The organism is Streptomyces sp. NPDC059852, assembly GCF_042731455.1.
In the GTDB taxonomy this organism is placed as follows: Bacteria; Actinomycetota; Actinomycetes; order Streptomycetales; family Streptomycetaceae; genus Streptomyces.
The window spans coordinates 54,422-107,514 of record NZ_JBHWJK010000024.1 but is presented as its reverse complement, the minus strand read 5'-3'; the positions used below and the strand labels follow the sequence as shown (position 1 = coordinate 107,514).

Below are 53,093 nucleotides of genomic sequence, written 5' to 3'. Positions count from 1 at the left end.
GCGCTGGGATTTGAGGCTTACACGCCCGCGGAGAGGTCGGGGCGGACCCCGCCGCCCCGCGGACGTCTCGTATGTGCCCGCGCGTGTGGGGGAGCCCACGCGGTGAACGTGGCGGCGGCCACGTCCCCGGGCGGGGGAGCGGGGCTACGGTGTCGGCGACCCCCGTACCCCGGCAGCCCCGGACGGCCCGCAGTGCTCGCAGATCTCTCCCCGCTCATAGCGGCGACCACCCAGTGGCTGATCCGCTCCTATCCCGCGTGCGGCGGCGCCCTCGCCGACGCCCTCGGCGAGGCGCAGGCCCGGCAGGCCGTGACCGTCGCCGCCTGGCTGCGCTATCCCACCCCGACCGACGTCGCCCTCGTGTCGATGGCCGGTCCGGGCGGCTCGGCGGGCCTCGACTGGATCACCGGCGCCGACGCGGCCGTCCCCGACGACCCGGACAGCGCCTGGCGCACCTGGGTCGACGAGGTCGTGGCCAGCTGGGCGGCCTGCCTGCTCACCGACCCCGACCTGGCCCGGCGGGCCGTGGCCGCGACGGCCGAGGTCGCCCACGCCACCGCCGTGCCCGCCGAGTTCCGCCGCCTGGTCTCACCCGACCCGTACGACCGCGAGGCGGCGACGCTCCTGCGCCACCCCGACCTCGTGGCCCCGGTGGCCGCCCTGCACGGGCCCGCCCTGCGCGACCGCCTGGACCCGGGCCGCGCCCTGGCCGCCTGAGCGGACGCCCCGCTCACGCCTTCTTGCCGCGCCCCGTCAGCGCGTCGCGCATCCGGTCGACCAGACCCGCGCCCGGCGCCAGCAGCTTGTTGGCCGGCGGCTTGTCCGGGGCCGCCGGGTGCGGCCGGGTCGGCGCCGTCTTCTTCGCCATCCGCACCTTGTCGCCCAGCTCGTCCAGGGCCTCCGGAGGGCAGGCCGCGCGCAGCTTCGGGAAGAGGTTCCGCTCCTCGTCCGCGATGTGCGCCCGCACCTCCGTCGTCAACCGGTTGACCAGCCGGTTGAACTCGGTGTCCTCGACGTCGCAGCCCTCGAGGTCCTTCATGATCTGCTCGGCCTCGGCGTGGTCCTCGATCTCCCGGTCGGCGATCGCGTCGCCGCCCTCCACATGCCGGCGGACCGCCGGGTAGAGGTACTGCTCCTCGGCCACCGAGTGCCGGATCAGCTCGATGGTGACCTGGTCGGCGTACAGCTTGCGGTTCTTGTCACCGGGCGGAAGAGCCTCGATCTTCCCGAAGAGCTCCTCGACCTCGCGGTGATCGGTCATCAGCTCGTCGATGACGTTTCCGCCGTGCCCCATGGTGTCCACCTCCGGTCCACACGGGCGGCCCCGGCCGGGCCGCCGCGGACCTCGAGTGCCCGCCCCGGCGGGGCTCACACGGCCCACCCGTAGGGTGCGGTCATGACCTCGCAGACCTACCTCTCCGAACTGTTCTCCCTGGACGACCGGGTCGCCGTCGTGACCGGGGGCAGCTCCGGCATCGGCCGCGCCATCACCGAGGCGCTGGCCCGCGCCGGCGCCCGGGTCGTGGTCGTCGCCCGCCGGGAGGCGGAGCTCGCGGCCACGGTCGCCGCCCTGGAGGAGCACGGCTGCCGCGCGGCCTGGGTCAGCGCGGACCTGAGCACCCGGGACGGCGTGCGCACGGCGGCCGAGGAGGCCGCCGCGGTGTTCGGCGAGCCCGACATCCTGGTCAACTCGGCGGGCATCAACCTGCGGCCCCCGCTGGGCGAGCTCGGCGAGGACGTCTGGGACGCCACCCTGGCCGTGAACCTGGAGGCGCCGTTCCTGCTGGGGCAGCGGTTCGGGCCCGGCATGGCCGAGCGGGGCTTCGGACGGATCATCCACATCACCTCCCAGCAGGCCCACCGGGCCCTCGTCCAGAGCGGCGCCTACGGCGTCTCCAAGGGCGGCCTGGAATCGCTGGCCCGCTCCCAGGCGGAGGCGTGGTCGCCGTACGGCGTCACCTGCAACACGCTCGTGCCCGGGTTCGTCATGACGCCCCTGAACGCCCGGCTGTCCTCCGACCCGGAGAAGGTCGCCGCGCTCGCCGCCCGCACGCTCATCGGGCGCAACGGACTGGCGGAGGACTTCGCGGGCGCCGCCGTGTTCCTGGCGAGCCGGGCCTCCGCCTACGTCACCGGGCAGTCGGTCTTCGTGGACGGCGGCTTCTCCGTCCACTAGTCCCTCGTCGAAGCGTCTGTCAGCGCAGGTCGAGCCGCATCAGGACCCGGGGATGCCCGGCCAGGACGGACGTGGTGCCGGCGGCCTGGACGAACCCGGCCCGCTCGAAGTTCCGGCGCAGACCGGCGTACGCCATGGTCACGTCGACCCGGGCGTCCCCAGGGTCGAGGGGGTACGCCTCCAGCACCGGCGCGCCCCGGTCGCGGGCGAACGCGACGGCCCCGGCGATCAGGGAGTGGGTCACGCCCCGCCCGCGGTGGCCGGGCCGCACCCGCAGGCACCACAGTGACCACACCGGCAGATCGTCGACGTGCGGGATCGTGCGGCTGCGGGCGTACGACGTGGCCGCGCGCGGTGCCACCGCCGCCCAGCCGACCGGCTCGTCGCCGTCGTAGGCGATCACCCCGGGCGGCGGGTCGGCGCGGCACAGCTCTGCGACGTACGCGCCGCGGTCCGGGCCACGCAGCTGCTTCTCGATCTTCGAGGGAAGGCGGTGGCTCAGGCACCAGCAGACGCTCGCCGTGGGCGACCTGGGGCCGATCAGCGTACGGACGTCCTCGAAGACCTCGGCGGGGCGCACGGCGAACTCCATGGCGCGCACGATGCCACGGCCCACCGCCGGGGCGCAGGCCGTTCCCGTCAGACGGGGGTCCGGAACGCGTGCAGCGTCCCGGTGACCTCCTCGTCGGAGACCGCCCCGAAGTCCTCGTACCACTCGCCGACCGCGTGCAGCCCGGGCGGCTGGACGAGGCAGACGAGGTCGTCGCACTCGGCCCGCAGCGCGCGGACCGTGCGCGGGCTGCCGACCGGCACCGCCAGCACCAGGCGCGCGGGCACGTGACGGCGTACGAACCGCAGCGCCGCGGTGGCCGTCAGCCCGGTGGTCAGCCCTTCGTCGACGAGGACGACCGTGCGGCCCGCGACGGACGGCAGCGGGCGCCGGCCCCGATAGCGGTACTCGCGCCGGTGCAGCGCGTTGCGCTCGTTCACGACGATGTCGCCGAGCCGGTCCTCGGACAGATGCAGCATGGCCAGGCTGTTGCGGTCGTACAGCGGCGGGTCGTCGGCGACCAGCGCGCCGATCGTGGTCTCCGGCCGGACCGGGGTGCTGATCTCCCCGGAGACCAGGACGTCCAGGGGTGCCTGCAGCGCGCGGGCCACCTCGGCGGCCACGGGCACTCCGCCGGGCGGCAGGGCCAGTACGACCGGGTCGAACGGATCGCCGGTACCGGTCCCGCCCGCCAGGTGCAGAGCCAGTTCCCGTCCGGCGTGGGTGCGGTCGCGGAAGGACATGGCACTCCTCCTCGGCGTCGGCGCGGGCGCCGGGTGCCCGGCCCGTCCCCGGCGAAACTCCGGACGGGCCCGGCCGCCCGGCACCCGTCCACATACGGGGCCGGACCGGGGGTACCCGGTGCGTCCGGCCGCGTACCGGACGGGCCGCCCCCGGCCCGGTCCGCGGCGACTCCCAGGCCGAGGGGACGCACCATGACCGACCCCCACTTCGACAACACGGCAGCGGCCACGCAGGACGCCCTGCGCACGGTCGTGGAGAAGGGCGCCGACCAGACGGCGCTGAGCACGCTGGCGGACAGCGAGGTGCTGGTGCCGGCCGCGGCGGACGGCGAGGGCCCCGGACCGGCCGCCCTGACGCTCCCGGTGTTCGAACAGCAGGACGGCACCTCGCTGGTGCCGGTCTTCACGTCGTCGGCCCGGCTGGAGGAGGCCATGCCGCAGACGCGCCGGCACCACACGGTCCGGCTCGGCGCGCTGGCGCACGGCTGGCCCTCGGACGAGCTGTCCCTGGTGATCGACGCCGGGTCGCCCGAGCAGCTGGCGCTGACCGCGCAGGGCGTGCGGGCGCTGCTCGACCGCGACCAGGACGTCTGAGCACGGGGCGCGGGGGTGCGGTGCGCGCCGGCGTCCGGGGGATGTCGGGCTTGATCGCTTTTGGCTTCCGGCCGAGCGGGAACCCGGTCGCCGATCGTGCCCGTTCGACCGGTCCAGGAGGCCGTCGTGACCGACCCGCAGCACCGGCAGCAAGACCCGGCCACCCAGCACCCGCAGCCCGACTTCCCCGAGCAGGACCAGCCGCACCCGGGCTGGACCGGCCCGATGGACCCGCCGCCGGACCACGGCGAGGACAGCTACCGCGGCTCCGGCCGGCTGGAGGGCCGCGCGACCGTCGTGACCGGCGGCGACTCCGGCATCGGACGGGCCGTCGCGCTGGCCTTCGCCCGGGAGGGCGCCGACGTCCTGTTCACCCATCTGGACGAGGAGGCCGAGGAGGCCCGCGAGACGGCGCGGCTGGTGGAGGAGGCCGGCCGCAAGGCGGTCGCCGTGTCCTGCGACATCCGGGACGAGGACAACTGCCGGGCGTTGATCGAGCGGGCCGTCGAGGAGTTCGGTCGGATCGACGTGCTGGTGAACAACGCCGCCTATCAGATGTCCCAGCCGGACGGCATCGAGGCGATCAGCACCGAGCAGTTCGACCGCGTGATGCGCACCAACCTGTACGGGATGTTCTGGCTGACGAAGTTCGCCGTGCCGCACATCCCCGAGGGCGGCAGCGTCATCAACACGACGTCGGTGCAGGCGTACCAGCCGAGCCCGCATCTGCTCGACTACGCGATGACGAAGGGCGCGATCGTCACGTTCACCCAGGGGCTGGCCCAGATGCTGGTCGAGCGCGGCATCCGCGTGAACGCCGTCGCGCCGGGCCCGGTGTGGACGCCGCTGATCCCGGCGACGCTGCCCGAGACGGCCGAGTTCGGCAAGCAGAGCCCCATGGGCCGCCCGGCCCAGCCGGCCGAGCTCGCCCCCGCCTACGTCTACCTCGCCTCCCAGGAGGCCAGCTTCATCACGGCGGAGATCGTCAACGCGACGGGCGGCACCCCGCTGCCGTAGCCACCCGCCCCGCGCCGGTCGCGCACACGGGATTCTCACCCGTCGCCGGGTGTGGGTCCCGTGTGCGTGGGTAGGGCGGCGGCATGACTGGCAGCACACCCGCCACCGGACGCTGGGCCGTCCGACTGACCGTCCGGTACGCCGGGCTGCGCGGCGGCCGTCGAGAGCGCATGGTGGTGTCATGAGCACGCGTCCCCTAGTGGTGGTGCAGCCACCGGAGCCGGACGGCGGGCGTCCGGTGACGATCCGTGGCGAGGCCACGGGCACCGCGTACAGCCTGTTCGACGTGATGGACCTGGTCCACCGCGCGGGCCTGCCCGCCGAGGACCGGGCCGTCGACGACCCCGAGCTGATCGAGTGGCGCGGCGGCGGGCCCTACGACTGGACGGCGCGCGGCTCGGACAGCACGTCGGACGACACCGCGGACGCGTCGCCCGACTCGTGACGCCGCGGCCCGCGCCCCTGGCCGAAGGAGCCGTCATGCCGGACATGGAGCAGGACGAGGCGCGGGAGCGGTTCGCCGCGGCGCGGGTCGCGCGGCTGGCGACGATCGCGCCGTCGGGGCGCCCGCATCTGGTGCCGGTCGTCTTCGCGCTGCGCGGCGACGACGTGGTGACCGCCGTCGACCACAAGCCGAAGCGCGCCCCCCGCCCGGCGCGGCTGCACGACATCGCCGTCCACCCGGCCGTCTGCCTGCTCGCGGACCGGTACGACGACGACTGGGAGCACCTGTGGTGGGTGCGCGCCGACGGCGGCGCCCGCGTCCTCGAACCCGGCGCCCCCGACCAGGAGACCCGCGCGGAACGCGAGCAGGCGGTGGAGTTGCTGCGGGGCAAGTACCCGCAGTACGCGGACCGGCCGCCGGAGGGACCGGTCATCGTGGTGTCCGTTCTGCACTGGACGGGCTGGAGGTACGACTCGGGGAGCTGACGATCCGGGACGCCATTGACCCCGGGCTGTCCACGGACGTAACCTCCGTCTCCATATGTAGACAGCTCCCGCAGATCGGCGCCCGTCATGCCCCAGCCCGTCGTCACCCGCCTGTCCGTGTATCCGGTCGCCGGACGGGACGCGATGCTCCTCAACCTGTCCGGCGCCCACGCCCCGTACTTCACCCGCAACGTCGTCGTCCTGGAGGACTCCGAGGGCCGCACCGGACTGGGCGAGGTGCCCGGCGGCGAGGCGATCACCCGGACCCTGCGCGACGCCGGGCCGCTGGTCGTCGGCGCCCGCGTGGGCGACTACAAGAAGGTCCTGCGCGCGATCGGAGCGGCGTTCGCCGACCGTGACGCCGGCGGGCGCGGCGCGCAGACCTTCGACCTGCGCACCACCGTGCACGCGGTCACGGCCGTCGAGTCCGCCCTGCTCGACCTGCTCGGACAGCATCTGGAGGTGCCGGTCGCCGCGCTGCTCGGCGACGGCAAGCAGCGCGACACGGTCCGCGTGCTCGGCTACCTCTTCCACGTCGGGGACGCGGATCGCACCGGCCTGGACTATGTGCGCGACCCCGGCTCACCGGTGGACTGGTACCGCGTCCGCCACGAGGAGGCGCTCACCCCCGACGCGATCGTCCGGCAGGCCGAGGCCGCCCACGCCCTGTACGGCTTCCAGGACTTCAAGCTCAAGGGCGGCGTCCTGCCCGGCCCACGGGAGGTGGAGTCCGTCCGTGCGCTCAAGGACCGCTTCCCGGACGCGCGGATCACCCTGGACCCCAACGGCGCCTGGTCGCTGCGCGAGGCCGTCGAGCTGTGCCGTCCGCTGGTCGGCACCCTGGCCTACGCCGAGGACCCGTGCGGGGCGGAGGGCGGCTACTCGGGCCGGGAGGTGCTCGCCGAGTTCCGCCGGGCCACCGGGCTGCCCACGGCCACCAACATGGTCGCCACCGACTGGCGGCAGCTGACCCACGCGCTCGCCCTGCAGTCGGTGTCCATCCCGCTGGCCGACCCGCACTTCTGGACGATGCAGGGGTCGGTGCGCGTCGCCCAGCTGTGCCACGCGACGGGGCTGACCTGGGGGTGCCACTCCAACAACCACTTCGACATCTCGCTGGCGATGATGGCCCACTGCGGCGCCGCGGCGCCGGGGGAGTACAACGCCCTGGACACGCACTGGATCTGGCAGGAGGGCCGCGAGCGGCTCACCGTCGAACCGCCGAGGATCACCGGTGGCGAGGTCGCCGTGCCGGACACCCCCGGACTGGGTGTCCGGCTCGACCGCGACCGGCTTCTCGCCGCCCACGAACTCCACCGCGAGAAGGCGCTGTCGGGCCGGGACGACGCCGCCGGGATGCGGCACCTCATCGAGGGCTGGACCTTCGACCCCAAGCGGCCCTGTCTCGTGCGCTGACCGGCTGCGCGTCCCGTCAGCCCGCCTCGGCGCGCGGAAGGACCGTCACCCGGCGGAAGTTGCACGCCGCCCGGTGCGGCGGCCCGTCGGCCGGCGGGCCGCCCTGATGGGCCTTCAGGGCGACACTGACGAGGCTCATCAGCAGATCGACGTCCGCCTCGCAGCCCAGATGCAACGTCACCCAGCGCGACCCCGGCACCAGCCGCACCGCCGTGGACTCCCACAGGTTCCGCCCGAAACGCTGGATCGCGGGCAGGGTGAGATGCAGATCCACGTCCCGGTCGGAGTGGAAGTGCACGATCTCGCTGTGGGCCGAGCGCAGTGCCCGCCCCGCGCCACAGCCGGCCGGGCCCGCACTGAGGTCGGGCCAGACTTCCAGGCGTTCCATGGCGCGTTGGGCCAGTGTCATGGGCCCATAGTCGCGCGATCATGGCCCCGCAACCAGGGGTTGGGCGAACCGTAATCGGCGCGTGAGGTCGCACACACCGCCCGCGACCGGGCCGGCGGGCGGCGTGCGACACGAAAGGGGCTCCGGGAGGCGGAACGGCGCTACCGCGCGCCGGTCCAGTTGTGCGCGACGTCGACGACGATCCGGCCGTCCGCCACCCACACCCGGAACGGCAGCCGGGCCCGGACACCGAGCCCGATCTGCGTGTCTCCCTCGAAGCTGCCGACGAACCGGGCGTCCCGGAACGTCCGGTACCCCGTGAGGTTCACCCCCGGCAGCTGCTGACCGGCCCGGGCCGGATAGGTGGGCCTGCCGCTGTCGGCGTCGTAGGCGGGCGCGCCGACCCGCACCTCGAGCACGGCCCCGCCGCCGACGGTGACGGGACGCCCCGAGCCGTCCTGGTATACGCGGCCCACGTACTGCACGGTGTACCCGAGCCGCCCGGTGCCCGCACCGGGGACGTCGACGACCATGCGGTCGAAGCAGGCGTGCCGGCCGGTCCTGACGTTCGTCACCGACTTCATCGTGGCGGCCGAGCGGGTCTCTGCCTGACTGCCCCAACCGGTGGGGCAGGCCGTGGCCTTGGTGGTGGTCGTGGCGGCCGTGGCCGGGACGGCCGCCACGACCGACGTGGCGGCCACGAGCGCGGCGGCGGTCGCCGCCACCGCCATTCTTGTTCGTCCCATTGTGTCCCCAGAGAGGTGAAGTGCCTGATATCAGAGGAGACAGCCGACTTGACGGAAAGGTTGCACGCCGACGGAACTTCGTGGTCCGCACGAGGGACAAGCCCGACCCGCGCCCCGGCACGCGCCGTACGCTGGGCCCCGTGCACAGCAGCTTCGACGGCCCACGCGCGGCGGCCGCCCACTTCACGGGGCTTCCCGTGACCGGTGAACGGCCCCTGACCGCGACGCTGACCGAAGTGACCCTGGACGGCGGGCGCGTGGTCGTGGTCAAACGCGGCGACGACGAGCGGGCCGCCCGGGCCGAGGCCGCCGGACTGCACTGGCTCGCCGACGCCGGCACCGTCCGCGTCCCCCGGGTCCACGGCCACGACGCGCGCTGGCTCGTCACCGACCGGGTCGCCACCGGCCGGCCCGGCGCCGGGGCCGCCGAGCGGTTCGGCCGGGACCTGGCCGCCCTGCACGCCTCGGGCGCCCCCGCGTTCGGCGCGCCCCCACCCGGCGGACCCGAGGACGCGTACATCGGCCGCGCCGCCATGCGCAACGCCACCGGCCCGGACTGGCCCGCCTGGTACGCCGCGCACCGCGTCCTGCCGTACGTACGCCGGGCCGTCGACACGGGCACGCTGCGGCCCGGCGAGGCGGCCGTGTTCGAGCAGGTCTGCGAGCGGCTGCCCGAGCTGGCGGGTCCCGCCGAACCTCCCGCGCGACTGCACGGCGACCTGTGGAACGGCAACGTGCTGTGGGGCGCCGACGGGCACGTCCGGCTGATCGACCCGGCCGCGCACGGCGGGCACCGCGAGACCGACCTCGCGATGCTCCAGCTCTTCGGCTGCCCCCACCTGGACCGCGTTCTGGACGCCTACCGGCAGCGGGCTCCGCTCGCCGACGGCTGGACCGCACGCGTCGGCCTGCACCAGCTCTTCCCGCTCCTCGTCCACGCCGTCCTGTTCGGCCGCGGCTACGCCGAACAAGCGCTGACGGTCGCCCGGGCGGCCCTGCGCGTCTAGAGAACCGGCGTCAGACCCGCCGAGAGCCGTGCGAGGCGCTCGGCGTCCGGGGTGCCCGGCTCGGCCGTGTACACCATGAGGCGCAGATCGCTGCCGGACACGGCGAGGATGTCGCAGTCCAGGGTGAGCGGGCCCACCTCGGGATGGTCGACGACCTTGCGGCCGGTCTCGTGCCGGCCGACCGCGCCCGACTCCCACAGCGCGGTGAAGCGCGGACTGCGCTCGCGCAACCGCGCCACCAGCTCCCGCAGCCGGGGGTCCTCGGGATAGCGGCTCACGGTCGCCCGCAGGTCGGCGACGATCCCGGCCTGGAACTCCCGCCGTTCACGCTCCGTGTGCCGCACCCGGCCCCGCGGTCCGAGGAACGCCCGCCACACACCGTTGCGTTCGAACCCGCGCAGCTCGCGCGGGTCCCCCAGCAGGGCGGCGTACGGCGGATTCGCCTCCAGCAGCGTCCAGGAGGCGTCGTGGACACCGACGGGCGTGCCGCTCAGCCGGTCCAGCACCCGCCGCACGCTCGGCGTGAGCTGCCCGGGGACCGTCTCCGGGCCGGGCGGCACCAGCTCCGCCAGCCGGAACAGATGCGTGCGCTCGTCCGCCGACAGCCGCAGGGCCCGGGCCAGCGCCTCCACGATCTGCGCGGACGGATTGCTCGCCCGGCCCTGTTCGAGCCGGGTGACGTAGTCGGCCGAGATCCCGGCCAGCAGGGCCAGTTCCTCACGGCGCAGCCCGGCCGCCCTGCGATGCCCGCCCGTGGGCAGCCCCGCGGCCTGCGGAGGCACCCGGTCCCGCCAGCGGCGCAGGGCCCGCCCGAGTTCCGTCGCCGTCATGCCCCCAGTCAACACCGTCCGCCGGGCGGATGCCTGGTACCGGCGGTCCCAGGAAGACCGGACTGCTGGCAGCGGGACCCGTCGCGCAGGAGGCTGGACGCATGACGACGACACTCATCACCGGAGCGAACAAGGGACTCGGCCTCGAGACGGCCCGCCGGCTCGTCGAGGCCGGCCACACCGTGTACGTCGGCGCCCGGGACGCCGAGCGCGGCCGTACCGCCGCCGAGCGGATCGGCGCGCGGTTCGTGCTGCTCGACGTCACCGACGACGCCTCCGTCCAGGCCGCGGCGAAGACCGTCGAGGCCGACGGCGGGCTCGACGTCCTGGTCAACAACGCCGGCATCGAACTGCGCGGCCCGGACAACAGCATCCCCGCGGCCGGTGACACCACCGCCGACGAGATGCGCACCGTGTTCGAGACCAACGTCTTCGGCGTCGTACGGGTGACCCACGCCTTCCTGCCGCTGCTCCAGCGGTCCCCGGCACCCGTCGTGGTGAACGTCAGCAGCGGCCTCGCCTCGCTGGCCGGGCTGTCCGACCCCGCGTCACCGGCCCACTTCTACCAGGCCCTCGCCTACCCGTCCTCCAAGGCGGCGGTCAACATGATCACCTTGCAGTACGCCAAGGCGTTCCCGGCCATGCGGATCAACGCCGTGGAGCCCGGCTTCACCGCCACCGACCTCAACGGCCGCACCGGCACCCAGAGCGTCGAGGAGGGCGCCGAGATCATCGTGCGGATGGCGCGGCTCGGCCACGACGGGCCGACCGGCGGCTACTTCGACATCCACGGGCCGCTGCCCTGGTGAGACGCGAGGACGGCGCCTCAGACGACGCCGTCGGCGCGCAGGGCCGCGATCTCCTCGGGGGTGCGGCCGAGTTCGGCGAGGATCGCGTCGGTGTGCTCGCCGGCCGCGGGCACCGGGTCCATCCGCGCGGGCACGCCCGCGAGGTCGGCCGGCGGCAGCAGGGCGCGGACGCTCGCGCCGCCCGGCACGTCCACCGTCCCCCAGCGGCCGCGGGCGGCCAGCACCGGGTGGTCGAGGAAGGCGGCGACGTCGTTGACGCCCGCGCAGGCGATGCCGATGTCCTCCAGCTCCTTGAGGATCTCCTCGGCGCCGGAGACGGCGCAGCGCTCGGCGACGACGGCGTTGACCTCGGCGCGGTGCGCGACACGGGCCGAACTCGTCGCGAACCGCGGGTCGTCGGTCAGCTCGGGCCGCCCCAGGAACCGGGCGCAGAGCACCGCCCACTCGCGCTCGTTCTGGATGGAGAGCAGCACCTGCCGCCCGTCGGCCGCCGGGAACGCGCCGTACGGGGCGAGCGTGGGGTGCTGGGTGCCCAGCCGCTCCGGCTGGGCACCGCCGTACTCCGTGTAGTAGGCGGGCTGTCCCATCCACTCCGCCAGCGCCTCGAACAGGGACACCTCGACCGGGTGGACGGACCCCGTGGTGGCGCGGGTGAACAGCGCGGTGAGGACGCCGCTGTAGGCGTACATGCCGGCCGCGATGTCGGCCACGGAGATGCCGACGCGGGCACCGCTCCCGGCGTCCCCGGTCAGCGACACCAGCCCGGTCTGGCACTGCACCAGCAGGTCGTACGACTTGCGGTCGGCCCACGGCCCGGAGGTGCCGTAGCCGGAGATCGTGCAGGGGATCAGCCGGGGCCACCGCTCGGGGAGCGCCGCCGTCCCGAGGCCGAGCCGGCCGGCCGCGCCAGGTGCCAGGTTCTGCACGAAGACGTCGGCGCCGTCCAGGAGCCCGTGCAGGATCTCCCGCCCGCGCGGCGACTTCAGGTCCAGCGTGAGGGATTCCTTGGAACGGTTCAGCCACACGAAATAGCTGGACTGCCCGTGCACTGTGGTGTCGTACCGGCGCGCGAAGTCCCCCGCGCCGGGCCGCTCCACCTTGATCACCCGGGCGCCGAGGTCGGCGAGCTGCCGGGTGGCGTAGGGCGCGGCGACGGCCTGCTCGAGGCTGACGACGGTGATGCCGGCGAGGGGGAGGCGCGGGGTGCTCATGACGCCATGTGTACGGCCCCGCCGAAGATCACGTCAATGACGGGCCGGCCGCGGTCCAGGTCAGGCGGGCAGGTGAAGCGTCTCGACGGCCTGGACGAGGGGGGCGAGTTCGGGGTTGCGGGCGGCGTCGTCGAGGGCTTCGCGGAGGGCTTTGTCGTTGGTGGGGCGGGCCTGGTCGAGGAGGTGGAGTCCGGCGTCGGTGACGTCGGTGTAGATGCCGCGTCGGTCGGTGGGGCAGAGGTAGCGGGAGAGCAGGCCGCGGTCCTCGAGGCGGGTGACGAGGCGGGTGGTGGCGCTCTGGCTGAGGACGACGGCGTCGGCGACCTGTTTCATCTGCAGGTGTCCGCCTTCGCCGTTGTGCTGGCGGCTGAGGACGTCGAGCAGGGAGTACTCGCGGACGCTGAGGTCGTGCCCGCTCTGCAGAGCGCGTTCGATGTGGGCCTCGATCCTGCCGTGCAGCAGGGAGAGGGCGCACCAGCCCTGGGCGAGGGCGGTGAGTGCGGGATCGGTCGCTGTCATGGCCCCGAAGTCCTCCGTACACAGTGGGTCCTTCCAGGATAGGACATCGGTGCAATTTCCCGCTGATGCGGCTATAGCGCGCACGCAAGCACCGTGTCCTTCCCGGCGCCGGTCCTCCTTTCGGCGCACGTCCTTGACCTGGAGCGCACTCGAGCGCCTAGCGTCGCCGTGACGGACCGTCCTGGTCCGGTGGACGGAGGAGCGGCCATGCGGGTGGGTGTGCACATCAGCCGGTTCGACCACCCCGGAGGGGGGCCCGCGCTCGGCGCCGAACTCGCCGCCGTGGGTGCCGCCGCCGAGGCGGGCGGGGTGAGCTGGCTGTCGGTGATGGACCACTACTTCCAGATGGAGTTCAACGACCGCGCCGAGGACCCCATGCTGGAGGCGTACACGACCCTCGGCTACCTCGCGGCCCACACCTCCACGGTGCGGCTCGGGGCGCTGGTGACCGGGGTGACGTACCGGCATCCGGGACTGCTGGCGAAGATCGTGACCACGCTCGACGTGCTGTCCGGGGGCCGGGCCACGCTCGGCATCGGCGCGGCCTGGTACGAGCGGGAGCACCTGGGGCTCGGTGTGCCCTTCCCGCCGGTCGCCGAGCGGTTCGAACGGCTGGAGGAGACCCTGCGGATCTGCCTGCAGATGTGGGACCCGGAGGCCGACGGCCCGTTCGAGGGCCGGCACCACCGGCTCGCCGAGACCCTGAACGTCCCGGCGCCGCTCTCCTCGCCCCGCCCCGAAATCATGATCGGCGGGGGCGGCGAGAAGAAGACACTGCGGCTGGTGGCCCGGTACGCCGACGCGTGCAACCTCTTCGCCACCTCTCGGAAGGAGGTCGCGCACAAGCTCGACGTGCTGCGCCGCCACTGCGACACCGAGGGCCGCGACTACGACGCGATCCGCCGGACCGTCATCTACGGCGGAGAGGCCGCCGGCCGCGGGGACCTCGACGCCTTCATCCGGGACGCCGAGGAGTACACGGGGCTCGGGATCGACACGATGATCCTGTCGCCGGGCACGGGACGGCCGGCGGCGTTCGTCGAGGAGTTCGCGGCTCCCGCCGTGCCGCGGCTGGCCGCGCTGGGCTGATCCCCGGCGGCCGGACGCCACGAAGGGCCGGAGCGCTCGGCTCCGGCCCTCGGGTCTGTCGGGTCAGGCGGCGATCTTCTCGCCCGCGTGGCCGTGGATGTGCGCGATGACCTCGGCCAGCTGGGCGGCGACCTCGGCGTCGTCGGCCGGGTGCGTCTCGGCGAAGCGGGTCACGGAGCCCGGGATGGACAGCTTGACGTCCTCCAGCACCTTGCCGCCGGCGATGCCCACGGCCTTGCGGGCCTCGTCCTGCGCCCACACGCCGCCGTACTGGCCGAACGCGGTGCCGATCACGGCCACCGGCTTGCCGCCGAAGGCGCCGGCGCCGTACGGGCGGGACAGCCAGTCGATGGCGTTCTTCAGGACGGCCGGGATGGTGCCGTTGTACTCGGGGGAGAAGAGCAGGAAGCCGTCGGCGGCCTGGGCGGCCTCGCGCAGCGCGGCGGCCGGGGCGGGGACGCTGCCCTCGACGTCGATGTCCTCGTTGTAGAAGGGGATGTCGGCCAGGCCCTCGAACAGCACGACCTCGGCGCCCTCGGGAGCGAGCTTGACGGCCGCCTCCGCCAGCTGACGGTTGTGCGAACCGGCGCGAAGGCTGCCGACGAGCGCGAGGATGCGAACAGACATGCGAACTCCAAGGATGCTGAAACACTGCCGAAACGATCCGGACCGGGGTCCGTTTAACTTCTAGCATCCTAAGCGGACTGCGGTCCAGTTTCATTCCCGATGCTTTACGCTGGCTTCATGTCCGCCGCTCTGCCGCCCTTCCCGCAGCCGGAGGAGTCTCTCGGCACACCCCCGGTGCTCGACGTGGGCACCGCCCCCGACGAGCCCTGCCTGCGGGCCGACGCCGCCCGCAACCGCGCCCGGCTGCTCGAGGCGGCCTCCCGGCTGATCGCCGAGCACGGCGCGGCCGGCGTCACCATGGAGGCCGTCGCCGCGGCCGCCGGTGTGGGCAAAGGCACGGTCTTCCGCCGGTTCGGCGACCGCACCGGCCTGCTCCTGGCCCTGCTCGACCACTCCGCGCGCACGCTCCAGGCCGACTTCATGGGCGGCCCGCCGCCGCTGGGCCCCGGAGCGCCCCCGGTCGACCGGCTGCGCGCCTTCGGGCTCGCCGTGCTCTACCGGTACGCGGAGCAGCTCGACCTGCATCTGGCGGCCCAGCCCGAGCCCTCCCGGCGCTTCGCCCACCCGTTCCAGCAGGCCCTGCAGACCCACGTCACGATGTTGCTGCGGCAGATCCGGCCCGGAGCCGACTGCGACCTGCTCGCGCACACCCTCCTGGCGTCCCTCGACCCCGCCCTGATCAGCCACCTCACCCGGCAGCGCGGTATGCCCCTGGAGCGGCTGGAGAAGGGCTGGGTCGACCTCGTGGCCCGGGTGACCGGCACCGAGGCCTGACACACCCGCGCCGGACCGCCGAGATCGGTGCCGACGACCTGATGCCCTGACGGCTGCCGCCGCCTAGGCTGAGCACGGTCCACATCGAACCGCCGTCCGGCCGTCGAACGCGCGGAGCCGGCCGACCCCGCGGTGACCGTGGCGCACCGCGGCTTCGGCCCGACCCGCGCGAGGGGCACGCGGCGTCGACGCCAGGGAGGCGTGCATGCGCACCACGGTCGGCATCATCGGCGGCGGCCCCGCCGGGCTGCTCCTCGCCCGGCTGCTGCACCGGGCCGGGATCGACTGCGTGGTGCTGGAGAGCCGGTCGCGGGAGTACGTCGAGCAGCGACAGCGCGCCGGGATGCTGGAGCAGGGCACCGTCGACGCGCTGCGCGAGGCCGGCGCCGCCGCACGGCTGGACGCCGAGGGCCTGGTGCACCACGGCATCGAACTGCGCTTCGACGGCGAACGCCACCGCGTCGACTTCCCGTCCCTCACCGGCGGCCGCACGGTGACCATCTACGCGCAGACCGAGATCGTGAAGGACCTCGTCGCACTCCAACTCGCCGAAGGACCACCGCTGTTGTTCGGCGCGGAGGCGCTGGCCGTGGAGAAGCCGGAGAGCGCGGCACCGGTCGTACGGTTCCGGCACGAGGGCCGGGAGCGCACCCTGACCTGCGACTGGGTGGCCGGCTGCGACGGCTTCCACGGCATCGCCCGGGGCGTGCTCCCGGCCGGCCGGTCGTACACGCGCGCCTACCCGTACGCCTGGCTGGGCGTCCTGGCCGAAGTGGCCCCGTCCTGCGAGGAGTTGATCTACGCACGCAGTGAACGCGGCTTCGCCCTGCACAGCATGCGCTCTCCGTCGGTGTCGCGCCTCTACCTCCAGGTGCCCGAGGGCACCGACGCCCGCGACTGGCCCGACGGCCGCGTCTGGGACGAACTCGCCGCCCGCTTCGCCGTGGACGACGACTGGACGCTGTGCCGCGGCCCCATCACCGCCAAGTCGGTCACACCGATGCGCGCGTTCGTGCACGAGCCGATGCGGCACGGCCGGCTCCTGCTGGCCGGGGACGCCGCCCACATCGTCCCGCCCACCGGTGCCAAGGGGCTCAACCTCGCCGTGTCGGACGTCCGGATCCTGGCCCGCGGACTCACCGAGTGGCACCGCGCCGGCGACACCCATGTCCTCGACCACTACAGCGAGTCGTGCCTCCAGCGCGTCTGGCAGGCCACCCGTTTCTCGGACGACATGACGAGGATGCTGCACACACGACCCGACGGAGATGCCTTCGACCACCGGATGCAGCTCGCCCGGCTGCGCCGGATCACCGCATCCCGTGACGCGGCCGCCGAACTGGCCGCCAACTACTCGGGACTTCCGCTCCCCCTGTGAACCCCCGGTGACCGAACGGAGAGTCGTCATGGCGTTGCTCGACCCGCAGTCCTGGCAGCCCCGCCCCCTCTCGGGAGGCGAACACACGGTGACCGAACCGGCCACCGGCGAGGCGCTGGGCACCGTCACGCTGGCCGGCGCGGACGACGTCACCGCCGCCGCACGCGCCGCCGACGGCGCCCGTGCCGCATGGGCACGGCTGCCGCACTTCGCCCGCGCCGCGGTCCTGCGCAAGGCGGGCGACCTGTTCGCGGCCCACGCCGACGAACTGCGCACCTGGCTCGTCCGCGAGTCCGGTTCCATCCCGGGCAAGGCCGACTTCGAACTGCACGTCGCCGCCCAGGAGTGCTACGAGGCCGCCGCCCTCGCCTCCCGCCCGGCCGGACAGGTCCTGCCCACCGAGGCCCCCCGGCTGTCGTACACGCGCCGGGTGCCCGTGGGGGTCGTCGGGGTGATCGCGCCGTTCAACGCGCCGCTGATCCTGTCCATCCGCTCGGTCGCCCCCGCCCTCGCCCTCGGTAACGCCGTGGTCCTCAAGCCCGACCCGCGCACCGCCGTCTGCGGCGGTCTGGCCCTCGCCGCCGTCCTCGCCGAGGCCGGCCTGCCCGAGGACCTGCTGCACGTCCTGCCGGGCGGTGCCGAGGCCGGGCAGGCGCTGGTCGCGGACCCGCACGTCCCGGTCGTCTCCTTCACCGGGTCCACGGCCGCGGGCCGGGCCGTCGGCGAGGCCGCCGGACGGCACCTGAAGCGCGCGCACCTGGAACTCGGCGGCAACTCCGCCCTGATCGTCCTGGAGGACGCAGACCTCGACGCGGTCATCTCCACGGCCGCCTGGGGGTCGTTCTTCCACCAGGGCCAGATCTGCATGACGACGGGTCGGCACCTGGTGCACCGGTCCCTGTACGAGGAGTACGTGGAGCGGCTCGCCGCCAAGGCCGACTCACTGGCCGTCGGCGACCCGCACCGCGACCAGGTCCACCTCGGCCCGCTCATCGACGGCGGGCAGCTGGACAAGGTCCGCTCCCTGGTGGAGGCCAGCGCCTCGGGCGGCGCCAAGCTGGCCGCGGGCGGCACCCATGAGCGGCTGTTCTACCGCCCGACCGTCCTGGCGGGCGTCGACGACGACTCCCCGGCCTACGCCGAGGAGGTCTTCGGGCCGGTCGCGCCGGTGCGCCCCTTCGCCGACGCCGAGGAGGCCGCCGCGCTGGCCGCCGCGAGCCCGTACGGGCTGTCGCTGGGCATCGTCACCCGGGACGCGGCCCGGGGCCTGGACCTCGCCGAGCGGATCCCGACCGGGATCGTGCACATCAACGACCAGACCGTGAACGACGAGGCCGTTGCCCCGTTCGGCGGTGTCGCCGCGTCCGGGACCGGCGCCCGCTTCGGCGGCGACGCCAACCTGGAGGCGTTCACCGACGTGCGCTGGACGACGGTCCGCGGCGACGTGGCGGGCTACCCCTTCTGACCGCGGCCGGTCCGCCACAGGCCCACGGGTTCCCTCCCGGAACCCGTGCGGCGGCCGGAGCGGACCTCACTGCCCGTTCTGCTCGGCCTGCTCCTGCTGGGCGGCGACGGCCTTGCGGACCTCGTCCATGTCGAGCTTGCGGGCCTGCCCGATGACGTCGGCCAGCGCGGCCTCCGGCAGCGCACCCGGCTGGGCGAACACGGCGACCCGGTCCCGCACGATCATCAGCGTCGGGATCGACTGGATGCCGAACGCCTGAGCGAGCTCCGGCTGCGCCTCGGTGTCGACCTTGCCGAACACCAGGTCCGGGTTCTCCTCGGCCGCCTTCTCGTACACGGGCGCGAACTGACGGCACGGCCCGCACCAGGACGCCCAGAAGTCGATCAGGACGAAGTCGTTGTCCGTGACGGTCTGGTCGAAGTTCTCCTTGGTGAGCTCCATGGTGCTGCTCATGGCGTATCCCTCTTCCTGGGTGTCCGGGCGAAGCGTGGGCGACAACACGGCCGCGCGGCCGCGTATTCCGCGCACGTACCCGTGTGGCCAGCGGGCACACCACCCGTAAGACTGACCCCATGACGGAAACGGATTCCATCGCGTACGACGTCGTGGTGCTCGGAGGCGGACCGGTGGGGGAGGTCCTCGCCGAACGCACCCGTGCCGCCGGGCTGACCACCGCGGTCGTGGAGAGCGAACTGCTCGGAGGCGAATGCTCCTACTGGGCCTGTATGCCCAGCAAGGCGCTGCTGCGGCCGGTCATCGCCCAGTCCGACGCCCGGCACCTGCCCGGCCTCGCCGAGGCCGTCCAGGGCCCCCTCGACACCGCGCGGGTGCTCGCCCGGCGCAACGAGGTCACGAAGGACTGGCACGACGACGGGCAGGTCAGCTGGCTCGACGGCACCGGCGCCGACCTCTACCGCGGGCACGGCCGCCTCGCCGGTGACCGCACCGTGGAGGTGACCGGCCCCGACGGCACCCGGCAGGTGCTCACCGCACGGCACGCCGTGGCCGTGTGCACCGGCAGCCGGGCCGTCCTGCCCGACCTGCCGGGCCTCGACCAGGTCAAGCCGTGGACCAGCCGTGAGGCCACCAGCGCGCAGGCCGCGCCCGGCCGGCTCGTCGTGGTCGGTGGGGGAGTGGTCGCCGCCGAGATGGCGACCGCCTGGCAGGCCCTCGGCTCCCGGGTCACCCTGCTCGTCCGCGGCAAGGGCCTGCTGAACCGCATGGAGCCCTTCGTCGGCGAGATGGTCGCCCAGTCCCTCACCGAGGCCGGCGCCGACGTCCGCACCGGCACCTCCGTCACCTCGGTGACCCGGGAGGGCGGCACGGTCGTCGTCGTCACCGACCAGGGCGAGCGCATCGAGGCCGACGAGATCCTCTTCGCGACCGGGCGCGCCCCGCGCAGCGACGACATCGGCCTGGACACGATCGGGCTGGAGCCGGGCTCCTGGCTGGAGACCGACGACAGCCTGCGCGTCACCGGACACGACTGGCTGTACGCCGTCGGCGACATCAACCACCGCGTCCTGCTCACCCACCAGGGCAAGTACCAGGCCCGGATCGCCGGCGCGGCCATCGCCGCCCGCGCCTCCGGGTCGGGGGAGCCGGACACCTCCGCCTGGGGCGCGCACGCCGCCACCGCCGACCACGACTCCGTACCGCAGGTCGTCTTCACCGACCCGGAGGCCGCCGCGGTGGGCCTGTCCCTGGCCGAGGCCGAGCAGGCCGGGCACCGGGTCCGGGCCGTCGACTACGACATCTCCTGGGTCGCGGGCGCCTACCTGTACGGCGAGGACTACCGCGGACGGGCCCGCATGGTCGTCGACCTGGAACGCGAGATCCTGCTCGGCGTGACCTTCGTCGGACCCGGTGTCAGCGAACTGCTCCACTCGGCGACCGTCGCGGTCGTCGGCCAGGTGCCGATCAGCAGGCTGTGGCACGCCGTCCCGTCGTACCCGACGATCAGCGAGGTGTGGCTGCGGCTGCTGGAGACGTACCGCGACAGCTGACCCGTTCAGCCGGGCAGGTCGAACCCGAGGGCCCGCGCCGCCTCGACCGGCGCGGGCTCCGCCCAGAGTCCGGCCATCGCCTGGTTCGAGGCGAGTGAGCGCGGCTCGGCCCGGTCCAGGTAGAGCGTCCCGTCGAGGTGGTCCGTCTCGTGCTGCACGATCCGGGCGGGCCACCCCGTGAACACCTCGTCGACGGCGTGCCCGTGCTCGTCCTCGCCCCGCAGACGCACCTCGGCGTGCCGGGCCACGACCGCCTGGTACCCCGGCACGCTCAGACAGCCCTCGTAGAACGCGGCCCGCGCCGGCCCGGTCCCCTCGTACGCCGGGTTGACCAGCACCCGGAACGGCTGCGGCACCCGGCCGCGCACCCTGCGCACCTCTTCGGGCACCGGCGCCGGATCCTCGATCACCGCGATCCGCAGACCGACCCCCACCTGCGGCGCGGCGAGCCCGACGCCCGGAGCCGCGTGCATCGTGATCCGCAGGGCCTCGACGAAGCGGGCCAGCAGCGCCGCGTCCAGCTGTCCTTCGTACCGCGCGGCGGGACGCCGCAGCACCGGGTCGCCGGCCGCCACGATGGGCAGCGGGCCCTCGGTGGACACAAGCCGCTCGACCTGCTCGGCGAGGGGCGCGCGCTCGTTCGGGAGTGCCATCGCCCCAGCATGCCATGCGGCCCGACCGCCCCCTGAACTTCCCTGTGGCGCACGTCACTTGGGATGCCGGGAACTCCGGGGCAGGCCGGTCCGACTACCGGACCGCCCGAGCACAGCCCGTCCCCACTCCCCGGAGAACCGCCGATGTCCACCGCCCCCCCGACCGCCCCGGCCCCGGCGCCGGACGCCGTCCCGGCCCCGCCCCGCCCCGGCTGGGCGGCCCTGCGCCCGCTGGTCCTGCGCCTGCACTTCTACGCCGGGGTGCTCGTCGCCCCGTTCCTCCTCGTCGCCGCGGCCACCGGCTTCCTGTACGCGGGCGCGTTCCAGGCCGAGAAGCTGCTCTACGCCCACGAGATGTACGTCCCCGCCGGCGACAGCAAGCTCCCGGTGTCGCAGCAGGTCGCCGCCGCCCGCAAGGCCCACCCCGAGGGCACGGTCGCGGCCGTACGGCCCTCCCCGGCCGACGACGAGTCCACCCGCGTGATGCTCTCGGGCACCGACGGCGTCGACGCCGACCACACGCTGGCCGTGTTCGTCGACCCGTACACCGCCGAAGTGCGCGGCGCCCTGGAGCAGTACGGCTCCACCGGCGCCCTACCGGTGCGCACCTGGATCGACGAGTTCCACCGCGACCTCCACCTCGGTGAGCCCGGCCGGCTGTACAGCGAACTCGCCGCCAGCTGGCTGTGGGTGATCGCGGCCGGCGGACTGCTGCTGTGGTTCTCGCGGCGGCGCGCCCTGCGCCGGGTGCGCGGCACCACCGGGCGCCGGCGCACCCTCGGCCTGCACGGCACCGTCGGCGTCTGGGCGGCCCTCGGCTTCCTCTTCCTGTCGGCGACCGGCCTGACCTGGTCGACGTACGCCGGAGCGCACATCGACGACCTGCGCACCTCGCTGCGTCAGGCCACCCCGTCCCTCTCGTCGGCCGGCGGCGACCACGGCGGCCACGGCGGTGCGGCGGCGTCCGGCGGCACGGACGGGCAAGGCGTCGGCCTCGACCAGGTCCTCGCGGCCGCGCGCTCCGAGGGCCTGTCGGATCCGGTGGAGATCGTGCCGCCCGCCGACGCCTCGTCCGCCTACGTGGTCCGGCAGGTGCAGCGCGCGTGGCCGACGAAACAGGACGCCGTCGCCGTCGACCCGGCGTCCGGCGCGGTCACCGACGTCCTGCGGTTCGAGGACTTCCCGGTGCTCGCCAAGCTGACCCGCTGGGGCATCGACCTGCACACCGGGGTCCTGTTCGGGCTGGTCAACCAGATCGCCCTGATGGCGCTGACGCTCGCGCTGATCCTGCTGATCGTGTGGGGCTACCGCATGTGGTGGCAGCGCGGGCGGGGCAGGTCGTTCGGGCGGCCGGTCCCGCGCGGCGCCTGGCGCCAGGTGCCCCCGCGCGTCCTCGTCCCGCTGGCCGCGCTGGTCGCGGCGCTCGGCTACGTCGTCCCGCTGCTCGGCATCCCGTTGGTGGCGTTCATCGCGGTGGACGTCGTACGGGGCGAGATCGCGTACCGGCGGAAGAGCGTCCCGGAGGCGCCGTAAGCCGGTCAGGGGCCCGTTCTCCGTCGCCACGGAGAACGGGCCCCTGCCTTTCGTGTTGTCTCTCAGACCTGCTCGAAGTCACCGGCCAGCGCCGAGGCCAGGCGCATGTGCGGCTCGGCCTCCGCGCGCCGCCCCTGGCGCTGGAGCGTACGGCCCAGCATCAGCCGGGCGTACTGCTCGACCGGGTCGCGCTCCACGATGACGCGCAACTCGTCCTCTGCGCGGCGCAGTTGGGCCGAGTGGTAGTAGGCGCGGGCCAGCAGCAGCCGCGGCCCGGTCTGCTCCGGCACCTCCTCGACCAGGCTGCCGAGGACCCGCGCCGCGGCGGCGTAGTCCTTGGCGTCGAAGAACATCCGCGCCCGCTCCCAGCGCTCGGTCGGTGTCCCGTGGTCGTAGTACGTCGTCTCCACTCTGACCTCCTTCGCGCGGGTCAACCCAGGCGAGTGGTTGCATATTCCACTACCTGGGGGCGGTGCCCCGGGTCAGGGCCGCGAGCTCACGGTTCGCCCGCTCGGTGATGAGCGTCAGCACCCGTCCGGCGGCGGCCAGGTCCTCCTCCGGCAGGCCCGCGTAGACCCGGGCGGAGAGGGGGGCCGTCTCGGCGGACGTGGTGGTGAACAGGTCGCGTCCGGCGTCCGTGATCCGCACGGCGGACGGTCCTTCCGGGGCCAGCAGGCCGGCGCCCTCCAGCTCCTCGACCACCGAACGGGCTTCCTCCGGCGTGCACTTGAGCGAACCGGTCACCTGGCCGGCGAGCTCGTCGCGCCCGACCGGCCCGTCGGCGACCGCGGCGACGCGCAGGGTGACGGACTGCTGGAAGGTGGCGCCGTGGCGGGCCAGCACGCGCTCCAGGAGGGCGCGGCTCGCGTAGTGGGCCAGGGCTATGACACGGGGATCGAGACGGGGAGGGGTGGTGGTCATGGCTGCTCCTTGTCGTGCTCGTTGTGGCCCCGGCCGTCCGGGGTGGGCGGATCGAGGGGCGCGTCGAGCAGGGTCGCCAGATTCCGGGCGAACTCCCGCGCGGTGGCGCTGTCGAGTCCGCCGAGCGGGGCGAGCCACCGCTCGTGGAGACCGCGCACCACGTCGATGGCCTCCCGGGTCCGCGCCCGGCCCTGCTCGGTCAGCGCCAGCTGGACCGCGCGCGGGTCACGGGGGTCACGGGTGCGTTCGAGGAGACCGGCGCCCTCCAGGGAGCGCGCCAGCTTGGAGACGTACAGGGCCTCCAGCCCCGTGTGGTCGGCCAGCCGCCGCTGGCTGGGGCGCTCGCCCTCGCGCTGCATGCCGTACAGGGAGGCCACCACGGCGTACTGGGCGTGGGTGAGCCTCAGCGGGGCCACGGCCCGGTCGACCGCGACCCGCCACTTCGTCGACAGCCGCCACACCAGGTAGCCCGGGGTGGCGCTCATGGAACCCATGCTCATGCGAGATACAGTACATGGCTACTATATCCATGGCTACTATTTTCGGCACGGCTCTGAGCGCTCCCGAACCCACAGCCGGCCCGCCCACCCGCAAGACAGCCCGTACGACGGACTGACGGGGCGCCCCCGACGGGGTTAGTTTGGGCGCCATGAGCAATCTTGATCGCGAGGCGGTGCCCTCCGTCTGCGGCGGCCGCGGGTTCGTCGTCGCGGAGCCCGTCCGCGAACTCCTCAGCCCCCGGCGGGTACGGCTCGGCGAGTCCACCGAGGTCCGCCGTCTGCTCCCCAACCTGGGGCGGCGCATGGTCGGCGCCTGGTGCTTCGTCGACCACTACGGCCCGGACGACATCGCCGACGAGCCCGGCATGCAAGTGCCCCCGCATCCGCACATGGGCCTGCAGACGGTCAGCTGGCTGCACGAGGGCGAGGTGCTCCACCGGGACTCCACGGGCAGCCTCCAGACGATCCGTCCCCGCGAGCTGGGCCTGATGACCTCCGGCCGGGCGATCAGCCACTCGGAGGAGAGCCCGCGCTCCCACGCCCGCTTCCTGCACGGCGCCCAGCTCTGGGTCGCCCTGCCGGACGGCCACCGCCACACCGAGCCGCACTTCGAGCACCACGCCGACCTGCCGGTCGTCACGGCGCCGGGCCTGCGGGCCACGCTGATCCTCGGCGACCTCGACGGCGCGCGCTCGCCCGGCACGGCGTACACCCCGATCGTCGGCGCCGACCTGGCGCTGAGCCGGGGCGCCGACGTCCGCCTGCCGCTGGAACCGGACTTCGAGTACGCCGTGCTGTCCATGTCCGGCGAGACGCATGTGGACGGGGTGCCGGTCCTGCCGGGCTCGATGCTGTACCTCGGCTGCGGCCGCACCGAACTCCCGCTGCGCGCCGAGTCGGACGCGGCCGTGATGCTCCTCGGCGGCGAGCCGTTCGAGGAGGAGCTGATCATGTTCTGGAACTGGATCGGCCGCACCCAGGAGGAGATCGAACAGGCGCGGCGGGACTGGATGGAAGGCACCCGCTTCGGCGAGGTGAAGGGCTACGACGGCGCCCCACTCCCGGCCCCCCGACTGCCGGCGACCCCGCTGAAGCCCCGGGGGCGCGTGCGCTGACCCGTCCGGCTCACCGTGCCCGGCGGTCGCTCGGTTCTGGTTGTTCCAGGTGGGAGGCCAGGACCGCCGCCTGGACGCGGCGTTGGACGCCGAGCTTGGCCAGGAGGCGGGAGATGTGGTTCTTGACCGTCTTCTCCGAGAGGTAGAGCTTCCTTCCGATCTCGCGGTTGGTCAGGCCGTCGCCGATCAGGGCCAGGATGTCCCGCTCCCGGGGCGACAGGCCCGCGAGTTCCGGGGCGACGGACGGCGTCTCCACCGGGTCGGCGCGCAGCGAGCGCATCAGACGGGCCGTCGTGGCCGGGTCCAGCATGGACTGGCCCGAGGCGACCGTGCGCACGGCGGAGATCAGGTCGGAGCCCCTGATCTGCTTGAGGACATAGCCCGAGGCGCCGGCCATGATGGCGTCCAGCAGGGCCTCCTCGTCGTCGAACGACGTCAGCATCAGACAGGCCAGCTCCGGCATCTGGCTGCGCAGCTCCCGGCAGACCGTGATGCCGTCGCCGTCCGGGAGACGCACGTCCAGCACCGCGACGTGCGGGCGCAGCGCCGGGCCCCGGACGAGCGCGTGCTCGACGGTGTCCGCGTCGCCCACCACCGAGATGTCCGGCTCGGCGTCGAGCAGATCCGTCAGACCCCGGCGTACGACCTCGTGGTCGTCGAGGAGGAACACGCGGATCGGGTTCTGCTCCGTGAACGTTCCTGACTCGGTCATGACGCTTCCCTGTTCCGACGGCACACCGGAAGCGGCCGGCCGACCGCTCCTCCTTCCGATCATCGCGCGCCGGGGCCGGGCGCACCAGGGCCGACCGGCCCCATCGGCCGCCCCGCCGGTCAGACGGCGGTACCCGCCCCGTAGGGGGCGTACAGGTCCAGCAGCCGCGCACGCGCGCAGCGCAGACGGTGGGCGAGGACGTCACCGACCCACTGGGACACCGCGTGGCCGAGCGCCGGGTCCTCCCGGCACAGCGACCGCACGGTCTCGGCGTCGAACTCGTACGCCCGCACCGGCGTCGTCGCCTCGGCGCCCAGGTGCCACACGTGCGGGGAGAACAGCCAGGACCAGCCGAGGAGTTCGTTGTGCCGCAGGCTCTCGATGACGGCCGGGCGGCGGCCCGGTATCCGCATGTCCAGCTCGACCGTGCCGGTACGGATGATCCAGAACCGGTCGGCCCGTGCGCCCTCCACGAAGATCCGCGCCCCCTGCGGGAAGGAGACCTCGCGGGCGAGGACCATGAGCCGTTGCCGCTGCTCCGCGTCCAGGGCGCGCGGCATGCGGGGAGCAGGGGTGGTGATCATGGTGTGCCTCCCGACGACGACCAGGGACTTTCCCCACCGTCAGCGTCCGCCCGCCGCACCCGGGGGCACCAGGGCCGTTGGACCCCATCCCCGGGGGCCGTCCGGCTCCCGTCGCGCCCGCCGGCGCCCGTAGACCTCGATCGGGCGCTGTGGAAGGGCCGTTGGACCCCCGACGGCGGACCTTCGGCATCGGGCGCGGCGTCCCGGACACCGCCAGGGTGAGGCACAGCGGACGGCACCGCGGACCGTGCTCGCTCACCACAGGCCCCGCCCGCCCCCCCTGGCTGCGCCGACCGGGGGGAGGAGGTGCGGTGGGCCCGGCGCGGCCCACCGCACCGCTCGGCACGGACCGGTTCAGGAGGGGAGACCATGGCCCGCACCGTCACGCTCTGCGTCACCGCCGGTTCGACGGCTCACCCGGGAGCCGCGCGGCGGCAGCGTGGGCGGCCCGCGAGGCCCGGACGCTGCGGTCACCGCCGCGTCGTCGTCGGTGCCGGCGACGGGCCGGCCACGGAGGCCGCCCTACGGTTCGCCGCCGAGCAGACCCGCCCGCGCGGCGCGGTCCTGGACGCCGTACGGGCCCGGCGGCAGCCCGTGCGCGAGACCCGGACACGCTCCCGGCGGCGGCGCATGAGCCGCGGGCGGGCGAGGTACTGGACAAGGGGCCGAGCGAGGTCCCCGCGGACGTCGTCACGCACCGCAGCACGGCCGAGGGGCACGCCCGTACCGTCCTCGCGGACGCCTCGTACGCCGCCGACCTGCTGGTCGTCGGCGCCGAGCGGGGCCACAGGACCGCCGGGCACCTCGGCCGGCCGGCCCACGGCGAGCCGCACCGATCGGCCTGCCCGGTCGCCATCGTGCCCGGGCAGGAGTGAACTGCGAGGACGGGCGCACCCGCGTCACAGCACCCCGACCGCCGGACCACCGCACGCGAGCCGAACCGAAGACCACCGACCACGGAGACCTCTCATGTCCCAGGTGGACCCCCACCCCTCCACGGCACTCTCCGACGACGAACTGCGCACGCTGGACGCCCACTGGCGGGCCGCCAACTACCTGGCCGCCGGGCAGATCTACCTGATGGCGAACCCGCTGCTGACCGAGCCCCTGCGCCCCGAGCACATCAAGCCGCGCCTCCTCGGCCACTGGGGCACCTCGCCCGGTCTGAACCTCGTCTACACCCACCTCAACCGCGTGATCTCCGCCCGCGGGCTGGACACCCTGTGCGTGTGGGGCCCTGGACACGGGGGGCCGTCGGTCCTCGCCGGCTCCTGGCTGGACGGCAGCTACGGCGAGCACTACCCGGACGTCTCACGCGACGCGCCCGGCATGGAGCGCCTGTTCCGGCAGTTCTCGTTCCCCGGCGGTGTGCCGAGCCATGTGGCGCCGGAGGTCCCGGGGTCCATCCACGAGGGCGGTGAGCTCGGCTACTCGCTGGCCCACGCCTACGGCGCCGCCCTCGACAACCCGGACCTGCTGGTCGCCTGCGTCATCGGCGACGGCGAGGCGGAGACCGGGCCGCTCGCCACCTCCTGGCACTCCAACAAGTTCCTCGACCCCGTCCACGACGGCGCCGTCCTGCCGATCCTGCACCTCAACGGCTACAAGATCGCCAATCCGACCGTGCTGTCCCGGCTGCCCGAGGCCGAACTCGACGAGCTGCTGCGGGGATACGGCCACGAACCGATCCACGTCGCCGGCGACGACCCGGCCGCCGTCCACCGGGCCATGGCCCGGGCCCTCGACACGGCGCTCGACCGGATCGCGCTCATGCAGCGCTCCGCCCGCGAGGACGGCGTCACCGAACGGCTCCGCTGGCCGGTCGTCGTGCTGCGCACGCCGAAGGGCTGGACCGGCCCCGTCGAGGTCGACGGGCTCCCCGTCGAGGGCACCTGGCGCTCCCACCAGGTCCCGCTCGCCGGCGTCCGGGACAACCCCGAGCACCTGCGCCAGCTGGAGGCATGGCTGCGCTCCTACCGGCCCGAGGAGCTGTTCGACGCGGACGGGCGGCCCGTCGCCGACGTCCTCGCCTGTGTCCCCGAGGGCTCCCGGCGGCTGGGCGCCACCCCGTACGCCAACGGCGGCCTCCTCCTGCACGACCTGCCCGTGCCGCCCCTGGACCGCTTCGCCGTGCCCGTCGACAAACCCGGCGTGACCCTGCACGAGCCGACCCGCGTCCTCGGCGACCTGCTGGAACAGGTCATGACCGACACCCGGACGCGCCGCGACTTCCGGGTCGTCGGCCCGGACGAGACCGCCTCCAACCGCCTCCAGGCCGTCTTCGACGCCAGCGGCAAGGCGTGGCAGGCGGCCACCCTGCCCGTCGACGAGCACCTGGACCGGCACGGCCGGGTCATGGAGGTGCTGAGCGAACACCTCTGCCAGGGCTGGCTGGAGGGGTACCTGCTCACCGGCCGGCACGGGCTGTTCTCCTGCTACGAGGCGTTCGTCCACATCGTCGACTCGATGGTCAACCAGCACATCAAGTGGCTGCGGACGTCCCGCCGGCTGCCGTGGCGGGCCCCGGTGGCCTCCCTCAACTACCTGCTGACCTCGCACGTGTGGCGCCAGGACCACAACGGCTTCTCCCACCAGGACCCCGGCTTCGTCGACCACGTCCTCAACAAGAGCCCCGAGGTGGTGCGGGTCTATCTGCCGCCGGACGCCAACACCCTGCTGTCGGTCGCGGACCACGCCCTGCGCAGCCGCGACTACGTCAACGTGATCGTGGCCGGGAAACAGCCCTGCTTCGACTGGCTGTCCATGGACGCCGCCCGCGACCACTGCGCGCGCGGAGCGGGCATCTGGGAGTGGGCCGGCACCGAGAACGGCGGCGAACCGGACGTCGTGCTGGCCTGCGCGGGCGATGTGCCCACCCAGGAGGTGCTGGCCGCCGCGCAGCTGCTGCGCCGCCACCTGCCGCAGCTCGCGGTGCGCGTCGTCAACGTCGTCGACATGACCCGGCTGCTGCCGCGCGGGGAGCACCCGCACGGCATGCCCGACTTCGAGTACGACGGCCTGTTCACCCGCGACAAGCCGGTGATCTTCGCCTACCACGGTTATCCGTGGCTGATCCACCGCCTCGCCTACCGCCGCGCCGGGCACCCCCACATGCATGTGCGCGGCTACAAGGAGTCCGGCACCACGACCACGCCGTTCGACATGGTGGTCCGCAACGACCTGGACCGCTACCGGCTCGTCATGGACGTCATCGACCGGGTCCCCGGCCTCGCGGTGCGGGCCGCCGGCGTACGGCAGGCCATGGTGGACGCCCGCACCCGGCACCACGCCTGGATCCGCGAGCACGGCACCGACCTGCCCGAGGTGGCCGACTGGTCCTGGAACGCCTGACCGGGCGGGAGACGGGGGCGGGGCGCGGGGCTCAGCGCAGGGCGACCCGCGCTCCCGCCCCCGCTCCCGCCTCCGAGGCCGCGTCCACCGGCCGGGACAGCACGTCCGGCAGCCGGGACGCGACCTCGAAGACGCCGCCCAGATCGACCAGACGCAGCATCCGCCGGAACCGGGCGCTGTCGCTGACCAGCCGGAGCCGGCCCGCGCGGGCCCGGGCCCGGTTGCGGGCCCGGCACAGCACCCCGAGGCCGGCGCAGTCGATGAAGGTCACCTCACGCAGGTCGAGCACGAGATCCGGGGACGGGGCGGACGTCAGGGCGTCCAGGCGCGTCGTGAGCGAGGTCGCGGTGCCGAGGTCGATCTCGCCGCGCAGCACCACGACGGTCGGCCCGGCGACGGAACCGCGTGCCGCGGTGGCGGCGCGTTCCGTGTGGTTCTCGGTCATGACGCGATCGAACCTCCGCGGGGCGTGCGGGGGACAGGGCCGAAGGTCCCTGCCGGGTGGGCCCGCCGTCCCGACATGGGCGGCGTCGGGGCGGCCGCGGGAGGCCCGCCCGGCCCGTGCGCGCCTCGCCCATCCGGGTCAAGCTGGAGATGCGGGACGCACCGACGAGTGGGGTGAGGAGCGCCATGAAGGGTTACGTGTTCCACGGCACCGGCCAGGCCGCCTGGGAGGAGGTCCCGGACCCGGCCCTGAAGGAACCCACGGACGCGGTCGTCCGCGTCGGCGCCGTCACCATCTGCGGCACGGACCTGCACATCCTGAAGGGCGACGTGCCGGAGGTCCGCCCCGGCACCGTCCTCGGGCACGAGGCGGTCGGCGAGATCGTCGAGGTAGGCGGCGACGTACGCTCCGTACGCCCCGGGGACCGCGTGCTGGTGTCCTGCATCACGGCGTGCGGACGCTGCGCCTACTGCCGGCAGTCGGCGTACGGGCAGTGCCGAGGAGGCGGGGGCTGGATCCTCGGCCATCTGATCGACGGCACCCAGGCCGAGTACGTCCGCGTCCCGTACGCCGACCTGTCCGTGCACCCGCTGCCGGGCACCCTGTCCGACGAGGCGGCCGTGCTGCTGGCCGACATCTTCCCCACGTCGTACGAGGTCGGTGTGCTCAACGGGCGGGTGCGGCCCGGCGACACCGTCGTCGTGGTCGGCGCCGGGCCGGTCGGGCTGGCTGCCGTCGCCACGGCCCGGCTGTTCTCGCCGGAGCGGATCGTGGCCGTCGACCTGGCGCCCACCCGGCTGGAGGCCGCCCGGCGGCTCGGCGCGGACGCGGTCGCCGACGCCCGGGAGACGCCCGAGCAGCTGGTCGCCGACCTGACCGACGGACTCGGCGCGGACGTCGTCGTCGAGGCGGTCGGCATCCCCGAGACCTTCGAGCTGTGCACCCGCATGGTCCGCCCGGGCGGGCACGTCGCCAACGTCGGCGTGCACGGCGCCCCCGCGACCCTGCACCTGGAAGACCTCTGGATCAAGAACATCACCCTCACCACGGGCCTCGTCGACACCTACTCGACGCCGACCCTGCTGCGGATGACGGCCGCCGGCCGGCTCCCCACGGCGGAACTGGTCACCCACCGCTTCGTCCTCGACCAGATGCAGGAGGCGTACGACGTCTTCGCCGGCGCCGCCGACACCGGGGCCCTGAAGGTGGTCCTCGGCGGCGAGCACCACGACGAGATCCTGCCGGTGGACGCGGCCTGAGGGCGGCCCCGGAGCAGGAGGTCTCAGGCCCCGGCCGGGCAGTCGTCCGCGGCGGTCAGCAGGATGCCGGTGACCAGGTCGGGGCGGATCCGGACCGCCTGGTCCATCGCCTGGTCCACCCACGGCCGCACCAGCGCCCGGCAGCGCGCCAGATCCTCGGGATCGGTCACCAGACGGGCGTATCCCGTCACCACCACGCTCCAGCCGAGACGCGTGCGCGGGTCGATGGCGTCCGCCTCGTAGGCGACGACCACCCCCGGGTCCTCGGCCCGCTCCGTGCGGGACGTCAGGGCGGCGCCCTCATGGGTGCGGATGACGATGTCCCCGCCGTCCAGGACGTGGTTGACCGGCCGGACCGTGGGCAGGGCGTGCCGGGTGAAGACGATGCGGCCCAGGGACACGCTGCCCAGCAGCCGCAGCGCCTCGGCGCCGTCGAGCTCGATGCGCCGGCGCGGCCCCACGGGGGCCGGCCGGGTGTCGTCGTGAACCATCGCGGGCTTCCGTCGGGGGGTGGGTAGCGCGTCGTGCCGCGCCTGCACACACGGAGCGACACCGCGGGGGATCGGTGCCGCTCCTGCCTCAACCATCCCTCGTGTCGCCGCCCGGCGCCAGGGCCGAGCGGCCCTCCCGGGGGCCCGTACGGCCCAGGCGCGGCGCACAGGCGCACGAGGCGGCCGCGCACGGCCGATTCCCTGCAGGTGCCCGGCGGCGGCCGGTAGCGTGGTGCCTGTCCGGAGCGGCCGGGTCCGGCCGCCCACGGAACCGGAGGAGACGCAGGTGGGAAGCGCCGAGACGCCGCGGCAGGCGCGGATCAGGCTGCCGCAGCTGCGGCTGGACGAGTTGCTGGAGGAGCTGCAGGCGCGTCTCGACGCGGCCCGTGGCACCCGCGACCGGGTGCACAGCCTTCTGGAGGCGGTGCTCTCCGTCGGCCGGGACCTGAACCTCGAACAGGCCCTGTACAGCATCGTCGAGGCGGCGGCCGTCCTCGTCGACGCCGAGTACGCCGCCCTCGGGGTGATCGGCCCGGACGGCAAGCGGCTGTCCGCCTTCCACACCGTGGGCGTCAGCGAGGAGCAGATCGCGCGGATCGGGCACTACCCGGAGGGCCACGGCATCCTCGGCGAGCTGATCCGCCACCCCGAACCGCTGCGCCTGACCAAGATCTCCGAGCATCCGGCGTCGTACGGCTTCCCGCCCAACCACCCGCCGATGAACACCTTCCTCGGCGTCCCCATCCGCGTCCGCGACCAGGTGTTCGGCAATCTGTACCTCACCGAGAAGCGGGGCGGGGCGCAGTTCGACGGCGAGGACGAGTCGGTGCTGTCGACGCTGGCCGTGGCGGCCGGTGTCGCCATCGACAACGCCCGGCTGTACGAGGAGTCCCGGCAGCGGGAGCGCTGGCTGCGGGCCGGCGCCGAGATCACCCACACCCTCCTGTCCGGCGGCGGACGCGCCGAGGTGCTGCGGCTGATCGCCGAGCGGTCCGGCGAGATCACCGGCTCGTCCCTGGCCGCGGTCGGCATGCCCATGGAGGACACCGGCACGCTCTCCGTGGAGATCGCCGTGGGGCTGGACGCCGAGGCCCACCAGGGGCTCGTCCTGCCGGTCGAGGCGTCGCTGATGGGGCTGGCCTTCACCGGGGCCGTACCGGTGACCAGCGCGGCCGTCGGCGACGACCCGCGGGTCTCCCCGGAGCCGCCCCGCTTCGCCGGACTCGGCCCGGCCGTGGCGGTGCCGATCGGCACCGCCGAGGGCGAGGTGCGGGGCGTCCTGCTGCTCGCGCGGGAGGCCGGGCAGACCGTGTTCTCCCCGTCGGAGACGGAGACCCTGCAGGCGTTCGCCGCGCAGGCCGCCGTCGCGATGGAGCTGGCGCAGCGGCGGCAGGACGCCGAGGAGGTCGCCGTCCTCAAGGACCGTGACCGGATCGCTCGCGACCTGCACGACCTGGCGATCCAGCGGCTCTTCGCGACGGGGATGACCCTGCAGAGCGCGGGCCGCTTCATCGAGCACCCCGAGGCCGCCGAACGCGTGGTGCGGGCCGTGGACGACCTCGACGAGACCATCAAGATCATCCGGTCCACGATCTTCGGGCTGCGCTCGCGCGAGGGCGGCGCCGGATCGGGGCTGCGGGCGCGGGTCGTGCGGGTCGTGGGCGAGGCCGCGCCGGTGCTGGGCTTCGCGCCCAGCGTCCGGATGGAGGGCCTGGTGGACACCGACGTGCCCCGGGAGATCGCCGACCATGTGGTGGCCGTGCTCTCCGAGGCCCTGACCAACGTCGCCCGGCACGCGCGCGCCGACCGCGTCGACGTCGCCCTCGTCGCCGAGCCCGGCCGGGTCCGCCTCGGCGTCACGGACAACGGCGTCGGCATCCCGCCCGGCGGCCGTCGCAGCGGCCTGCGCAACATGGCGGAACGGGCCCGGCAGTCGGGCGGCGACCTGGAACTGGGCAGCCCGGCGGGCGGCGGCACGCGTCTGGTGTGGTGGGCGCCGCTCCCGGCCGAATAGCGGCAGCCGCCCTCCATACGCCCCGTAGGGGCCGCTCGGCCCACCCCATGGGGGCCGGTCGCCGGTGCCGACGGCCCGTCCGCCTCTCGTCCCCCGCCCCCCTCGGAGGGACGGTGGGATCGGAAAGCCGATGGCTGTCCGGCAGGGCAGCCGGACGGAAGGCGGTGAGGGTGATGACGCTCCCTCTGATCGTGGGCGTCGACGGATCGGATCCCAGCCTGGTCGCGGTCGACTGGGCCGTGGACGAGGCCGTCCGCCACGGACTGACCTTGCGGCTGGTGCACGCCTCCCTGTGGGAGCGCTACGCGGGCACCGTGCCGACGCTGGGCGGGGGACGCTTCTCCGAGCGCGTCCTCGCCGAACACCTCGTGTCCTCCGCGGCCGAGAGGGCCGCGCGGCGGGCTCCCGGACTGAGGATCACGACGGACATCCTGCCCGCCGACGCGGTCGACGGCCTGCTGCACGAGGGTGCCAACGCCCACGCCCTGGTCGTCGGCGACCGGGGCATGGGCGAACTGAAGGGCCTGCTGCTCGGCTCGGTGAGCCTGGGTGTCGCGGCCCGCGCCCGCTGCCCCGTGATCGTGGTCCGGGGCGACGACCCGGGCGTCGTCGGCCTGCACGAACGCGTCCTGCTCGGGGTGGGCGACACCGTGACCAGCGGCCGGGCGGTGGACTTCGCCGTCCGCGAGGCGGAGGTGCGCGACTGCGTCCTGGACGCCGTACGCGCCTGGCGGCACCCCGCGCCGATCGGCGCCGAGACCGCCGGGGACGGCGACCATGAACAGCGGGCGGCGACCCTGCTGGACGAGGCGCTGCGTGCCCCGCTGGCCGCACACCCGGACGTCCGGGTGCGCCGGGCCACCGTCGAGGGCGCGGCCCGCACGGTCCTCGTGGACCGCTCGGCCGCGGCCGACCTGGTGGTCCTGGGCGCCCGCCGCCGGCACGGCCACTTCGGCCTGCAACTGGGCCGGGCCGGCCACACGCTGCTGCATCACGCACAGTGCCCGGTGGCGATCGTGCCGCAGCTCACGTGACCCGATCCGGGGGTGACGAGTCCGCCGAGCCCGGCATACGCTGCTGCGTCACGCACAGCGCCCTGCGGCGCCTGGCGCAGCCGGCGGGCTTCTGCCCCTGCCGGTGCGGACGCGTCCGACGAGCCGCTAGGAATCCCCTTCGGCGGGGGGGGCGCCCCGGGGGGGGGCCCCCCCGCCGTTACGGCTGAGGAGTCCTCAAGGACGCGGGTTCACCCGCTGCCACCGGGGCCGGGCGTCCGGCCCCCGGCGGCCCGCCACGGAGGCGCAGCGCGGACACACCCGCTGGACGCGGTCCGCCGCGCCGCCCGACTCCGGGAAGATGTCCGGCCAGGGCACATGTGCGAAGCGGGAGAGACGGGAGCGGCTGAGCGACAGGCCGCACACGGTCTGGTTCAGGCCGGGTTCCCAGGCGTGGACCTCACCGGCCGGCAGGCGGCGCCGGCCCTCCTCCTCGTCGGTCCACTGCCCGGAGGCGACCACCGCGTATTTCCTGGTACGTCCCATGGTGAGCCCCGGGTTCCCCGCCGGGCGTGACGCACGCACGAGCCGGCCCGGCGCGCGGGCCGGGCGTGATCCGGGCAAGGTGGAGCCATGGTCGCTCGCGGGTGCCGGGCCCCCTTGGGGGGCCCGTCCGCCGGCCGGGACGCCGTGTGGGGTGCGGAGGTGCCGGCGGGCCCTCCGACGCGCTCACCTGCGACGCACGCGGCGTCTCCGTGTTGTGCCGGGGATTGTGCCCCCCAGGGCTGGGAACCCAGAGCACACCACAACCACCCGAGTCCGCCCGGTGGGGGAGCCCCCTCACCCGCCGGGCAGGAGCTCGGATCCCGAGGAGAGACCCGTGACCATGCGCATCGGTGTGGAGGAAGAGTTCCACGTCCTGGAGGTGGAGAGCGGGCTGCTCGTACCGCGTGCCGACGCGGTGCTGCGGCGCCTCCCCGGGCAGACCTTCACGACCGAACTGCAACCGTGCACCGTCGAGTCCAACAGCGCCGTGCACACGTCCCTGCACGATCTGCACGCCGACCTGACCGGCATGCGCCGGCAGCTGGACGCCGCCGCCTCCTCGCTGGGGCTCGCCGTCGTGGCCTCGGGCACCGCCCCGCTCGCGCCCGCCGCCTCCGCGAACCCCACCGCCGAGGACCGCTACCGGCACATGGCCGAGGAGTACCGCAGGGTCGCCGACGAGCAGCTGATCTGCGGCGCCCAGGTCCACGTCGACATCCCGGACCGCGACACCGCCGTCCAGGTCATGTGCGAGGTGTCGCCCTGGCTGCCCACGCTGCTGGCCCTGTCCGCGAGTTCGCCGTTCTGGCAGGGGACCGACACCGGTTACGCGAGCTGGCGCACCCTGCTGTGGCAGCGCTGGCCCACCGCCGGCCCGGCCGGCTGCTTCGCGACCGCCGCCGAGTACGACGAAGCGGTGAACGACTTCGTGCGGGCCGGGATCATCAGCGACACCGGGATGGTCTACTACGACGTCCGGCCCTCCGACCATCTGCGCACCCTGGAGCTGCGCATCTGCGACGCCTGCCCGCGCGCGGAGACGGTGGTCCTGATCGCCGGCCTGTTCCGCGCCCTGGTCACCGAGGCCCGCGCCCGGCTCCGCAAGCGCGGCACCCCCGGCTGCGCGGGCCGGCACGAGTGGCTGCGGGGCGCGTCCTGGCGGGCCGCCCGCTCGGGCCTGGAGGGCACGCTGGTCGACCCCGAGACCCACCGGGAGGCCTCCGCCCGCCAGGTCGTACGGAAGCTGCTGCTGCGGCTGCGCCCCGCCCTGGAGGCGCACGGCGACTGGGGGACCGTGCGGGAGCTGGCGGAGGAGACCCTCGCCGAGGGCTCCGCGGCCCGCCGGATGCGCCGCACGGCCCGCCGGGAGGACCTGCTGGGCTGCGTCGACATGCTGATCGCAGAGACCCGCGGCGAGCGCGGCGGCCGCGGCCCCGTGCGCACCGCGCCGCCCCGGACCGTCGTGGCGCCGTCGCGTCCGCTGGCCGGCCCGGAGGCCCCGGATGTGGTCGGCCGCTGACCGGCCGGGGACCGGCCCGCGCCCCGGCGCGCCCCGGTCCCGTACGGCGTCTGTCCTGTCCCCGAACAGAGAGGATCCCCCCATGCGTTCCGTCACCGCCGAGGCCGCCGCAGGTCGCGCACCGGCTCCTCCCCCCTCCCGGGTGGGGGCGGGTGCCCGGAAGGGAGGCGACACCGCATGTGCGGGCTGAGCGGGGAGATCCGCTTCGACGGGCAGCCGGCCGACCTGACGGCTGTCGAGCGCATGAACGAACAGCTCGTGGGGCGCGGCCCCGACGGGCAGGGCACCTGGCACCGGGGGCCCGTCGCCCTCGGCCACCGGCGGCTGAAGATCATCGACCTGACGGACCGCGGGGCCCAGCCGATGACCGACGCCCGCGCCGCGCTCACCGGCGTCTTCAACGGCTGCGTCTACAACTACCCTGAGCTGCGCGAGGAGTTGCGCGCCCTGGGGCACCGCTTCACGTCGACGTCCGACACCGAGGTCGTCCTCAAGGCGTACCAGCAGTGGGGCACGGACTGCGTCGACCACTTCAAGGGCATGTTCGCCTTCGCGATCTTCGAGCACCGCACCGGGCGGCTCGTCCTCGCCCGCGACCGGCTCGGCATCAAGCCCCTGTACCTGGCCCACGCCCCCGGCCGGCTCCGGTTCGCCTCCACCCTGCCCGCGCTCCTCGCCGCGGGCGACGTGGACACCTCCCTGGACCCGGCCGCCCTGCACCAGTACCTGAGCTGGCACGCCACGGTCGCCGCGCCGCGCACCGTCCTCAACGGCGTCCGCAAGCTCCCGCCGGCCACCGTGCGGGTCGTCGAGCCGGACGGCACACACCGGGACCACTGCTACTGGCAGCCCACCTACACCCGCCAGGACGCGTACGCCGGCATGAGCGCGGACGAATGGCGTGACGCGGTGCTGGAGGCGCTGCGCACGGCCGTACGGCGCCGCATGGTCGCCGACGTGCCGGTCGGCGTCCTGCTCTCCGGCGGCCTCGACTCCAGCCTGATCGTCGCCCTGCTGGCCGACGAGGGGCAGCGCGACCTGAAGACCTTCAGCGTCGGCTTCGAGTCGGAGGGCGGCGAGGAGGGCGACGAGTTCGCCTACTCGGACCTGGTGGCCGGCGAGTTCGGCACCGACCACCGGCGGCTGATGGTCCCCTCCCACCGGGTCTCGGCGGCCCTGGAGGGCGCCGTCCACGCGATGAGCGAGCCGATGATCAGCCATGACGTCGTCGCCTTCCACCTGCTCGCCGAGCAGGTGTCGAAGGAGGTCAAGGTCGTGCAGAGCGGGCAGGGCGCCGACGAGGTCTTCGCCGGCTACCACTGGTACCCGCGCCTCGCGGACACCACCCGCGAGGACGAGCCGCGGCGCTACGCCGACGTGTACTTCGACCGCTCCCACGACGACATCGCGCGCATCCTGCGGCCCGACCTGCTCGCGGACCACGACGTCTCCGGCCGGTTCGTCGACGCGCACATGGCCGTCCCCGGCGCCGAGACCGCCCTGGACGCCGCGCTGCGCCTGGACACGCACGTCATGCTGGTGGACGACCCGGTCAAACGGGTCGACAACATGACGATGGCCTGGGGCCTGGAGGCCCGTGTGCCGTTCCTCGACCATGAACTGGTCGAACTGGCCGCGGCCTGCCCCCCGGAGCTGAAACTGGCCGACGGCGGCAAGGGCGTGCTCAAGGCGGCGGGCCGCAAGCTCCTGCCGGTGGACGTCGTCGACCGGCCCAAGGGCTACTTCCCGGTGCCGGCCATCCGGCACATGGCGGGCCCCGTCCTGGAGCGGGTGCGCGACGCCATGGAGGCACCCGAGGCCAAGCGGCGCGGGCTGTTCCGGCAGTCCTACGTCGACGAGCTCCTCGCGGCGCCCGACGAGCACCGGACCCGGCGGGGCAACAACGCCCTGTGGCAGATCGCATTGCTGGAGATATGGCTGCAGACGCACGGAATCAAGTGACCGGCCCCGCGGACGGTCCGGCGCCGCGGCTGCTGACCTTCCGCCCGGCCCCCGGCCCGTCCTCCGCGTGGCAGGCGGAGGGCCGGCCGGGGGAGTGGGGCGGCGCCGACCGGGCCGCCGCCCCGGAGTCCATGCAACTGCCCGGGGCGGGCGGCCCGCGCGACGTCGTGACGCGGCTGCGCGCCCACGGCTGCTGGTACCCCTCCGCCGACCCCACCGGCACCGAGGTCGCCTTCATCTGCGACCGCGGCGGCGTCCCCCAGCTGTGGGCGGGGCCCGTCGGCGGCGAGGACGTACGGCTCCTGGACTCCTCGCCGGACCCCGTCAAGGAGGTGTCCTGGTCACCGGACGGCCGCTGGATCGCGTACACCACCGCGCCGGGCGGCGGCGAGCACACCCGCGTCCTGTGCGTGCGTCCCGACGGCTCCGGACGGCGGCTCCTCGCGGGCGCCGACCCGGCGGGCTCCGCCTACCTGGGCCGCTGGGCGCACGACGGCTCGACGGTCTCCGTCACCGTGGCCGCCGGCATGGCACCCGCCTCCGCCGGGCCCGACCACGAGGCCGGCGCCCCCGGGACGCCCGCCGAGTGGACGGAACGGGACGGGCACGCCACCCTCCTCGGCCCCCTCGCCTACGACGCCGTGACGGGACCGCGGCCGGACGGCGGCCCCGCCCTCCTCACCACCCCGGCCGGCCGGGCCGTCCGCACCGAGGGCGGACTGTCCGTCTACCTCATCGACCCCGACGGCCTGGCGTCCCCGGTGCTGATCTCCACCGAGACGCACGCGGCGTCCCTGCGGGTCTGCGACCTCAGCCGCGACGGCCGTCTCGTCCTGCTGCGCCGGGGCCCGCGTGGACGCCGGGAGGCGGTGGTGCGGCGCATGTCCGACGCGGAGACCACCTTGGTGATGCCGGTCGCCGACGGCGACCCGTGGATCGGCCGGTTCTCCTCCGACGCGCGCACCCTGTGGCTGCGCAGCAACGCCGACCGGGAGTTCGCGGCCCTCGTCGCCGTCGAACTGGACGAGGACGGCGGGCCGCGCGGCGCGTCCGTCCTCGCCGAGCGCGACGGCAGCGACCTGGAACTGCTGACCCTGGCCCACGACGGCACCACCGCCGTCCTGGCCTGGAACGTGCAGGGCGCCGGCGAGCTGGAGGTCGTCGAGACCTCACCGCCCGGCCGGGAACCCGGCTCCCTGGGCCCGCTCCGCCCGGTCCCGCTGCCCCACGAGGTGGTCACCCGGGTCGCCACGGCGGGCCCCGGCCGGCTGCTGCTGGCCCTGTCCGGATCGCAGCGCCGCCCCGGCATCTGGTGGGTCCACGAGGGCGTGGCCTCGCTGCGCACCCCCTGGTCGGCCCGCGACGAGGACGCCGTCCCGCCCGGCCGACCGCCGGTACGCCCCGTGCCCCTGCGGCTCACCGCGCGGGACGGGCTGCCCCTGAGCGGCTGGTACTACCGGGCGCCGGGGCGCGGCCCGGACGTGCCCGCGCCCTGCGTCATCCATCTGCACGGCGGCCCCGAGGAACAGGAACGGCCGGTCTTCAACCCGCTCTACCACGAACTCCTCGGGCGCGGCCTCGACGTCTTCGCACCCGATGTGCGCGGCTCCCTGGGGCACGGCAGGTCGTTCGTCGACGCCGACCTCGGCGCCGGCCGCTTCGCCGCGCTCGACGACGTCGCGGACTGCGCGGCCCACGCGGTCGTCGCGGGCCCCGCCGACCCGACCCGGCTGGCGGTCATGGGCCGTTCGTACGGCGGCTATCTGACGTTCGCCTCCGTGGTGTGGCACCCGGACCTGTTCCGCACGGCGGTCGCCGTCTGCGGCATGTCGGACTTCCTGACCTTCTTCGCCGGGACCGAGCCCTGGATCGCGGAGTCCGCCGCGCACAAGTACGGGCATCCCGAGCGGGACCGCGCCCTGCTGCGCAGCCTGTCGCCGATGAGCCGGATCGACGCGCTGCGCGCCCCGGTCCTCGCCGTCCACGGGGAGCACGACACCAACGTGCCGCCGGGGGAGTCCCAGCAGTTCGTCCGGGCCGCGCGGGAACGGGGCGTCGAGGCCGAACTGCTGACGCTGCGCGACGAGGGGCACGACTTCCTGCGGGCGGAGAACCGCCGGCTGTTCCGCAGGGCCGCGGCCGACTGGCTCCAGAGCCACCTGGGCCTGTGACCGTCCCGGCCGCCGCCGGGCCGCTCAGGCCGCCGTGGTGAGCGCGGTGGCGGTCTCTATGGCGGTGTGCGCGCGGGCGTGGATGACCATACGGATGCCGTGGGTGTCGGCGTTGGCGTCGAGCAGACGCCGGGCCGGGGCGCTGTGGGTGGCGACGAAGGTCACCAGGTCGAGGTGGCTGCACAGCCGGTGCACCCGCAGCACCACGCTCACCGCCGCCTCGGTAGCCGCGGGTTCGCTGATCTGGGTGAGCAGGGCGGCCCGCCCGCCGATCCCCGGGTCCTCGAGCACCGTGATGACCAGTACGCCTCGTTCGACGGTGTGAGACAGCATCACGGCCCAGTCCCTTCCACGGCGAATCAGTCCATAGTCGGACTACCCGATATTCTGCGCACAATGCGGCACGTTCCGCGGGTCGAGCGCCCCGTCCGGGCGGCGTGACGCGGCCCGCAGCGCCCGCCCCCGCGCCGCGTACCAGGCGGCTCCCACCACGGCCGCCGTCGCCAGGGCCACCGCGTCGCCGCCGTAGTACATGACCTGGGCCCCGGTCCGCAGATCGCCCGTGGCGACGTCGAGGCCGGGTGGCGCGGCCGCGTACAGCGTCTTGGCGAGCACCCCGTGCACGGCGCCCGCGACCAGCAGCGTGCCGCCCCGTACGGCCACTCCCCAGCGGCGGCGCACCGGGTCGAGCCCGCACACGGCGAACGCGAACAGCGCCCCGGCGGCGAGGACGTGGACGTGCACCAGCAGGTGCCACAGGGGCCGTTGGGCCGTCGCCGCGAACAGGCCCGTCCGGTACAGCACCCACAGGCCCCCCACGTCCAGCAGGGCCGCCACCGGCGGGAACGTCAGCCATCCGGCGACGCGGAGACGGGTCAGGGCGAGCAGGGACCGCCGTACGCCACCGGGCGGCAGGGCGCGCAGGGCGAGGGTGAGCGGGCGGGCCGTCACCAGCAGCAGCGGGGCGGCCATCCCCAGCACGACGTGCTGGACCATGTGCCCGGTGAACGGCCCGCCCGGCGCGGCGCCCACTCCCGCCCAGGCGACGGCGACCCCGCCCGTCATGAACGACAGGTCCCGCCGGCGGGGCCAGGCGTCCCCGCGGCGCCGCAGCCGCCGGGCCGCCAGCAGGTAACAGGCCGCCGCCGACAGCGTCGCGAGGGCCGCCGGCGGCCCGGCGGCGAGCGGAACTCCGGGAGCGGGGTGGGTGTGCGCGAGGATCACGACGCCCGTCCCGTGCGGCCCGCCCGCACGGCGAGGACGGAACCGGCGATCAGCAGGGCCAGCCCGGCCAGGTTCCACGCCCAGTCGTACGGGGTCACGTCGACGCCGTAGCGCACCTGGTGCACCCGCAGCAGCTTGTGGTCCACGATCCCGTCGAACAGCTGGAAGCCGCCCGCCCCCAGGAGGAACCCGGCACGGGCGTGCGCCGGGGCCAGTGCCCCACGGCGGCGCAGGTCGGCGTGCAGGAACACCCCGGCGACCAGCGCCAGCAGTTCGGCGCTGTGCAGCAGCCCGTCGGAGAGCAGGCCGACGGAACCGGTCGAACGGTCGTAGAAGTGGTGCCAGCCCAGGAGCTGGTGGAAGACGATCTCGTCGACCGCGGCCATCACCGCCGCGCCGATCAGCGCCCACACGGCCGCCGACCGCCGGGGCTCGGCGCGGGGGACCGGTTCGTTCATCGCTGTCGCCCTCCCGGCTCGTCCGTCCCGCTCCCCGTGCCCGTGCCGCACGGGTGAGCGCCGTGCCGACGGGTACCCGGCAGGACATGTTCACGCGCGCACTGTGGCAGGGGCTGGTCGCCGGGGCCGCCGGGGGAGTCGTCATGACGCTCGGCGAGAAGATCGAGCAGGCCGTCACCGGCCGCCCCGACTCCCATGTACCGGGACGGGTGCTGGCCCGTCTGACCGGGCTGCCCGAACGTCAGGGGCGGCAGCCGCTGCCGGTGAACTGGGCCATGCACTTCGGGCAGGCCGCCCTCCTCGGCGTACTGCGCTCGGTGATGGCCCAGGCCGGACTGCGCGGACCGGCCGCCTCCGCCCAGTTCACCGTCGTCCGCGTCACCAACGACCAGATCCTGGAGAACGCGACCGGGGTCGGCGCCCCGCCTCCCACCTGGCCCCGCGCCGAACTCGTCGTGGACCTGCTGCACAAGACCGTCTACGGCTTCGCCACCGGCGTCGTCGCCGACGCGCTGGCCGCCCGCGACGGCCGGGGACCGGGGCAGCGCCACGCGGCGGTCCGCCCAGGCCGCCGCACGGACGCCGGACCGCTGCCGAGGGGCGACGCCCACAGCCGGTGAGCCGCCGCCCACGGCGTCGTCACCGGCCGAGCAGCGACACCAGCGCGGCCGCACCGCCCGTACCGGCGACGAGGACGCACGCGGCGAGCGTGTGCCGCCTGAGCAGGGCCCGGCGCAGCTCGGCGTACCGTGCCTCGTACTCCTCGCGCAGTTGCCCCGCCCGTTCGACTGTGGCGCGCAGCATCCGCCGGGTCAGGTCGACGCGCTGCTGGACGTAGGCGCGGGAGACGTCCTCGGCCTGAGCGGTCGTCAGCCACGGCAGCAGCGCGCACAGCTCCGCGGCCTCCCGGCACGCCTGGACGTGGTGGTCGTGCACCAGCAGATAGCCCGCGGCCTCGTCGGCGACGGCGCTGTCCGCCTCGCCCGCGGGCACGTCGTGCCGGCCGGGCCTCACTGCTGCGAACCCTCGTGGCCCTCGGCGTCGAGCACGTCGCGCTTGCCGGCGTACTCCTTCTCGTCCAGCTGGGCCAGTGCCGGGTGGTGCAGGTCGAAGGCCGGGGACTCGGAGCGGATGCGGGGCAGCGTCGTGAAGTTGTGCCGGGGCGGCGGGCAGGACGTGGCCCACTCCAGCGAACGGCCGTAGCCCCAGGGGTCGTCGACCTCGATCCGCTCGCCCTTGTGGGCGGTCTTCCACACGTTGTACAGGAACGGCAGGGTGGACAGGCCCAGGATGAACGAACCGATGGTGGACACGGTGTTCAGCGCGGTGAAGCCGTCGGCGGCGAGGTAGTCGGCGTACCGGCGGGGCATGCCCTCCGCGCCCAGCCAGTGCTGCACCAGGAACGTGGTGTGGAAGCCGACGAACAGCGTCCAGAAGTGGATCTTCTCCAGACGAGCGTCGAGCATCGTGCCGGTCATCTTGGGCCACCAGAAGCTGAACCCGGCGAACATCGCGAAGACGACGGTGCCGAAGACGACGTAGTGGAAGTGGGCGACCACGAAGTAGGAGTCGGTGACGTGGAAGTCCAGCGGGGGCGAGGCGAGCAGGACGCCGGTCAGACCGCCGAAGAGGAAGGTCACCAGGAAGCCCACCGCCCACAGCATGGGAGGTTCGAAGGAGATCGACCCCTTCCACATCGTGCCGATCCAGTTGAAGAACTTCACCCCGGTGGGCACGGCGATCAGGAAGCTCATGAAGGAGAAGAACGGCAGCAGCACCGCGCCCGTGGCGAACATGTGGTGGGCCCACACGGTTACGGACAGACCGGTGATGGCGATGGTCGCGCCCACCAGACCCATGTAGCCGAAGACCGGCTTGCGGGAGAACACCGGGAGGATCTCGGTGACCACCCCGAAGAACGGCAGTGCCAGGATGTAGACCTCGGGATGCCCGAAGAACCAGAAGAGGTGCTGCCACAGGATGGCGCCGCCGTTCTCCGGGTCGAAGACCTGGGCGCCGAACTTCCGGTCCGCCTCCAGCACCAGCAGCGCGGCGGCGAGGACGGGGAAGGCGAGCAGCACCAACACCGAGGTGAGCAGCACGTTCCAGGTGAAGATCGGCATCCGGAACATCGTCATGCCCGGCGCGCGCATGCAGATGATCGTGGTGATGAAGTTGACCGCGCCGAGGATCGTGCCGAAGCCGGACAGAGCCAGACCCATGATCCACAGGTCACCGCCCACATGTGTGGTGCGCTCGCCCCCGCTGAGCGGGGTGTAGGCCGTCCAGCCGAAGTCGGCGGCCCCGTCCGGCGTGAGGAAGGCCGAGAAGGCGATGAGCCCGCCGAGCGCGAACAGCCAGTACGAGAACATGTTCAGCCGCGGGAAGGCCACGTCCGGGGAGCCGATCTGCAACGGCATGATGGCGTTGGCGAATCCGGCGAACGTCGGTGTCGCGAAGAGCAGCAGCATGATCGTGCCGTGCATCGTGAACGACTGGTTGTACTGCTCGCTGGACATGATCTGCAGTCCGGGCCGGGCCAGTTCCGCCCGGATGAGCATCGCCAGCAGACCGCCGATCAGGAAGAACGCGAACGACGTGATCAGATAGAGGTGACCGATCTTCTTGTGGTCCGTCGTGGTGATCCAGCTGATGATCACCTCCCCTCTGCTGCGGGGCTCCGCCGCGGGTACGGGGGACACGGGCTCGGTCTGGATCGCCATCAGTTCTCGCAATCGGCACAGACGTTGACGGGCGGTTCGGCTTGGGGGCTCGCGCCGGGACAGGTCACCAGCCTTGCGGAACCTAGTCCTGTCCGCCCGTTCGCACGGCCCGGCGACCGCCCTTTCTGCGTCGAACGGCCCAATCAATCATCCGTCCGGGGCATCACCGGCGTGTCGGAGGGACGGTGACCGTGGCAGGTGCCCTGCCTCGCCCGGTGCGCCCGCCGTGCTGGGCGTGCCCTGACGGCCGTCGGCGACAGGCTCTCCTCCGACCTCGTGGGCACCCGGTGCGGCAGCCCGTTCCTCCTTACTGCCCGGTCCGCTCCAGCGGCGGCGAGTACGTGTGGATGGTGACGGTCGGTCCGGCCCGTCCGGGTGCCGCAGCAGGTCCGTCCACACCTCTTCGGCCTCGGCCACCGCCCGGGCGACCTCGACGAGTTCGCCCCCGTCGAGCACCCGGCCGGGGGAGGGAACGGAAGCCGGTCCGTCATGACGCACCACTCCTGCCCTCGTCCGGCGACGGTCCTTGCGGGAGCGGCCGAGTACCCGGGCCGCGGCGCCTCACCCGACGCCCGGATCCACTGTCGTCGTGACCCGGGTGACGGCCGGCCGGCGGGGCACCGAGCCGAAACCGAAGCGCACCGGTGGTTCCACGGGCGCCGACGCGCCCAGGTCGTGGCCCTCGAAGGTCGCCGACAGCGAGGTCACCGGGCGCAGGTCCCGGGCGCCGTACCACTCGCGGCGCCCGCCCCCGGCGCTGCCCCGGGTCCGCACCCCGGGCATCAGCAGCCGGGCCGGACGGTCCGTCAGGGCGCCCCATGCGGGACGCCGGGCCAGCGGCGCCGGAACCGCGCGCAGGAGCAGGCCCGGTGCGGTCCGGCGGCCGGTGGTGAAGCGGAGCCGCAACGGCCCCGCCGTGACCGTCCACACCCGGCCCGCGACCGTCACGTCGACCGGGACGACCCGCACGGTGTCGAACGTGTAGGTCGCCGCGACGAAGTCGGCCGTCCCGGGTGTCGGCGCCAGCAGCAGCCGTTCCCCGTCCGCCCGTTCGAGCATGACGTCGGAGAACGGCCCGAACGGCGACACCGGCCAGTGCCCGACGACGATCCGCACCCCGGACGTGGTGCCCAGACCGGCGATCCAGCCGTCGAAACGCAGCCGGCGCCGCCGCGCGGCCCCGCTCATCCGACGATCAGCTCCGTCACCGCGCGCAGGCCCCCCTCGGCGAGCGCGGCCCGCTGCCGGTCGGCACCGGTCCCGTCCTGCAGGAGCCGGTGGACCAGACCCGACACCAGCCGGGTGTCCCCGGCCTCCTCCAGGGCCGGCGAGACGTGCCGCAGCAGCTGGTACAGCACGTCACCGGCCCGACGGCTCTCGCCGTGGGGATCGACGAGCGTGTCGCTCAGGCCGTGCCGGGCGGCGTGCCACAGCGCGGCCCGCAGCAGCTCCGGCGCCACGTCGGGCGCGGGTGCCCCGGCCTCGACCGACGCCAGTTCCGTACGGACGAGGGCGCGGACCAGACCGGCGAACATGACCGCGTCGTCCGGGCGCAGCTGCACGTCCAGGCAGCGCACCTCGATCGTCGGATAGCTCGCCGACAGACGCACCAGCCAGTACAGCTGGCCGACGTCCGCGATCAGACCGCTCTTCAGCAGCCGCTGCACCCGCCGGTCGTAGTCGGCCACGTCCGTGAAGTACGGCGGCATCCCGCTGACCGGCCAGCGGTCGAACACCACCGTGCGCCAGCTGGCGAACCCGGTGTCGTGGCCGTCCCACAGCGGGGAGTTCGCCGCCATGGCCGTCAGCACCGGAAGCCAGACCAGCAGCCGGTTCATCACCTGCACGCCCTCCTCGCGGCCGGGGACGGCCACATGGACGTGCATGCCGTTGACCAGCTGCTCCGCCACCAGCTGCGGGGCCTGCGAACGCATGGCCCGGTAGCGGGCCTTGTCGGTGACGGCCACCGGCCGCCCGTGCCGCAGCGGCGAGGTCCCGCAGGGCGCCAGCCGGCAGCCGTTCCGTTCGGCCGCCGCCCCGACGGCGTGCCGCAGCCGGAGCAGATGCCCTCCCGCCTCCTCCAGCGTCTCGCACACCGGCGTGGCCACCTCGACCTGCGCCTGCAACAGCTCGCTCTGCACCTCCTGGTCGCCCACGAAGGGCGCGAGCCCCGCCGCCGCGCGGACCTTGTCGGCCGCGGGCACGGGCAGACCCGTCACCGGGTCCAGCAGCAGGTACTCCTCTTCCACACCGATCGTCGTCATCGGTCGCTCTCTGTTCCGCCCCGTCGCCGGAGTCTCCGTCTCCACCGTGGCGGGCCCGGCCCTCAGGCGCACGCCCACCGTTTACCGAGTGCCGCGGTTCCCGTACCGGAAACCGGATCCGGTCACGCGGGGGCACCGGGGGTACTCGTGACGCCACACGCCGGGCACGAGGGTCCGGCGCCGGCGGACCGAGGAGGAAGGGCATGAGACTGCGGGACCAGGTGGTGGTGGTGACCGGGGCGTCGGGCGGCATCGGGCGGGCCACCGCCGAGGCCTTCGCGCGCAAGGGGTGCGCGGTGGTGCTGGCCGCGCGCCGCGAGGAGGCGCTGGAGGAGACCGCACGGCTGTGCCGCGGGCACCGCGGGGCCCGCGCCCTGGTCGTGCCGACCGACACGACCGACGCCGGCGCGGTCGAGCAGCTGGCGCGCGCGGCCGTGGCGGAGTTCGGCCGGATCGACGTCTGGGTCAACAACGCCGCCGTCAACGCGTTCGGCCGCTTCGAGGACGTCCCGCTGGAGGACTTCCGCCGGGTGCTGGACGTCAACGTCATGGGCTATGTGCACGGCGCCCGGGCGGCGCTGCGGGTGATGCGGGAGCAGGGCGCGGGCACGCTCGTGAACATCTCGTCGATCGTCGGGGCCGTCCCGCAGCCGTACAGCCACCCGTACGGCATGTCGAAGCACGCCGTGCAGGCGCTCGGCGGGAGTCTGCGGCAGCAGCTGCACGTCGAGGGCGTGAAGGACATCCACGTCTGCACCGTGATGCCCGCGACCATCGACACCCCGCACTTCGAGCACGCGGCGAACCACACCGGCCGCAAGGTCGTCGCGATGCCGCCCGTGTACACCCCGGAGCGCGTCGCCCGTGCCGTCGTCGCCCTCGCCCGCCGCCCCCGCCGCCAGGTCGTCGTCGGCCCCGCGGGCCGGGCCCTGGTACGCCAGGCGCGGCTGGCGCCCGGCCTCGCGGAGCGGGTCATGGCCCGCCAGACGGAGAAGGGGCACCTCGACCACGACGAGGAGGCCCCGGTGACGCACGGCGCGCTGCACGTCCCCGCCCCCGGCGAAGGGGCGGCGCGCGGCGGGTGGCACGGGCGCCGGCGGACCGCACTGCGCCGGACGGCCGCCGTCGCGGCCGTGGCCGGTGCGGCGCTCGCGGCCGGGCGGCTGACCGGCACCACCCGCCGCAGCGGGTAGTGATCAGCTCCAGCCGGGGGTACTGCGGTGGGTCCGGAGGAGTCGGGAACGCCTGCCGAGGCGGGGCGGCCTCCGGGCCCCGCCGGACGGGACGGACATGACGCCGGTCAGCGACGACACCACCGACGAGGCGGTCGATCTCCACTTCGTCGGCAACGCCACCCTGGTGATCCGCTACGGCGGGCTCACCCTGCTCACCGATCCGAACTTCCTGCACCGCGGCCAGTACGCCCACCTCGGCTACGGCCTGTGGAGCCGGCGGCTGACCGAGCCCGCGCTCGACGTCGGCGACCTGCCCCGGCTGGACGGGATCGTGCTGTCCCATCTGCACGGCGACCACTGGGACCGCCGCGCGAGCCGGTACCTGGACCACACGGTGCCGGTCGTCACCACCCCGCACGCGGCGCGCCGTCTGCGGGTCCTGCACCGCTTCCCCCGCACGGCGGGCATACGGACGTGGCGCGGGCTCACCCTGGGCACCGGCCGCGAGCGGGTCCGGATCACGGCGCTGCCCGGCCGGCACGCGGGCAACGCGGCCCTGCGGGCGCTGCTGCCCCCGGTGATGGGCACCATGCTGGAGTTCGGGCGGGCCGGCGGCCCCGTCCGTCTGCGGCTGTACCTCTCCGGCGACACCCTGGTGTACGACGGCCTGGACGAGATCACCCGGCACTTCCCGGCCGCCGACCTCGCCGTCCTGCACCTGGGCGGCACCACCCTGCCGGGCGGCTTCGTGGTGACCATGGACGGCGCCCAGGGCGCCGAGCTGGCCCGCCGCCTCGACCCGCGTCGCGTTCTGCCCGTGCACTACGACGACTACACGGTGATGCGCTCCCCGCTGAGCGCGTTCGTGGACGAACTGGCGGCCCTGGGCCTCTCCGACCGTCTGACGCCCTGCCGGCACGGGCAGCGGCTCATCGTGACGCCGGGGAAGGCGCCGGCTCCGGTGTGAGCACCGGGACGATCCGGCGGCGGCGGAGCTCCTCCAGGGCGCCCTGCTGCCGGCGGGTCCGCTCCAGCAGATGGTCCAGGTGGTCCGGGTCGAGGCGTTCGTCGCGGTCGGCGAGGTCCCGCAGCGTCTGCCACAGGGCCGCCCTGCCCTCCGCCTCCAGCCGCAGCGCCTCCAGCTCCACCAGCGGACTCAGCGGGGAGCGCCGTACGATCCGGCCGTTCCCCTTGAGCCGGCCGACCCGCTCGGCGAGGCGGCCCGCGTACACCTTGTAGGGCCGTACGGGGACGTCCAGCCGCCTCATCAGGGCGAGCAGCGCGGCCCGGTCCTCGGCGAGTTCCGCCGCCAACGGCTCCAGGGCCGTCGCCAGTTCCGTACCGGCCGACGACCGGGCCATGTGGCGGGCCCGCTCGACTCCGCCGGTGGCGGCGGCCAGGTGGTCGTTGAGATAGATGCCCAGCAGGTTCACGACGGCTCCTCCCGGCGCCCTCAGGCGGCCACGGCGCTGGGCGCCGGCGCGCGGACGGCTTCCATGACCAGGCCGCTGCGCACCCGGGACGGCAGCCGGTTCAGCGGGATCCGCAGATCCTGTGCGGGGACCCGGTACTCCAGGCGGGCCAGCCGTGGCCCGAGGACCGACAGCAGCGCCACCGTGATGTCCTCACCCGGGCACCGGTGGCCCGCGGCCCGGTCGCCGCCGCCCTGAGGGACCAGTTCGTCCCGTCCGGGGGCCCGGCCCACGAACCGCTCCGGATCGAAGGTGTACGGGTCGCTCCACACGTCCGGGTCGTGGTTCTGGCCGAACAGGTCGAGCAGGATCAGGGTCCCGGCCGGGATCGGCTCGCCCTCCCACTCCAGGTCGGTGGCGGCCCGGCCGCCCACGAACGGGGCGAACGGATAGAAGCGCCGCAGCTCGTGGGCGAACGCCACGGCGTACGCCGGACCGTCCTGCGCCAGCCGCTCCCGGATCTCCGGCCGGTGGTGCAGCGCGTGCCCGGCATAGGTGACGAACCAGGTGACCGCCGCGGTCGGCCGGATGACGTTGAGCAGTTCGACGGCGGCCGTGTGCGGGTCGAGCGGGCGGCCGTCGGCGTCCTCGTGCCGGACGACCGTATCCAGCGCCGAGCCCTCGGGCGCGGTGGCGGTGCCCGCGCGCACGTCCTCCACGAGACGGCACAGCCAGGCCTCGCTGCGGGACCGCGCCCGCCGGGCCCGCCAGTGCCGCGGGCCGGGTGTGGCGAACCCGTCGACCATGGCGACCAGGTCACGGGCCACGCCGTCCACGTCGTCCACCGGGATGCCGGCCCACCGGCAGACGCCCCGGGTGAGCACCCGGCTCGCCTCGTCGAACAGGACCACGGACGGCCGCGCGCACCAGGTCGGCACCGCCTCGTCCCAGGCGGCGCCGACGCTCTCCACCACACCGGCGACGGCCTCGCGACCGGTGAGCAGGTCCAGGAACATGCCCTTGCGGACGCGGTGCTCCACGCCGTCCAGGGTGTGCACCGCGCCATGGCCGAACAGGGTGCTCAGCACCGGGCCGGGCAGCGCCGGGCGGCGGGCCACGTGCCGTTCGTCGTAGAAGAACCGCACCGCCTCCGGGCCGCGCAGGGCGACCGTGTGCCGGCCCATCACACGCGCCCGCACGAGGGAGCGCGCGGTGCGACGCCGGCGGTCCGGGAGCCAGGTGTATCCCTTGGCCAGCAGGGCCAGTGAGCTGTCCGCGATCGGGGCGCTACTCGGATGCATGCGGGCCGGGTGCCCGCCGGCCCCCGACGGAAACGCGGCCCCTGGGGGCTGACCATTCCCCAGGGCCAATCGCATGCCCGGTGTGATCCCGGGCGGGGCGGGGTACGCGGGGTCTCCTTCGGACGCCGGCCGCGCGACGCCCCGGCGCAGGACGCGACATGGGGAGCCCCGATGGGATCGCAGCACGACGACGGCCCGGACGGCACCGTCACCCCGGTGGCCGTGGTCACCGGTTCCGACTCCGGGATCGGCCGTGCCACCGCCGTACGCCTCGCCGAGGCCGGCATGGACATCGGTATCACCTGGCACAGCGACCGCGAAGGAGCGCTGCGCACGGCGGACGAGGTCCGGGCGACCGGGCGCCGGGCCGCGGTCGAGCGGCTGGACCTCACCCGACTGCCCGGCGCCGCCGACGCCGTCGACCGGCTCGCCGACACGCTCGGCAGGATCGACGTGCTCGTCAACAACGCGGGCACGGGCACCATGACCCCGTTCCTGGAGCTGGACCACGACACGGTCCGCGACGTCCTCGACGTCGACCTGATGGGGCCCTTCCTGTGCGGGCAGCGGGCCGCGCACCGCATGATCCGGCAGGGGGGAGGCGGCCGGATCGTCAACGTCACGAGCGTCCACGAGCACCAGCCACGGGTGGGCGCGGCGCCGTACTGCGCGGCCAAGGCGGGGCTCGGACTGCTCACCCAGGTGATGGCGCTGGAGCTGGCCGAGCACGGGATCACGGTGAACGCCGTCGCGCCCGGCGAGATCGCCACCCCGATGACCGGCCAGACCGACACCGACGTCTCCGGCGAGCGCAGGCCGGGCGTCCCCCTCGGCCGCCCCGGCGACGCCCGGGAGGTCGCGGCCGTGATCGCCTTCCTGGCCGGCCCGGACGCGTCCTACGTCACGGGCGCCTCGTGGGCCGTCGACGGCGGCATGCTGCGCATGGGCCCGCAGGCGGGATCGCACCTGCCGGACGACTCCTGGCGCCGTCCCTGAGGCCGGCGACGCGCCGGGTCAGGAGCCGGCCGGCTGTTCGATCGGATGGCGCCGGTTCACCCGGGACACCGCGGCGGTGAGGGCGGTGCGCACGTCCTCGGGCAGCCGCCCTTCGTGCGGCCAGCGCACGACGAGCTCGGCCACCTCCCGCAGCTTGGTGTTGGTGTGCTGCGAGATCTCCTTCAGGACGTCCCAGGCCGTATCGGGTCGCACCCCGCCGTAGGCGATCACCACGCCGATCGCCTGGTCCACGATCGCGTGCGAGAGGACGGCCTGCTGGAGCTGCGCGACCTCTTCCCGCAGCGCCGCGATCGTCTGATCGCTCTCCACCTGGTCCGACATGGCGAAATGGTTCTCCGAAGGGTCAGTCGTGCCGTCAATGACACGCTGCCCCCGATCGGCGCAGAAGAGGGTGCGCTGAACGAATCGTCGGAGTGGTGGCTGTACGGAAAACGAAATGCGATGCTTCGAAGTCGGGGCATCCGGTCACCCGGACC

56 protein-coding genes are annotated in these 53,093 nt (G+C 74.2%); 27 read left to right on the top strand and 29 right to left on the bottom strand.

All coding sequences use genetic code 11. The annotated features are described in order from the left end of the window. Positions 1-192: 192 nt before the first annotated feature. Positions 193-717 carry a hypothetical protein gene (locus tag ACFV46_RS26805; RefSeq protein ID WP_385500053.1) on the top strand — a complete coding sequence of 175 codons (525 nt, stop codon included), beginning with the start codon at positions 193-195 and terminating at the stop codon, positions 715-717. 13 nt (positions 718-730) lie between these two features. Here ACFV46_RS26805 and ACFV46_RS26800 read toward each other — a convergent pair whose 3' ends face one another. Continuing rightward, positions 731-1,294, bottom strand: coding sequence for a hemerythrin domain-containing protein (locus ACFV46_RS26800; RefSeq protein WP_385500052.1), 564 nt, complete (start codon positions 1,292-1,294; stop codon positions 731-733). A 102-nt stretch (positions 1,295-1,396) separates the two neighbouring features. Between ACFV46_RS26800 and ACFV46_RS26795 the strand changes: the two genes are divergently transcribed. Next, positions 1,397-2,176 (top strand): SDR family NAD(P)-dependent oxidoreductase, encoded by a 780-nt coding sequence (locus ACFV46_RS26795; RefSeq protein ID WP_151787214.1) that lies wholly within the window; start codon positions 1,397-1,399, stop codon positions 2,174-2,176. A 19-nt stretch (positions 2,177-2,195) separates the two neighbouring features. On the opposite strand, the gene ACFV46_RS26790 is transcribed toward ACFV46_RS26795, so the two are convergent. Together ACFV46_RS26790 and ACFV46_RS26785 are read right to left on the bottom strand one after the other, a co-directional pair. Continuing rightward, entirely contained in the window at positions 2,196-2,768 is a 573-nt protein-coding gene (locus ACFV46_RS26790; RefSeq protein WP_385500050.1) for a GNAT family N-acetyltransferase, read from the bottom strand. Between the two features lie 47 nt (positions 2,769-2,815). Then, positions 2,816-3,469, bottom strand: coding sequence for a phosphoribosyltransferase (locus tag ACFV46_RS26785; RefSeq protein WP_376727793.1), 654 nt, complete (start codon positions 3,467-3,469; stop codon positions 2,816-2,818). A gap of 192 nt (positions 3,470-3,661) precedes the next feature. Here ACFV46_RS26785 and ACFV46_RS26780 point away from each other — a divergent pair, with 192 nt between their 5' ends. From ACFV46_RS26780 to ACFV46_RS26760, 5 genes are all read left to right on the top strand, one after another. Next, on the top strand, positions 3,662-4,063 hold the full coding sequence (locus tag ACFV46_RS26780; RefSeq protein ID WP_376727792.1) for an SseB family protein: 402 nt from the start codon (positions 3,662-3,664) through the stop codon (positions 4,061-4,063). Between the two features lie 126 nt (positions 4,064-4,189). Continuing rightward, on the top strand, positions 4,190-5,080 hold the full coding sequence (locus ACFV46_RS26775; protein WP_361935375.1) for an SDR family oxidoreductase: 891 nt from the start codon (positions 4,190-4,192) through the stop codon (positions 5,078-5,080). A 181-nt stretch (positions 5,081-5,261) separates the two neighbouring features. Next, positions 5,262-5,525, top strand: a complete 264-nt coding sequence (locus tag ACFV46_RS26770; RefSeq protein ID WP_361935378.1) for a hypothetical protein — start codon at positions 5,262-5,264, stop codon at positions 5,523-5,525. 35 nt (positions 5,526-5,560) lie between these two features. After that, positions 5,561-6,010 (top strand): TIGR03668 family PPOX class F420-dependent oxidoreductase, encoded by a 450-nt coding sequence (locus tag ACFV46_RS26765; RefSeq protein WP_385500048.1) that lies wholly within the window; start codon positions 5,561-5,563, stop codon positions 6,008-6,010. Between the two features lie 87 nt (positions 6,011-6,097). Further along, the gene (locus ACFV46_RS26760; protein WP_385500047.1) at positions 6,098-7,426 is read left to right on the top strand and encodes an enolase C-terminal domain-like protein; all 1,329 of its coding nucleotides are present in this window, start codon (positions 6,098-6,100) and stop codon (positions 7,424-7,426) included. A gap of 16 nt (positions 7,427-7,442) precedes the next feature. Here ACFV46_RS26760 and ACFV46_RS26755 read toward each other — a convergent pair whose 3' ends face one another. Both ACFV46_RS26755 and ACFV46_RS26750 read right to left on the bottom strand, forming a co-directional pair. After that, entirely contained in the window at positions 7,443-7,835 is a 393-nt protein-coding gene (locus tag ACFV46_RS26755; protein WP_361935386.1) for a luciferase family protein, read from the bottom strand. A gap of 140 nt (positions 7,836-7,975) precedes the next feature. After that, complete coding sequence (locus ACFV46_RS26750; protein ID WP_385500045.1) at positions 7,976-8,560, bottom strand: hypothetical protein; 585 nt, start codon at positions 8,558-8,560, stop codon at positions 7,976-7,978. A gap of 140 nt (positions 8,561-8,700) precedes the next feature. Between ACFV46_RS26750 and ACFV46_RS26745 the strand changes: the two genes are divergently transcribed. After that, a complete protein-coding gene (locus ACFV46_RS26745) occupies positions 8,701-9,567 on the top strand; it encodes a fructosamine kinase family protein (protein WP_385500043.1) in 867 nt (288 codons plus the stop codon). Here ACFV46_RS26745 and ACFV46_RS26740 read toward each other — a convergent pair. Next, positions 9,564-10,397 carry a helix-turn-helix domain-containing protein gene (locus tag ACFV46_RS26740; RefSeq protein WP_385500042.1) on the bottom strand — a complete coding sequence of 278 codons (834 nt, stop codon included), beginning with the start codon at positions 10,395-10,397 and terminating at the stop codon, positions 9,564-9,566. The genes ACFV46_RS26745 and ACFV46_RS26740 overlap by 4 nt on opposite strands. Before the next feature lie 101 nt (positions 10,398-10,498). Between ACFV46_RS26740 and ACFV46_RS26735 the strand changes: the two genes are divergently transcribed. Beyond that, positions 10,499-11,206 carry an SDR family oxidoreductase gene (locus ACFV46_RS26735; RefSeq protein ID WP_385500040.1) on the top strand — a complete coding sequence of 236 codons (708 nt, stop codon included), beginning with the start codon at positions 10,499-10,501 and terminating at the stop codon, positions 11,204-11,206. A 17-nt stretch (positions 11,207-11,223) separates the two neighbouring features. On the opposite strand, the gene ACFV46_RS26730 is transcribed toward ACFV46_RS26735, so the two are convergent. Next, a complete protein-coding gene (locus tag ACFV46_RS26730; protein WP_385500039.1) occupies positions 11,224-12,417 on the bottom strand; it encodes a CaiB/BaiF CoA transferase family protein in 1,194 nt (397 codons plus the stop codon). 60 nt (positions 12,418-12,477) lie between these two features. Next, positions 12,478-12,936: a MarR family winged helix-turn-helix transcriptional regulator gene (locus ACFV46_RS26725; protein ID WP_376727785.1), complete on the bottom strand. Its 459-nt coding sequence runs from the start codon at positions 12,934-12,936 to the stop codon at positions 12,478-12,480. Positions 12,937-13,143: 207 nt separating this feature from the next. Between ACFV46_RS26725 and ACFV46_RS26720 the strand changes: the two genes are divergently transcribed. Continuing rightward, the gene (locus ACFV46_RS26720; protein ID WP_385500037.1) at positions 13,144-14,025 is read left to right on the top strand and encodes an LLM class F420-dependent oxidoreductase; all 882 of its coding nucleotides are present in this window, start codon (positions 13,144-13,146) and stop codon (positions 14,023-14,025) included. Between the two features lie 63 nt (positions 14,026-14,088). Here the strand turns inward: ACFV46_RS26720 and ACFV46_RS26715 are convergent, their stop codons facing one another. Then, entirely contained in the window at positions 14,089-14,652 is a 564-nt protein-coding gene (locus ACFV46_RS26715; protein ID WP_376727783.1) for an NAD(P)H-dependent oxidoreductase, read from the bottom strand. A 99-nt stretch (positions 14,653-14,751) separates the two neighbouring features. Between ACFV46_RS26715 and ACFV46_RS26710 the strand changes: the two genes are divergently transcribed. The 3 genes from ACFV46_RS26710 (at position 14,752) to ACFV46_RS26700 (ending at position 18,269) form a co-directional block, all read left to right on the top strand. After that, on the top strand, positions 14,752-15,426 hold the full coding sequence (locus ACFV46_RS26710) for a TetR/AcrR family transcriptional regulator (protein ID WP_361932807.1): 675 nt from the start codon (positions 14,752-14,754) through the stop codon (positions 15,424-15,426). Positions 15,427-15,631: 205 nt separating this feature from the next. Beyond that, positions 15,632-16,804: a 4-hydroxybenzoate 3-monooxygenase gene (locus ACFV46_RS26705; protein ID WP_361932809.1), complete on the top strand. Its 1,173-nt coding sequence runs from the start codon at positions 15,632-15,634 to the stop codon at positions 16,802-16,804. A gap of 28 nt (positions 16,805-16,832) precedes the next feature. Then, the gene (locus tag ACFV46_RS26700; RefSeq protein WP_385500034.1) at positions 16,833-18,269 is read left to right on the top strand and encodes an aldehyde dehydrogenase family protein; all 1,437 of its coding nucleotides are present in this window, start codon (positions 16,833-16,835) and stop codon (positions 18,267-18,269) included. Positions 18,270-18,335: 66 nt separating this feature from the next. On the opposite strand, the gene trxA is transcribed toward ACFV46_RS26700, so the two are convergent. Beyond that, on the bottom strand, positions 18,336-18,722 hold the full coding sequence (gene trxA / locus ACFV46_RS26695) for a thioredoxin (RefSeq protein WP_361932817.1): 387 nt from the start codon (positions 18,720-18,722) through the stop codon (positions 18,336-18,338). A 119-nt stretch (positions 18,723-18,841) separates the two neighbouring features. On the opposite strand from trxA, the gene ACFV46_RS26690 reads away from it, so the two are divergent. After that, positions 18,842-20,275 (top strand): dihydrolipoyl dehydrogenase family protein, encoded by a 1,434-nt coding sequence (locus ACFV46_RS26690; protein WP_385500033.1) that lies wholly within the window; start codon positions 18,842-18,844, stop codon positions 20,273-20,275. A gap of 5 nt (positions 20,276-20,280) precedes the next feature. Here ACFV46_RS26690 and ACFV46_RS26685 read toward each other — a convergent pair whose 3' ends face one another. After that, positions 20,281-20,928, bottom strand: coding sequence for a peptide deformylase (locus ACFV46_RS26685; RefSeq protein ID WP_361932821.1), 648 nt, complete (start codon positions 20,926-20,928; stop codon positions 20,281-20,283). 144 nt (positions 20,929-21,072) lie between these two features. On the opposite strand from ACFV46_RS26685, the gene ACFV46_RS26680 reads away from it, so the two are divergent. Beyond that, positions 21,073-22,461 carry a PepSY-associated TM helix domain-containing protein gene (locus tag ACFV46_RS26680; protein WP_385500031.1) on the top strand — a complete coding sequence of 463 codons (1,389 nt, stop codon included), beginning with the start codon at positions 21,073-21,075 and terminating at the stop codon, positions 22,459-22,461. A 62-nt stretch (positions 22,462-22,523) separates the two neighbouring features. Here ACFV46_RS26680 and ACFV46_RS26675 read toward each other — a convergent pair whose 3' ends face one another. Genes ACFV46_RS26675 through ACFV46_RS26665 form a run of 3 tightly spaced genes read right to left on the bottom strand, consistent with a single transcriptional unit; the run spans position 22,524 to position 23,882 of the window. Next, entirely contained in the window at positions 22,524-22,871 is a 348-nt protein-coding gene (locus ACFV46_RS26675; protein ID WP_385500030.1) for a tetratricopeptide repeat protein, read from the bottom strand. 49 nt (positions 22,872-22,920) lie between these two features. Beyond that, positions 22,921-23,382 (bottom strand): MarR family transcriptional regulator, encoded by a 462-nt coding sequence (locus ACFV46_RS26670; RefSeq protein WP_385500028.1) that lies wholly within the window; start codon positions 23,380-23,382, stop codon positions 22,921-22,923. Further along, positions 23,379-23,882 (bottom strand): MarR family winged helix-turn-helix transcriptional regulator, encoded by a 504-nt coding sequence (locus ACFV46_RS26665; RefSeq protein WP_385500027.1) that lies wholly within the window; start codon positions 23,880-23,882, stop codon positions 23,379-23,381. The genes ACFV46_RS26670 and ACFV46_RS26665 overlap by 4 nt, the downstream gene beginning before the upstream one ends. Positions 23,883-24,031: 149 nt before the next feature. On the opposite strand from ACFV46_RS26665, the gene ACFV46_RS26660 reads away from it, so the two are divergent. Continuing rightward, positions 24,032-24,997 (top strand): pirin family protein, encoded by a 966-nt coding sequence (locus ACFV46_RS26660; protein WP_385500025.1) that lies wholly within the window; start codon positions 24,032-24,034, stop codon positions 24,995-24,997. Between the two features lie 10 nt (positions 24,998-25,007). On the opposite strand, the gene ACFV46_RS26655 is transcribed toward ACFV46_RS26660, so the two are convergent. Together ACFV46_RS26655 and ACFV46_RS26650 are read right to left on the bottom strand one after the other, a co-directional pair. Further along, on the bottom strand, positions 25,008-25,709 hold the full coding sequence (locus ACFV46_RS26655) for a response regulator (protein ID WP_385500024.1): 702 nt from the start codon (positions 25,707-25,709) through the stop codon (positions 25,008-25,010). 119 nt (positions 25,710-25,828) lie between these two features. Further along, positions 25,829-26,293 carry a cyclic nucleotide-binding domain-containing protein gene (locus tag ACFV46_RS26650; RefSeq protein ID WP_361932839.1) on the bottom strand — a complete coding sequence of 155 codons (465 nt, stop codon included), beginning with the start codon at positions 26,291-26,293 and terminating at the stop codon, positions 25,829-25,831. Between the two features lie 969 nt (positions 26,294-27,262). On the opposite strand from ACFV46_RS26650, the gene ACFV46_RS26645 reads away from it, so the two are divergent. After that, positions 27,263-29,644 carry a phosphoketolase gene (locus ACFV46_RS26645; RefSeq protein WP_385500022.1) on the top strand — a complete coding sequence of 794 codons (2,382 nt, stop codon included), beginning with the start codon at positions 27,263-27,265 and terminating at the stop codon, positions 29,642-29,644. A gap of 31 nt (positions 29,645-29,675) precedes the next feature. On the opposite strand, the gene ACFV46_RS26640 is transcribed toward ACFV46_RS26645, so the two are convergent. Further along, positions 29,676-30,089, bottom strand: coding sequence for an STAS domain-containing protein (locus ACFV46_RS26640; protein ID WP_385500020.1), 414 nt, complete (start codon positions 30,087-30,089; stop codon positions 29,676-29,678). A 185-nt stretch (positions 30,090-30,274) separates the two neighbouring features. On the opposite strand from ACFV46_RS26640, the gene ACFV46_RS26635 reads away from it, so the two are divergent. Continuing rightward, the gene (locus ACFV46_RS26635) at positions 30,275-31,348 is read left to right on the top strand and encodes a zinc-dependent alcohol dehydrogenase family protein (RefSeq protein WP_361932846.1); all 1,074 of its coding nucleotides are present in this window, start codon (positions 30,275-30,277) and stop codon (positions 31,346-31,348) included. Between the two features lie 23 nt (positions 31,349-31,371). On the opposite strand, the gene ACFV46_RS26630 is transcribed toward ACFV46_RS26635, so the two are convergent. Then, entirely contained in the window at positions 31,372-31,839 is a 468-nt protein-coding gene (locus ACFV46_RS26630; protein ID WP_361932849.1) for a pyridoxamine 5'-phosphate oxidase family protein, read from the bottom strand. A gap of 286 nt (positions 31,840-32,125) precedes the next feature. On the opposite strand from ACFV46_RS26630, the gene ACFV46_RS26625 reads away from it, so the two are divergent. Together ACFV46_RS26625 and ACFV46_RS26620 are read left to right on the top strand one after the other, a co-directional pair. Then, positions 32,126-33,853, top strand: coding sequence for a GAF domain-containing protein (locus tag ACFV46_RS26625; protein WP_385500019.1), 1,728 nt, complete (start codon positions 32,126-32,128; stop codon positions 33,851-33,853). A 173-nt stretch (positions 33,854-34,026) separates the two neighbouring features. Then, on the top strand, positions 34,027-34,887 hold the full coding sequence (locus tag ACFV46_RS26620; protein ID WP_376727772.1) for a universal stress protein: 861 nt from the start codon (positions 34,027-34,029) through the stop codon (positions 34,885-34,887). A gap of 195 nt (positions 34,888-35,082) precedes the next feature. On the opposite strand, the gene ACFV46_RS26615 is transcribed toward ACFV46_RS26620, so the two are convergent. After that, on the bottom strand, positions 35,083-35,391 hold the full coding sequence (locus ACFV46_RS26615) for a hypothetical protein (RefSeq protein WP_385500017.1): 309 nt from the start codon (positions 35,389-35,391) through the stop codon (positions 35,083-35,085). A gap of 340 nt (positions 35,392-35,731) precedes the next feature. On the opposite strand from ACFV46_RS26615, the gene ACFV46_RS26610 reads away from it, so the two are divergent. From ACFV46_RS26610 to ACFV46_RS26600, 3 genes are all read left to right on the top strand, one after another. Further along, positions 35,732-36,910 (top strand): glutamate--cysteine ligase, encoded by a 1,179-nt coding sequence (locus tag ACFV46_RS26610; protein WP_361933026.1) that lies wholly within the window; start codon positions 35,732-35,734, stop codon positions 36,908-36,910. A gap of 177 nt (positions 36,911-37,087) precedes the next feature. After that, positions 37,088-38,872, top strand: coding sequence for an N-acetylglutaminylglutamine amidotransferase (locus tag ACFV46_RS26605; RefSeq protein ID WP_385500016.1), 1,785 nt, complete (start codon positions 37,088-37,090; stop codon positions 38,870-38,872). Further along, positions 38,845-41,043 carry a S9 family peptidase gene (locus tag ACFV46_RS26600; RefSeq protein WP_385500014.1) on the top strand — a complete coding sequence of 733 codons (2,199 nt, stop codon included), beginning with the start codon at positions 38,845-38,847 and terminating at the stop codon, positions 41,041-41,043. Before ACFV46_RS26605 ends, ACFV46_RS26600 begins: the two co-directional genes overlap by 28 nt. Before the next feature lie 24 nt (positions 41,044-41,067). On the opposite strand, the gene ACFV46_RS26595 is transcribed toward ACFV46_RS26600, so the two are convergent. The 3 genes from ACFV46_RS26595 to ACFV46_RS26585 are packed head-to-tail and all read right to left on the bottom strand — an operon-like array spanning position 41,068 to position 42,725. Next, positions 41,068-41,376 carry a hypothetical protein gene (locus ACFV46_RS26595; RefSeq protein WP_385500013.1) on the bottom strand — a complete coding sequence of 103 codons (309 nt, stop codon included), beginning with the start codon at positions 41,374-41,376 and terminating at the stop codon, positions 41,068-41,070. A gap of 42 nt (positions 41,377-41,418) precedes the next feature. Further along, entirely contained in the window at positions 41,419-42,267 is an 849-nt protein-coding gene (locus ACFV46_RS26590; protein ID WP_376727769.1) for a cytochrome c oxidase assembly protein, read from the bottom strand. Further along, complete coding sequence (locus ACFV46_RS26585) at positions 42,264-42,725, bottom strand: DUF2243 domain-containing protein (protein WP_385500011.1); 462 nt, start codon at positions 42,723-42,725, stop codon at positions 42,264-42,266. The genes ACFV46_RS26590 and ACFV46_RS26585 overlap by 4 nt, the downstream gene beginning before the upstream one ends. Positions 42,726-42,811: 86 nt before the next feature. On the opposite strand from ACFV46_RS26585, the gene ACFV46_RS26580 reads away from it, so the two are divergent. Further along, a complete protein-coding gene (locus ACFV46_RS26580) occupies positions 42,812-43,345 on the top strand; it encodes a hypothetical protein (RefSeq protein ID WP_385500010.1) in 534 nt (177 codons plus the stop codon). Positions 43,346-43,364: 19 nt separating this feature from the next. Here the strand turns inward: ACFV46_RS26580 and ACFV46_RS26575 are convergent, their stop codons facing one another. The 4 genes from ACFV46_RS26575 to ACFV46_RS26560 all read right to left on the bottom strand — a co-directional run bounded on the left by ACFV46_RS26575 (position 43,365) and on the right by ACFV46_RS26560 (position 47,712). Beyond that, positions 43,365-43,739, bottom strand: coding sequence for a hypothetical protein (locus tag ACFV46_RS26575; protein WP_385500008.1), 375 nt, complete (start codon positions 43,737-43,739; stop codon positions 43,365-43,367). Beyond that, complete coding sequence (gene ctaD, locus ACFV46_RS26570) at positions 43,736-45,448, bottom strand: cytochrome c oxidase subunit I (protein WP_376727765.1); 1,713 nt, start codon at positions 45,446-45,448, stop codon at positions 43,736-43,738. The genes ACFV46_RS26575 and ctaD overlap by 4 nt, the downstream gene beginning before the upstream one ends. A 561-nt stretch (positions 45,449-46,009) precedes the next feature. Continuing rightward, on the bottom strand, positions 46,010-46,636 hold the full coding sequence (locus ACFV46_RS26565) for a hypothetical protein (RefSeq protein WP_385500007.1): 627 nt from the start codon (positions 46,634-46,636) through the stop codon (positions 46,010-46,012). Next, entirely contained in the window at positions 46,633-47,712 is a 1,080-nt protein-coding gene (locus ACFV46_RS26560; protein ID WP_385500006.1) for a glutamate--cysteine ligase, read from the bottom strand. Before ACFV46_RS26560 ends, ACFV46_RS26565 begins: the two co-directional genes overlap by 4 nt. A 203-nt stretch (positions 47,713-47,915) precedes the next feature. Here ACFV46_RS26560 and ACFV46_RS26555 point away from each other — a divergent pair, with 203 nt between their 5' ends. After that, positions 47,916-48,905 carry an SDR family oxidoreductase gene (locus ACFV46_RS26555; protein WP_385500004.1) on the top strand — a complete coding sequence of 330 codons (990 nt, stop codon included), beginning with the start codon at positions 47,916-47,918 and terminating at the stop codon, positions 48,903-48,905. Positions 48,906-49,002: 97 nt separating this feature from the next. Further along, positions 49,003-49,854, top strand: a complete 852-nt coding sequence (locus tag ACFV46_RS26550) for an MBL fold metallo-hydrolase (protein WP_385500002.1) — start codon at positions 49,003-49,005, stop codon at positions 49,852-49,854. Here ACFV46_RS26550 and ACFV46_RS26545 read toward each other — a convergent pair. Together ACFV46_RS26545 and ACFV46_RS26540 are read right to left on the bottom strand one after the other, a co-directional pair. Next, positions 49,817-50,320, bottom strand: a complete 504-nt coding sequence (locus ACFV46_RS26545) for a hypothetical protein (RefSeq protein WP_385500001.1) — start codon at positions 50,318-50,320, stop codon at positions 49,817-49,819. The two genes, ACFV46_RS26550 and ACFV46_RS26545, sit on opposite strands and share 38 nt — an antisense overlap. Positions 50,321-50,340: 20 nt before the next feature. Then, positions 50,341-51,600: a cytochrome P450 gene (locus tag ACFV46_RS26540; RefSeq protein WP_361932889.1), complete on the bottom strand. Its 1,260-nt coding sequence runs from the start codon at positions 51,598-51,600 to the stop codon at positions 50,341-50,343. 171 nt (positions 51,601-51,771) lie between these two features. Between ACFV46_RS26540 and ACFV46_RS26535 the strand changes: the two genes are divergently transcribed. After that, a complete protein-coding gene (locus tag ACFV46_RS26535) occupies positions 51,772-52,596 on the top strand; it encodes an SDR family oxidoreductase (RefSeq protein WP_361932892.1) in 825 nt (274 codons plus the stop codon). Positions 52,597-52,614: 18 nt separating this feature from the next. Here ACFV46_RS26535 and ACFV46_RS26530 read toward each other — a convergent pair whose 3' ends face one another. Beyond that, positions 52,615-52,938, bottom strand: a complete 324-nt coding sequence (locus tag ACFV46_RS26530) for an ANTAR domain-containing protein (RefSeq protein WP_385499999.1) — start codon at positions 52,936-52,938, stop codon at positions 52,615-52,617. Positions 52,939-53,093: the final 155 nt, after the last annotated feature.

Excerpts from the sequence above, each read along its gene's own strand:
- ACFV46_RS26800 (WP_385500052.1), bottom strand. The coding sequence starts at position 1,294 with ATGGGGCACGGCGGAAACGTCATCGACGAGCTGATGACCGATCACCGC.
- ACFV46_RS26795 (WP_151787214.1), top strand. The coding sequence starts at position 1,397 with ATGACCTCGCAGACCTACCTCTCCGAACTGTTCTCCCTGGACGACCGG.
- ACFV46_RS26790 (WP_385500050.1), bottom strand. The coding sequence starts at position 2,768 with ATGGAGTTCGCCGTGCGCCCCGCCGAGGTCTTCGAGGACGTCCGTACG.
- ACFV46_RS26785 (WP_376727793.1), bottom strand. The coding sequence starts at position 3,469 with ATGTCCTTCCGCGACCGCACCCACGCCGGACGGGAACTGGCTCTGCAC.
- ACFV46_RS26780 (WP_376727792.1), top strand. The coding sequence starts at position 3,662 with ATGACCGACCCCCACTTCGACAACACGGCAGCGGCCACGCAGGACGCC.
- ACFV46_RS26770 (WP_361935378.1), top strand. The coding sequence starts at position 5,262 with ATGAGCACGCGTCCCCTAGTGGTGGTGCAGCCACCGGAGCCGGACGGC.
- ACFV46_RS26765 (WP_385500048.1), top strand. The coding sequence starts at position 5,561 with ATGCCGGACATGGAGCAGGACGAGGCGCGGGAGCGGTTCGCCGCGGCG.
- ACFV46_RS26760 (WP_385500047.1), top strand. The coding sequence starts at position 6,098 with ATGCCCCAGCCCGTCGTCACCCGCCTGTCCGTGTATCCGGTCGCCGGA.
- ACFV46_RS26755 (WP_361935386.1), bottom strand. The coding sequence starts at position 7,835 with ATGACACTGGCCCAACGCGCCATGGAACGCCTGGAAGTCTGGCCCGAC.
- ACFV46_RS26750 (WP_385500045.1), bottom strand. The coding sequence starts at position 8,560 with ATGGGACGAACAAGAATGGCGGTGGCGGCGACCGCCGCCGCGCTCGTG.
- ACFV46_RS26740 (WP_385500042.1), bottom strand. The coding sequence starts at position 10,397 with ATGACGGCGACGGAACTCGGGCGGGCCCTGCGCCGCTGGCGGGACCGG.
- ACFV46_RS26735 (WP_385500040.1), top strand. The coding sequence starts at position 10,499 with ATGACGACGACACTCATCACCGGAGCGAACAAGGGACTCGGCCTCGAG.
- ACFV46_RS26730 (WP_385500039.1), bottom strand. The coding sequence starts at position 12,417 with ATGAGCACCCCGCGCCTCCCCCTCGCCGGCATCACCGTCGTCAGCCTC.
- ACFV46_RS26725 (WP_376727785.1), bottom strand. The coding sequence starts at position 12,936 with ATGACAGCGACCGATCCCGCACTCACCGCCCTCGCCCAGGGCTGGTGC.
- ACFV46_RS26720 (WP_385500037.1), top strand. The coding sequence starts at position 13,144 with ATGCGGGTGGGTGTGCACATCAGCCGGTTCGACCACCCCGGAGGGGGG.
- ACFV46_RS26715 (WP_376727783.1), bottom strand. The coding sequence starts at position 14,652 with ATGTCTGTTCGCATCCTCGCGCTCGTCGGCAGCCTTCGCGCCGGTTCG.
- ACFV46_RS26710 (WP_361932807.1), top strand. The coding sequence starts at position 14,752 with ATGCTTTACGCTGGCTTCATGTCCGCCGCTCTGCCGCCCTTCCCGCAG.
- ACFV46_RS26705 (WP_361932809.1), top strand. The coding sequence starts at position 15,632 with ATGCGCACCACGGTCGGCATCATCGGCGGCGGCCCCGCCGGGCTGCTC.
- ACFV46_RS26700 (WP_385500034.1), top strand. The coding sequence starts at position 16,833 with ATGGCGTTGCTCGACCCGCAGTCCTGGCAGCCCCGCCCCCTCTCGGGA.
- trxA (WP_361932817.1), bottom strand. The coding sequence starts at position 18,722 with ATGAGCAGCACCATGGAGCTCACCAAGGAGAACTTCGACCAGACCGTC.
- ACFV46_RS26690 (WP_385500033.1), top strand. The coding sequence starts at position 18,842 with ATGACGGAAACGGATTCCATCGCGTACGACGTCGTGGTGCTCGGAGGC.
- ACFV46_RS26685 (WP_361932821.1), bottom strand. The coding sequence starts at position 20,928 with ATGGCACTCCCGAACGAGCGCGCGCCCCTCGCCGAGCAGGTCGAGCGG.
- ACFV46_RS26680 (WP_385500031.1), top strand. The coding sequence starts at position 21,073 with ATGTCCACCGCCCCCCCGACCGCCCCGGCCCCGGCGCCGGACGCCGTC.
- ACFV46_RS26670 (WP_385500028.1), bottom strand. The coding sequence starts at position 23,382 with ATGACCACCACCCCTCCCCGTCTCGATCCCCGTGTCATAGCCCTGGCC.
- ACFV46_RS26665 (WP_385500027.1), bottom strand. The coding sequence starts at position 23,882 with ATGAGCATGGGTTCCATGAGCGCCACCCCGGGCTACCTGGTGTGGCGG.
- ACFV46_RS26660 (WP_385500025.1), top strand. The coding sequence starts at position 24,032 with ATGAGCAATCTTGATCGCGAGGCGGTGCCCTCCGTCTGCGGCGGCCGC.
- ACFV46_RS26655 (WP_385500024.1), bottom strand. The coding sequence starts at position 25,709 with ATGACCGAGTCAGGAACGTTCACGGAGCAGAACCCGATCCGCGTGTTC.
- ACFV46_RS26650 (WP_361932839.1), bottom strand. The coding sequence starts at position 26,293 with ATGATCACCACCCCTGCTCCCCGCATGCCGCGCGCCCTGGACGCGGAG.
- ACFV46_RS26645 (WP_385500022.1), top strand. The coding sequence starts at position 27,263 with ATGTCCCAGGTGGACCCCCACCCCTCCACGGCACTCTCCGACGACGAA.
- ACFV46_RS26640 (WP_385500020.1), bottom strand. The coding sequence starts at position 30,089 with ATGACCGAGAACCACACGGAACGCGCCGCCACCGCGGCACGCGGTTCC.
- ACFV46_RS26635 (WP_361932846.1), top strand. The coding sequence starts at position 30,275 with ATGAAGGGTTACGTGTTCCACGGCACCGGCCAGGCCGCCTGGGAGGAG.
- ACFV46_RS26630 (WP_361932849.1), bottom strand. The coding sequence starts at position 31,839 with ATGGTTCACGACGACACCCGGCCGGCCCCCGTGGGGCCGCGCCGGCGC.
- ACFV46_RS26620 (WP_376727772.1), top strand. The coding sequence starts at position 34,027 with ATGACGCTCCCTCTGATCGTGGGCGTCGACGGATCGGATCCCAGCCTG.
- ACFV46_RS26615 (WP_385500017.1), bottom strand. The coding sequence starts at position 35,391 with ATGGGACGTACCAGGAAATACGCGGTGGTCGCCTCCGGGCAGTGGACC.
- ACFV46_RS26610 (WP_361933026.1), top strand. The coding sequence starts at position 35,732 with ATGCGCATCGGTGTGGAGGAAGAGTTCCACGTCCTGGAGGTGGAGAGC.
- ACFV46_RS26605 (WP_385500016.1), top strand. The coding sequence starts at position 37,088 with ATGTGCGGGCTGAGCGGGGAGATCCGCTTCGACGGGCAGCCGGCCGAC.
- ACFV46_RS26600 (WP_385500014.1), top strand. The coding sequence starts at position 38,845 with ATGGCTGCAGACGCACGGAATCAAGTGACCGGCCCCGCGGACGGTCCG.
- ACFV46_RS26595 (WP_385500013.1), bottom strand. The coding sequence starts at position 41,376 with ATGCTGTCTCACACCGTCGAACGAGGCGTACTGGTCATCACGGTGCTC.
- ACFV46_RS26585 (WP_385500011.1), bottom strand. The coding sequence starts at position 42,725 with ATGAACGAACCGGTCCCCCGCGCCGAGCCCCGGCGGTCGGCGGCCGTG.
- ACFV46_RS26580 (WP_385500010.1), top strand. The coding sequence starts at position 42,812 with ATGTTCACGCGCGCACTGTGGCAGGGGCTGGTCGCCGGGGCCGCCGGG.
- ctaD (WP_376727765.1), bottom strand. The coding sequence starts at position 45,448 with ATGGCGATCCAGACCGAGCCCGTGTCCCCCGTACCCGCGGCGGAGCCC.
- ACFV46_RS26565 (WP_385500007.1), bottom strand. The coding sequence starts at position 46,636 with ATGAGCGGGGCCGCGCGGCGGCGCCGGCTGCGTTTCGACGGCTGGATC.
- ACFV46_RS26560 (WP_385500006.1), bottom strand. The coding sequence starts at position 47,712 with ATGACGACGATCGGTGTGGAAGAGGAGTACCTGCTGCTGGACCCGGTG.
- ACFV46_RS26555 (WP_385500004.1), top strand. The coding sequence starts at position 47,916 with ATGAGACTGCGGGACCAGGTGGTGGTGGTGACCGGGGCGTCGGGCGGC.
- ACFV46_RS26550 (WP_385500002.1), top strand. The coding sequence starts at position 49,003 with ATGACGCCGGTCAGCGACGACACCACCGACGAGGCGGTCGATCTCCAC.
- ACFV46_RS26540 (WP_361932889.1), bottom strand. The coding sequence starts at position 51,600 with ATGCATCCGAGTAGCGCCCCGATCGCGGACAGCTCACTGGCCCTGCTG.
- ACFV46_RS26535 (WP_361932892.1), top strand. The coding sequence starts at position 51,772 with ATGGGATCGCAGCACGACGACGGCCCGGACGGCACCGTCACCCCGGTG.
- ACFV46_RS26530 (WP_385499999.1), bottom strand. The coding sequence starts at position 52,938 with ATGTCGGACCAGGTGGAGAGCGATCAGACGATCGCGGCGCTGCGGGAA.